Below are 57,671 nucleotides of genomic sequence, written 5' to 3'. Positions count from 1 at the left end.
TTTGAGCTTGGGCACAAATCGATTGCTTTCCTATCGCCTCCGCCCGTGGATACAACCGCCATCGAGGAACGGATCGAAGGGTTTATTCAAGCCCATGCGGAGAAAGGGATCGTGGTCGACCGCGAAGTCTGGATGGAGAACATTACGTCCTCGCTTCCAAAACACAATTCGGAAGAAAACAAGCAGAAGGATATTCAGCGGATTATCGAGCATCTGAACAAGCATCCTCAAGTGACGGCTTTGTTTGCGACGGAGTTCAACATTAGCCAGATTGCGTATCAGGCGGTGAAGCAGATGGGCAAGTCCGTTCCGGAAGACTATTCGATTGTTTGCTTCGATTGTCCGGAGACAAACGGGAAATATCCGTTTACCCACCTGAGCCAGAATCAGCATGAGATGGGACGTTCGGCATTCGAGAACGTGCTCAGACTGCGGAGCGGGCAATCCGTGCCAAGCAAAATTTTGCTGGACGCCTCGCTTGTCATTAGCGATTCCACGGGCCCTGTTAAACCATAATAACTGTCGAATATAGAAAAGCATGTCGTCAAAGCCTCCATTACGGAGGCTTTTTTTGTGCCTGAAGTCCTGTTTAAATAGTATAAAAGATTGGTATAAACATTATACAAAATTACATATTGACATACCATATACATGCCAATATAATAGCTATATCGAAATGAAAGCGTTTTACTGGAAATGAGATGACATTAGTTACAGTATCAAGGAGGCATACTTGCATGACACAATCGACAGAAATTCCAGCATCCTTAACCAGATTGGTGGAAATCATCAAGGAAAAAACACCGGAACATCCGAATTGGGCAGCGATTTTTGAGAAAGCGATCCAGAATACGCTGCAGACGACGATCCAACGCATGCCGGACGGTACAACATTTGTTATAACAGGTGATATACCAGCTATGTGGCTTCGCGATTCCGCGGCGCAGCTTAGACCGTTCCTGGTATTGGCGGCAGAGGATGCCGAGCTGGCCGATTTGATCGAAGGGCTGGTCCAAAGGCAAATGGCTTCGATCTTGCTTGACCCGTATGCCAATGCCTTCAACAACGGGCCAACCGGCAAAGGGCATCAGGATGATTTGACCGAGATGGGACCTTCCGTCTGGGAGCGGAAATACGAGATTGATTCGTTATGTTATCCTTTGCAGCTCAGTTACCTACTGTGGAAAAATACCGGCAGAACTTCGCAATTTAACGATACGTTCCGCCAGGCGGCAGAAGCGATTCTGAATCTCTGGACGACGGAGCAGAACCATGAGACCGCATCGCCTTACCGCTTCCAGCGCTTCAACTGCGCGCCGACCGATACGCTCCTGCGCGAAGGGAAAGGAACGGAGACCGCCCATACGGGGATGACATGGAGCGGCTTCCGCCCAAGCGACGATGCTTGTACATACGGCTATCTCGTTCCGGCAAATATGTTTGCGGTTGTTGTGCTCCGGTATTTGCAGGAAATAGCGCTTGAGGTGCTTGGCGACGGGGAGCTGGCAGCACGCGCGGCTCAGCTTGGCGGGGAGATCAATCAAGGCATTGAGCGCTACGGCATGACCGATCATCCGGAGTTTGGCAAAGTATACGCTTATGAAACCGACGGGCTTGGGAATTACAACTTCATGGATGATGCGAATGTGCCAAGTCTCTTGTCAATTCCTTATCTCGGATACACTTCCGAGGACGATCCGATTTACCGGAATACGCGCCGCCTCATCTTAAGCAGCACGAATCCTTATTACTTCGAAGGCGAAGCGGCAGCCGGAATCGGAAGCCCGCATACGCCGGACCGCTATATCTGGCATATCGCGCTGGCGATGCAGGGACTCACCACTTCGGACATCTCCGAGAAAGAACGGTTGCTTGGTCTTATGGAGGCAACAACGGCAGGGACGAATTTTATGCACGAAGGTTTCCATGTCGATGATCCGTACCAATTCAGCCGTCCATGGTTCTCCTGGGCCAATATGATGTTCAGCGAGCTACTTCTTGATTATTGCGGCATTCGGGTACAGACGAAATAACGATGGTTTCATAGAATGCCAGCCTGTATCAGGCGGTATTCTTCGAAATAGGTGAGCTAATTAAAAAGGGAGGCATGAAAAGTGAAAAAATGGATCACAATGATCGCCTTGGTGACGGTAGTAGCAACAGCGGCCGGATGCGCGAAAACAACAACAAACAATAACGGCAATACGAACGCAAACAGCGGGACAAACGCGCAGACAGACAACGCTTCGGGTAATGCCGGAGGCGGCAAGGCTGTAGAGATTACGTTCTGGGGCGACTGGGCTGGCGACGGACAGAAGCAATTCCAGACGATGGTAGACGCGTTCAACAAATCGCAAGACAAAATTCACGTGAAATATATGCTCCAGCAGGACCTTATTACGAAGTTCCTGACAGCGGCTACATCCGGCGGCGCGCCTGACGTTCTGCTCTGGGACAGATGGCGTACGCCACTCTACGCTCCGAAAAACGTGCTTCATCCGATCGATGATCTCGTATCGAGAGACGGCCTCAACAAAGATGACTTCTATGGCGAAGCCATGAACGAGTTGTCGAACGGCGACAAGCTATACGGACTGCCTTTGACGGTGGATGCGCGCGCTTTGTTTTATAACAAAAAACTTCTGAACGACGCGGGCGTAGCGCAGCCTCCTACAACTTGGGATGAGCTTGAGCAAGCGGCGATCAAAACGACCAAATGGAACGGAAGCAAACTTGAAGTGGCAGGTTTCTCGCTTGCCGATAACGGACTCTTTAATATGTATCTTCAACAAGCCGGCGGCAGCATGCTGACCGACGACGGCAAGAAAACGAACTTTAATAATGAAAAAGGTCTTGCGGTCCTAGATTACTGGAACCGTATGCTCAATGACGACAAAGTGTACAAAGTTGGCTTTGAGCAAGGCCTTGGCGAAGGTACGGACGCATTTGCGACCGGCAAAGTAGCCATGACCTACAATGGCCCATGGATGCTTAGCACGTACAAGAAATACGGCAAAGATCTGGACTTCGGAGTTGTACCGCCTCCTGCAGGACCAAACGGCGACAAAGGCGGCGTGATGGGCGGCTTTGGCCTCGTTATTCCGGAAGCTTCGAAACATCAGGAAGAAGCATGGGAGTTCATCAAGTGGTGGACGGCCAATAAGGACAACGCTTTGCTGTGGGCGAAAACAAGCTTGAACATTCCCGGCTACAAACCAGCGCTTGACGATGCGTTCTTCACGGGAGATCCGCTCTGGAAGCCGTTCCTCGATACGCTGGAATTTGCGAAGACCCGTCCGGCTCACCCTGGATACTCCGTCATGGAGACCGAAGCGCTTATCCCGAACCTGCAGTTGTACCAACAGAAGAAACAAAGCGCCGAGGAAACGCTTAAGAAAGCGCAGGAGCGGGGAGACCAGCAGCTTGCGGACAACGAAGACGTGAAATAACAACTATAGGAAGGGGGAAGGGAGGGAGACCTCCCTTTCCTTATTCCAACAACCTAGGTGGGAACGCCCCCTAACGAAAGGAGAAGTGCCGATGTCTTCAATGGGCAAGCTGAACCAACATCAGGCCCGGATGGCCTATCTGTTTATTACGCCAACGATGCTGCTGTTTTTCGCTTTTACCGTTATACCCGTAGTGATGGCACTCTATTTAAGCTTCACCAATTACGACGTGGTCAGCCGAATGGAATTCGTCAAGCTGGACAATTACAAGAAGTTGCTGGAGGACGATCTGTTCTGGCTTTCCTTCAAAAACGTCTTTTTCTATTCCGTTATATTTGTACCTCTCAACATTATAATTTCCTTGCTGCTTGCGATGCTGCTAAACTTCAAAAGGTTTGGCGTCAGGCTGTTCCGTACCTTTAACTATCTTCCGACGTTGACCTCCGCCGTTGCGGCATCCACGGTATGGATCTGGCTGCTCCATCCGGAATTTGGCCTTGTCAACAATCTGCTCAGTTATGTCGGCATTACCGGACCGGCGTGGCTCGCTCAGACCGAGACGGCTATGTTCTCGATTATTATGGTGACGTTGTGGCAGTCGGTTGGCTCCAACATGATCATTTATATTGCCGGTCTTCAAGGCGTGCCGGATTATTTGTACGAGTCGGCGAAGCTGGACGGGGCTACGGCGTTTGACCGGTTCCGCTACATTACGTGGCCGCAGCTTCGTCCAACAACCTTCCTCGTAAGTACGATGGCAATTATCGGGGCGCTGCAAATGTTCGACCAAGCGTTTGTCTTGACGCAAGGCGGTCCGGGCAACGTAACGAAAACGCCGGTTTACCTGATTTATAACCAAGGCTTCAACCAGCTCAAGATGGGTTACGCTTCCGCGCAAGCTTTTGTGCTGGCCGTGGCGATCCTGATCTTCTCGTTCATCAATATGCGCATTAACAAATCCGAAGAGCCGATTGTGTAAGGAGGTATAGTAATGGCACAGCCAATGGTAACACCCGTTCCTGTACGTGCGCCAAAGCAGCCTTCTTATACCTTCAAGAAGGCGCTCGCGACCGTCCTGTTTTATGTCGTATCAATCGTTATAGCGGCAGCGATGTTTTTGCCGTTTTTCTGGAGCTTGATTACCTCGTTTAAACCTAGCAATGAAATCTTCTCCGTGCCGATCAAGTGGATTCCGTCCACTCTGACGCTGGAACATTATAAGGCGGCCTTTACGACCGTGCCTTTTGCCGGATACTTTGCCAACTCGTTTATTCTCGCGGCATCAGGCGTATTGTGCAACTTGTTTTTTGGTTCGATCAGCGGTTACGCGTTTGCTAAGCTGAACTTCAAGCTGAACAAGCCGTTGTTCCGCATTTTGCTCGCAGCCATGATGATTCCGGGCATTGTAACGATGATTCCAAGCTTTTACGTGCTGAAGCATTTCCCGCTCATTGGCGGCAATGACATTCTGGGCGGCGGAGGCAACGGCTTCCTGAACTCGTTCTGGGGCATTATTTTGCCGGGCGCTTCGGGTTCTTTCGCGGTGTTCTTCATGCGGCAGTTCTTCCTGACGCTGCCTTCCGACATGATGGAGATGGCGCGGATTGAAGGAGCGGGAGAGTTCCGCATCTTCTGGAATATTTATCTGCCGCTGACGAAGCCGGCACTTGCAACGCTCTCTATCTTTACGTTCCAGGCGGGTTGGAACAGCTTCCTGTGGCCGATGATCATCTTGAATGATCCGGCGAAAGCGACGATTCAGATGGGCTTGCAGGCATTCTCATTCAACCATCAGACCGACTTTGGACCAATGATGGCCGGCGCGCTGATCGCAATCCTGCCGATTCTGATTCTGTTCCTTCTGCTTCAGAAGTACTTCGTGCAAGGCATTGCGTTTACGGGAACGAAAGGGTAAGCGGGGGAATCGACTTTGTTGAAGAAAAAGCTATACACCTTTCTAACTGGCATCGTTGTTCTGCTGCTCGTGGCAGGCATCGTTGTCTGGCAGCTTGCGGAGCGGCATGAGCAGTCCGCTTCCTCCGGCATTTGGCAGGAGAGGGCAGAAGAAGCTCAGACGGAGCTTGTTCAATCCTTCTGGGACGAGAAACGCGGCTTGTTCAACAATGCGGCGCCGTGTATCGCGCAGCTGTGCACCGACCCTTTTAATTATTGGTGGCTGGCTCACTCGGTTGATGTATTGGTTGACGGCCATATCCGGACAGGCGACGAGAAATATGCCGAGCTGCTCGGCAAGATATATCAAGGGCTGCTCGACCGTAACGCCGGCGTTATGATTAATGATTATTACGATGATATGGAATGGATGGCGTTAGCTTGGCTTAGAGCTTATGACGCTACGAATGATGACCGTTATAAGCAGGCGGCCATGGAATTATGGACAGAAATCAAAGGCGGCTGGAATGACGCGATGGGCGGGGGAATCGCCTGGCGGAAGGAACAGCAGGATTACAAGAATACGCCTGCGAATGCGCCTGCGGTTATTTTGGCGGCAAGGCTGTTCCAACATTTCCATGATGATGAGGATCTGCTGTGGGCACAGAAAATTTACGAATGGCAGAAAAAGACGCTGGTTGATACCGAGTCCGGGCTAGTCTGGGACGGCATTAACCGGACCGGCGACGGTAATATCGATAAAGAATGGAAGTTTACTTACGGCCAAGGCGTGTATATTGGAGCGGGAGTTGAGCTGTTCCGCGCAACTGGCGATGAGGTCTACCTGGAGGATGCCCGACAGACGGCGGCTAATCTGAAAGACGCTTTCTTGTCTCCGGCAACCGGTATGTTGCCTTCGGAAGGCGATGGGGATGGCGGATTGTTCAAAGGGATATTGGTCCGCTACGTAGGGGAACTAATCGCTGCCGATCCGGAAGCTTCGCGGCAGAAGGAGCTGATTGCGATGCTTGAAACAAACGCAGACAGCTTGTGGCAATATGGCAAAGCGGCGGATAAAGCGATTTTCGGCAATTCATGGGCGGAAACGCCGGATGTTGTTGGACAGTTGAGCACGGAATTAAGCGGAATGATGCTGCTCGAGCAGATGGCCGTACTGGAACGCAACGGACTGCTGCAATAAGAAGACAGAAGGTATTACGGGGAGAGTGGGAACTATGGTGTGGGCAGCACGTGCGGAAGAAGCACAGCGGGCATTGGAGCAATTATATTGGAATCCTTCCATTAACATGTACGATATCGAGATTCCTTGTCAGGATGGCGCATGCAATACAATTTTTCATTACTGGTGGATGGCGCATGCGGTTGATGCGCTTGCGGACGGCCTGAATCGGACGGGAAGCGAGTTCTACCGGGAGCGGCTGGTTGCTTTCTATGAAGGCATCTTGCAGCGCAACGACGGTGTGTGGCCAAATGAGCTTTACGACGATATGGAATGGATGGCGATCGCATGGCTGAGAGCTTATCAGGCAACGGGCGTTGAGAAGTATAAATCGGCTGCCCTCCTGTTGTGGGCGGATATCCAGACGGGCTGGAACGATCACGCAGGCGGCGGAATTGCTTGGCAGAAATCCCAGCTTGATTATAAGAATACTCCGGCTAATGCTCCCGCGGTAATCTTGGCGGCAAGACTATATCAGGCTTTTGGCCGGGAAGAAGACTTGGTTTGGGCTCGTCAAATCTATGATTGGCTGAAGTCTCATCTTGTGGATCCGGAGACGGGCTTCGTCTGGGACGGCATGAACCGGACCGGCGACGGCAGCATCGATAAAGACTGGAAGTTTACGTATTGCCAAGGCGTCTTTATTGGCGCCGGGGTTGAGTTATATCGGATTACCGGTGATGCTGTGTATTTGCAGGATGCAGAACGGACGGCTAAGGCTGCCGCTGCCGAACTGCTGAAGGATGGTCTGTGGCCTAGCGAAGGCGACGGAGACGGCGGTTTGTTCAAAGGCATACTCGTTCGTTATCTTGGCGAATTAGCCTCTGTATCATCGGAGCCTTCCGAGCTGGCGGCGCTGCTGGAGCAGCAAGGGCAGATGCTTTGGACGCGAGGCGCCGATCCGGCGCGTATCGTGTTCAGCACTTCCTGGGGCGTTCAGCCGAAGGATCGAGTTACGCTGAGCACGCAGCTTAGCGGCATTATGCTGCTGGAGCAGCTGGCGGTTTTGGAGAAAAACAGCTTAGGCACTATGGGACAGACAGAGGAGGCGCAAAAGTAATGGCTGTACAGGTGAAAGTAGATTGGGCCGAAAGAGCCGGCGTAGCCCAGCAAGATTTCAGACGGTTGTACTGGAATGAAGAGCGCGGCATCATGGAGCAGGTGGTACCGATTGGCGGCAAATGCGCCGATCCTTGGATTTATTGGTGGCATGCGCATGTGGTAGACGCGTTGGTAGATTCCCTAGAGCGTACGGAGTCTGCGGAGGATGAAGAACTATTGGAGCGGGCATTCCGCGGCGCTAAGAAGTGGAATGGAGACACGCTGCTTCATAACTACTATGACGATATGGAATGGATGGCTTTGGCGCTGCTGAGAGCCTATCATAAGACCGGCGAGATGTTCTACAAGGAAGGCGTTCTCGAGCTGTGGGAAGACATCAAGACGGCTTGGAATGACCATATGGGCGGCGGCATGGCTTGGAAGAAGGATCAGCTGGACTATAAAAACACCCCTGCAAACGCGCCTGCTTCCATCCTCGCGGCACGAATCTATCAGATGGACCGCCGGGAGGAAGATCTGGAGTGGGCTAAGCGGATCTACCAGTTCAACAAAGAGCGGCTTGTTGATCCGGAGACTGGCTTTGTCTGGGATGGCATGAACCGGCTTGGCGACGGCCAGATCGATTATGATTGGAAATACACGTATTGCCAAGGCGTCTTTATCGGCGCGGGTATTGAGCTGTACAACTGCACGGGCGACGAGAGCTATCTGGTCGATGCGCAAAAAACAGCCTCGGCCACGGTTCAGGAACTGGTAGACCCGGAGACGGGCATGCTGCCTCGCGAAGGCAATGACGACTGCGGTCTCTTTAAAGGGATTCTGATCCGTTATTTGGTTAATCTGATTCAGATTCAGCCGGAGCTTTCTAAGCCTTGGGTCGATCTGATTCGTCACAATGCGATTTCCATGTGGGAGCGGGGACGTTCGGAGCAGTCCGGGTTGTTCAGCTTGTCCTGGGCAGACGAGCCGGAGACGGAAGTGCAGCTCAGCGGCCAGCTTAGCGGCGTTATGCTGCTCGAAGCGATGGCGCTGCTCGAGCGCACAGGTTACCTGGCTAACTAACTTGTAATAAAGGCTTAACGATGCACCCGCGTCGTTAAGCCTTTCTGTACATGAGGCGGAACTGCTTGGGCGTCTTGCCGGTACGTTTGTGGAAGCAGCGGACGAAATACGGGAAAGAGCCAAAGCCCGTATCCTCCGCGATTGTGCCGACTGCATCGTTGGTGTGGATGAGCAGCCGCTTAGCTTGTTCGATCCGGAACTGGGTAATATAATCGAGCGGCGTACAGCCAAACGTTCGTTTCATGCACAACGCGATATAGTTGGGGTGGAAATGCAGCTCTTCCGCCATTTGCTTATAGCTCAGCGGTTCGCGGTAATGCTTGCGCAAGTACAAAGCGGCATCTTCCGCAAGCTGCAGATGGGGGCTTTGCGCCGTTTCTTCTTTGCTGTCTTCCTGCAGCCGGAGAAGGATGGCGTGGAAAAGCTGCTGCTCCTGCCAACGGGAATTCCCGGCGGGATTCTGATTGAGCTCAAGGAGCCCTCGGAACTGCTCTTCCGTTACCCCCAAGTTTTGCACCGGTCCAGAACGCGGCAAATAGAAGGAGAAGTATTCAATAGGCGGATACAGCAGCTCTTGCTCCGGCGGCAAGGGTTCTTTCTCATAGGGCTCGGGATGCCATTGTCCGGTCGTTTGAAAATGCAGCCAGAAGAAATGCGTCTCTTCCTCGCAAGGGGAGACGGTATGATGCTCGAGATCCGGGCGCAAAATGCCGAAATGACCGGCAGGCAAGACGAGCTCATGCTGGCCTTCAGCCAAATACAAACAGCCGCGGGTCACAAACAATAGGTCAAAGACGCCGATACTATTGCGATCGGGATGTTTCCGGCCTATTTTGTAAGTATCCTGCCCGATATGGATGAAATGCGGCATAGGCGGACATTCAAAATGAAACATTATCGCGCACCTCTTCTTGAGCTTTGATGAATCCAGTATAAGTAAATACAAGAGATTCGTAAATGTCTTCCTTATTCTATGAAGTTGTGATCGGATAAATAGTAGTTGCGATTGTCTATCCAGCATCAAGCGGCTCAAGTGGTATATTCGAAGGAGTAGCATGACTTGAAGGAGGGACTCGCGATGAATAACGCATGGGAAGCTCTGCCTCTCGGCAGCATTCGAGCCGAAGGATGGTTGTATAACCAGCTTCGAATCCAGGCTGACGGATTAACGGGGCATTTGGAGGAGCATTGGGCAGATGTTGGGCCGGATAACGGATGGATTGGCGGTAACGGCGAAAGCTGGGAGAGAGGTCCTTATTATGTGGACGGATTGCTCCCGCTTGCCTATATATTGAATGACGAGAACTTGATTGCCAAAGCAAACCGCTGGGTCGAGTGGGCGCTGAACAGCCAGCAGGAGAACGGTATGTTTGGTCCGGCGCGAATTACGACGGTTAACACGGATATTGATAAGGAGCAGGATTGGTGGCATTACATGATCATGCTCAAGGTGTTTATGCAATATGAAGAAGCGACCGGAGATCCCCGCGTGATCCCGTTCCTGACGAAATTCATGGATTATGTGTTAGGACAGATTGAAAGCCAGCCGCTGCGGGGATGGGCACAAGCGCGCGGAGCGGAAATACTTCTTTGCCTGGTATGGCTTTATAACCGCACCCAAAACGAAGATCTGCTGAAGCTTGCTTCCATTGTGAAGGAACAAACAACGGACTGGACCGACATCTTTTATGATTTTCCGTTCTGGCGTAAAGTCGAGCAGTGGGACTGGAGAACGCATGTGGTGAATGTGGCCATGGGTCTCAAAACGCCAGGGGTTATTTTCGAGCTTACAGGGGATTCTCTCGATCAAGAGGCGGTATACCGCGGAATCGAAAGTCTCATGACTTATCACGGGCAAGCCCATGGCATGTTCTCGGGCGATGAATGGCTGTCGGGCACTTCGCCAAGCCAAGGCGTTGAATTGTGCGCGGTCGTGGAATACATGTTTACGCTTGAACAGCTGACGCGGATTTTTGGAGACGGGAAGTTCGCCGATGTGCTCGAAAAAGTCGCCTTTAACGTGTTGCCTGCCACAATCTCCGCCGATTGGACTTCGCATCAATACGATCAGCAAGTCAATCAGATCGTTTGCAATGTCGCTCCGCGGGCTTGGAGCAACGGTCCATACGCCAACGTGTTTGGACTTGAGCCAAACTTCGGCTGCTGCACGGCTAATATGCACCAAGGCTGGCCAAAATTTGTTTCTCATCTCTGGATGAAGGACAAGGAAGGCGGGCTGGCGGCGGTCTCTTATGCGCCTTGCCATGTGCGTACGGAAGTTGCCGGCGGCGTGCAAGCCGAGCTTCGCGTATCCGGTGAGTATCCTTTCCGTGAGCGCGTAAGCATGGAGCTTCAGCTGGACCGTCCGGCCGGTTTTGCGATGCGGCTCCGTATTCCGGGGTGGTGCAAATCTCCGGTTATTAAGGTGAACGGTGCCGAGATGCCGATTGAGATCGAGCACGGATACACGGCGATTAACCGCGAATGGCAGGCGGGAGACCAAATAGAGCTATCGCTTCCGATGGAGGTTCAGACCGTATCGCGCAACCTGTTTGCGGTAAGCGTGGAGCGTGGTCCGCTTGTGTATGCTCTTCCCGTAGAAGAGAACTGGCAACTGCTTCGGAAGCGCGAAAGGTTCAATGACTATGAGCTGTACCCGGCTTCGCAATGGAAGTACGGCTTGCTAGCGGATACTTCGTTCAAAGCGGTCGTAAGCGAAGGGGAGCTGCCGTATCAGCCGTTCCTGGCTTCGGAATCGCCGGTTAAGCTGGAAGCGCAAGGCAAGCTCGTGCCGGATTGGAGAATGGAAGGCAATAATGCAGGAACTCCGCCGCTTGCGCCGAATACAGATGATCAGCCGGTTACGGATTTGGTGCTGGTGCCTTACGGCGGAGCGAAGCTTCGGATCGGGGAATTTCCGCTCATTGGCGAGCGAAAGACGGCTAGAAACAGATAACTTTGAACATTACAGACGAGGTGTGTAACGATGACGATTAAACAAGCTAACGAAGGTTTATTCCATGGAGAACGCGCGATTTGGCTGCGCTACGGACAATACGAAGCGGCGATGCTGCCGGAGATTGGCGGCAATCTGATTGCTTTCCGCGACACCCAAGCGGAGATTCAATTCCTGCATGAACCAACGCCGGAAGAGATGGAGAGCTTCAAAGCAAGACCAATGATTCATGGCATTCCGGTCTTGTTCCCGCCAAACCGTTATGAAGACGGCAAGTTCCCTTGGAAGGGACAAACGCATCAATTCGAAGTAAACGAACCGGCAACGGGCAACCATCTGCACGGTTTCCTGTACCAGACGCCATGGCAGGTAGATGATTACGGCACGACGGCAACGGAAAGCTTCGTTGTCGTATCGATCAAAGTGGACGAGCAGCATCCTTCGTATGCAAGCTTCCCGTTCAACTACACGATCCGTCTTCGGTACTCCGTAAGCGAGAACGGACTGCTTCAACAAGTTACCGTCCGCAATGACGGGCAATCGGAGATGCCTTGCCTGCTTGCTTTCCATACATCCGTTAACGCGCCGTTTGTTCCGGGCGGAGAGGCAAAAGATTATCGCATCCATATGACGATCGGCGAACGTTGGGAGCTTAACGAGCGTATGCTTCCTACGAAGGCCTATCAGCCATTGAAGGAAGAAGAAACGCTTATGCGCGATACGGGCGTATACCCGTTCTTCGAAGCGATGGACAATCATTATACATCCCGTCCGCAAAACGGACGCAATCGCATGGAACTGTCGGATACAAAAGCCGGCGTGAAGCTGGTTTACGACGTAGGCACTTCCTACAAGCAATGGATGATCTGGAACAACAATGCGACGGAAGGTTTCTTCTGTCCGGAGCCGCAGATCAACCTGGTGAACGCGCCTAATGTGGATCTGCCTGCCGAAGAGATTGGCCTTCTGAGCCTTGCGCCGGGAGAAATCTTCGAGGAATCCAGCAGACTTTACGTGATCAAAGGTTAATAAATAAGTTTAACTACAAAAGGGGGTGTCCCATAAGTCATGTAAATGACGATGGGACACCCCTTTGTTATTTAGGTTAAGCGGCAACCTGCGCAATTAATGTTCTTCCGATCGTCATTGCTCAGGGATCCCTTGAATCAACGAGGTAAGGTTGGGATCACTTCACAAAAACGACCGCTATCGCTTCTCCAGAATCATTAAATTGCTCCGTCTGCCCTTCACCTGTACAAGAAATGCTCAAACAAAAAGAAGCCGTCTCTTCTTAAAATGGAGGTACGACCCAACCACTTTAAGTAAAGAGAGGCTTCTTTATGTCAATCAACTAGATATGAAGTTCTTCACCAAAGCTTATCCCCCTGCTTCGAGGCTTACCGAAAGTTAACCTCGAAGTCGGGTAGTTTTCGCTTGCCCATAATTTGCTGAGTAAAGCAGCACAATGGCGATCGGAAGAACATTCGAATGCGTAGTTTGCTGTTAACCTAAACGTAAGTCAAGCTATCCAAAATTTCTGTCACGCTAAGTTCAGCGCAAGCCATGGAAGTATCGGCTACGCCATAATACATCTTCACGACATCGCCGTGAACCGTAACGCCGCAGGAGAATACAACATCTCCGAAAAATCCGTTTTTCTCATAGTCGGTTTCCGGCTCCATGATCGGTTGCTCGGAGCGGGCGATCACTTTGGATGGATCGTTCAGATCAAGCAGCAGGGCGCCCATGCAGTAGCGGTGATCAAGCGTTGCGCCGTGATACAGCTCCAACCAGCCTTTTTCCGTGCGGAATGGTACGGCGCCGCCGCCCATGCGGCCGCTGTCCCACATGCCTTCGCGCAAGCCAGCCAAATGCTTGTGATTGCCCCAGTAGAGGAGGTTATCGGATTCCGCGATCCACATTTCCGGGTTGCCCGTGCTTTTGGTCGTTGGACGATGCAGCGCATAATATTTGCCGTTGATCTTCTCTGGGAAGATAAGAACATCTTTGTTGTCCGGTCCAAAAATCATGCCGTGATGCGTAAAGTTCACGAAATCTTGGGTCGAAACCATCGATTCGCCAACGCCTACCGGAGATACGGCGGAGAAATAGATGTAATACGTATCGCCGATTTGCGTCACGCGCGGATCTTCGATGCCGAAGGATTCCAGCGTTTGCGACGGATAGACAAGAGGTTTTTCGTCGATTGTGAAATGATGGCCGTCTTTGCTGCGCGCCACGCGAATATAAGACAAGGAAGTCAGGTATTCGAAGGTAGCGCTATGATTCACGTTGCGAATGACGCGCGGATCGGAGAAATCGTAGCGGGCATCGTCCGTACGGAATTCCAAAATGTCGAGCTGTTGCGTTTCGGCATTAAATACAGGAGCTTTGACGATCATCGGATCCTGGCTGATCGGACGTTCCGCGACCCGAAGCAACATCAAAATTTCTCCGTTGTATTCCGCAACGCCTGCGTTAAAAGCGCCAATGACTTCAAATCCTTCATGATACGGCTTTACGCTAGCCGGTGTAACGAGAGGGTTCTCCTCATATCTGTATATATTCATGGTTATATGCCCCAATCCAATAAGCTTATTTGTCTCATTATTGTTCAAACTTGAGGAACGGATCGCGAATGGTTACGCGATGCGCTTCCGCGTCACTGATTCCCGCATAGAGGTCGGCGGATCCGTCTAGATGGCGACCGAGGCCACCGCTGAATACGACGTCTGCCAAATCCGGACGTTTCGTCTCGCCAGGCAGGAAGTCTGCGCGAACGGCGATCAATTCCATGTCGCTATGCGCTCCAGTCAACGGATTGACCGCAAACACCATCGGATAATAATGGCGGTCACCGGCTTCATCGAAGCAAGCGACATGGCCAAGGACGCCAACAAGCCCATTGTTCAGCACATGCAGTTCATTAGCGCCGCCCCATTCCGCATCGATGAATTGATCTGCGAGAAGGGGAGTATCGTTCACGAGTTGTACGGTCACGTCTTCTAGCGAGCTAACTTTGCTAAATCCGATTTTGCCCCGGCCGCCTTTGTCGCCTTGCGGACGAGTAAATACGCCGATCTCGCCGCTTGCCAGTTCGACCAGACGCAAATCTTTCATCGCGTCGGGACCGGTAAAGAAAGGAGTAAGTTCATTCAGCGATTTGCCTTTGCGGAATACGGTTCTCCACATCAAGGCATTTTCCTTCGTAGGATGAGGGAAGATCTCAACGCCGCCCAGAACCAGTTCGCCATGAATGAAGGTGAAGAACGGATCCTGAAGCGTAAATACGGGTGCTCCTTCTTTCGGTAACCAAGTGCCGTTTTGCTCTACGAAGAAATGGATTTCCGAATGCTCGCTATCCCGCGATTCCACCCGGCCTGCAATGACCGTAACGCCATCAATCTGGAAAGGTGCCGTAATATTGTAAACGTCCTTGCTGCCTACGCCCGAGAAGGTTAATTTGACCGGATTGTCAATCGTTGAAGCTTTTTCTTGGTATTCGTTAAGCAGCGTCGAGCAAGTTTTTACTGCGGATTTCATCAATTCCACCGTGTATGCCTCCTTGTTTCCAACTAATAATCCAATTTATAAAGTCCAGATAACCGCCGTATGAGGAGGGATTTCAACTATAGAACCGCCAAGCGGTACAATCTCGTTGCTCGCCGCGCGAAGCGTCAGCTTATGGCTTGTCCAATCCGACAAGTTCAGTTGAAGCGGCTTATTGCCGAACTGAAGCACAACAAAGGCCTCATCGCTACCGCAGCGTTTCGTATATACAATGGCCGAACCCTCGAGTTGTTCCAGCTTTACGTACTGGCCGGTCGAGAGAGCAGGGTATTCCGATCTAAGCGACAGCAGGCTTTTATAAAAGGAATAAATAGAATCCGTCTGCTTGCGTTCGTCTTCTGCATGAATCTGATCGTAGCCCGGGCCCATGCCGATCCAAGGTTCAACATTAGAGAAACCGCCGTAACGGTCTCCGTTCCACTGCATGGGGGACCTGGAATAGTCGCGGCTTTTGGCTTTGGCCAGATGGAAAGCTTCTTCTTCCGTTTGGCCATTCCTAAGCGCAACTTCGTAATGGCCGAGCCCTTGAATATCTCTCATATCTTCAATTCGACGAGCGACATGGTTTCTCATCCCGATCTCGTCGCCATAATAGATAAAGGGGACGCCTTTGGCCGTTAACATAAGGGTCGCCATCAGCTTGGCTCTTTGCTCCTCGAGCACCGCAATCCCTTCGCCAAATCTGGAGATGTGGCGGGGCATATCATGGCTGCTGAAGAACAAGGTAGGAAGTTGATCATCGGCGTGAACATCTTCCATCGCCTTCAGCTCGCGGAATAAATCTTCCGGATGGAATTGCTGCTGACTTCCCAAATTGAAGTTAAATACGACGTCAAGAAGGCCATTGCCGCTATAGCGGCGCAGAATGTCCATATCCTCGGATCCAACTTCTCCGACCATAAAGATACCTTCGCGTTCATGCACGTAACGGCAGATGTCGCCGATTGCATCCAATACGCCGTCTTGATTCTGATCGTACCGGTGAATTTGTTCACCGTTTGCACCGGGCGGATTATCACGGAAATCGCCGGATACTTTAAGGAAATTAATAACGTCCAGCCGGAAACCGTCGATTCCTTTGTCCAGCCAAAACCCCATAACATCCTTCATCGCTTGCCGGACTTCCGGGTTAGCCCAATTCAGATCCACCTGTTCTTTCGCAAAAGCATGGTAATAATACTGCTGCGTAGCTGCATCCCATTCCCATGCACTACCGCCGAAGAAGGACTCCCAATTGTTCGGGGCCTTCCCATCGGCAGGCGACTTCCAGATGTACCAGTCCCGTTTGTCCGCATGGATAGAGGATCTGGATTCCTGGAACCAGGCATGGGCCGCTGACGTGTGATTAAGCACGAGATCGACAATAACCCGAATGCCCCGATCATGGGCTTTTTGAATGAAAATATCGAAATCATCGATCGTTCCGTAAGACGGATCGATCGCATAATAGTCCGAAATATCGTAGCCGTTATCGACCTTTGGCGATTCGTAAAAAGGAGTCAGCCATATTCCGCCGATGCCAAGCTCTTTCAAGTAATCCAGCTTGGAGGTGATGCCCGGAAAATCTCCGACGCCATCTCCGTTGCCGTCGCAGAAGCTTGGCATGTAAATTTCATAAAAGACGGCATTCTGCCACCACTTGAATTGATTATTGTCCATACGTTGTCACTCCCGGATGAAACGTCATGCTATTTGAGACTGAACTGCATGCCTTCCTTGAACTTCTTGCCGAAGATCGCAAACATGATGATGATTGGCACGGTAAGCAGAACGGACGCCGCATAGAGCGGTCCAGGGTAACTGCCGTAAGGTCCAAACATTTGGGACAGCAAAACGTTAAGCGTAAGCATGTTGTCGCTGCGGACAACGATCATGTCCCAGAGAAGTTCGGTCCAGCGTTCCATCAGCAAGAAGAGGAAGATAACTGCCGTAATGGACTTGGACATTGGCATCATGATTTTGTACAAAATTTTGAAATCGGATGCGCCATCCAGCTTTGCCGCTTCAATAAACGCGTCCGGAACGGCTTTGAAGAAGTTCGTGTACATGAAGATCGCCCATAAGCTGACTGCTTTTGGAATGATCATCGCCCAATACGTATCGTAGAGACCAACCTTCTGAATGATCAGGAAGTTTGGAATCAGCAAAATAATTGCCGGGAAAAACATATGGAACAACACGAAGTTGTTAATGGCATTGCGGCCCCGGAAATTCAATTTGGCAAGCGCGTAAGCAACCATGACCCCAAACAACATCATCAGGACAGTGGAAGCAATGGACACGATAACGCTATTGAAGAAGGCATTCATCCACGGCCGGGCAATACCGACATCGCCGCCGGTAAAGAGCCATTCATAGGATTTGAAAGAAAATTTGCTTGGAATGAGCTGCCTGTCCACTTGCGTCCAATCGGCAAACGAGTTGAGCACCATGTACAAGTAGGGATACACCATAATGAGAAGCAGAATGGTTGCCAGTACATAGCGAACCGCGAGACGACTTTTACGATTTTTGTTAGACCCAACCATTTCGTTTCCCCCAGCTTTCCAGCAGTTTGCGAATCACGAAGATGGAGATAAACGTAACGATAGAAGCCATAATGGCAATCGCCGACGCATATCCGGCTTGCAGATTCGTAAAGGCTTGATTAAAGATTTCCATCTGCCATGTATTAGTGGCAAAGTTTGGTCCGCCGCCTGTCAGCTGGTATACCTCGGTGAAAATCCCGAAGGTAACGCCAAACGCGAGAATAAGCGTTGTATAGAGAGCAGGGTACAGAAGCGGCAGCGTGATTTTCCAGAACCGTTGTCCTTGAGTGACCCCGTCAATAGCAGCAGCCTCGTATACTTCCTTATCGATGCTCTCGAGACCGGAAGTCAGAATGAGGGCATAATAACCCGTGAACTTCCAAGCCAAGATGAGACCTACGATAAACAGCGCCGATAACGGCGTGCCGAGCCAGTCAATATTGAGACCAAAAGTTTTTCTCAGAAATTCGTTGACCGGACTGTTATAGGATAGGAAGCCCTGTACAATTAGGGACGCAACAACGCCGGAAGACAGATACGGCAGGAAAAATCCGATGAGATAGACGCTTTTGAACTTAGGCAATCCCTGTATGACAAGGGCAACGCCAAGCGACATGACGATAACCAGAGGGACAAACAGCATCATGAATTTGTAAGTAACCCAGAAGGATGCTTGTACGCCTGGCGCATGCATTGCTTTTTTGAAATTATCCATCCCTACAAAATCATAGGTCGGAGCGATAAGATCCCAATTCGTGAAGGAAAGGTATAAGGACCATAGAAGCGGCCCCAGGAAAAATACCAGCCCGAAAATAATGTAGGGACTGGCAAATAGCCAGCCCAACTTATTGTTTTGCTTATTAATCATTATTGAAGTTCACCTTCAATCGCTTTCTTCATGTTATTCCAACCGGTTTGCGGATCGATTTGTCCACGGATAACCTTGGTGAAAGCTTCTTGGCCAATCAGGGTTTGAAGCTCGTTGAACTTCGGATTATCCATAGCCGGAACGCCTTTGGATACCGCTGCCGCGTATGGAGCCAGCTCAGGTTTCTCGGCGAGAATTTGTTTGAAGCCTTCCAGTTCGTTCAGGTCATCGCGCGCCGGCGGAAGGTTCGTTTGCTTGAACCATGCCACATCGTGGTTCTCGTCGGAATAAACCCATTTCAAGAACTCGGCAGCAGCTTCTTTCGATGCTTCCGGTGCGCTGTTGAAGATAACGAGGCCTTTAGCATCGGCATATGTTTTTGCGTTCGCCGGATCCATGTCATCCGGTACCGGTGGCAATGTGAGCGTGTAGTTCTCGCCATATTTCAGTTCAGGATATTTTGTTTTCCACAAATCAAATGTCCAAGGACCGATATCGGTGAATACGCCAACGCCGTTCTCGAACGGATCAGTAGCGTTTTGCGACAAAATGCCGTTAGCTTTGCGGAGATCGTCTACAAAAGTAAGTGTTTCTACGCCAGCTTTGTCATCGGCCACAAACTTCTGGCCTTCGATAAATTTGTTGCCGTCCGAAGCCGCATTGTAGAGCAGGAAGAAGTCAAACCAACGTTTCCATGCCGTAGGGTCGGCCAAGTCGGCGCCTTTGCCCCACATATATTTATCCGGATATTTCGCTTTCAGCTTCTTCGTAGCGTCAAGCACTTCGCTGTATGTTTTTGGCGGCTCGTTATAGCCGATTTCTTTCAGAATATCCGTACGCCATCCGATCAGCATCGGGTTCGAGTAGATTGGCAATACATATTGATGTCCGTCGGCGAATTCCCAAGGAGCAATTGTTTCTGTCATGTTGCGGGACTCGACGATTTCCTTGAATTGCGGAAGATCATCTAGAGCGACAAGCGCTTTACTGTTGGATAATTGAGCGGCGAAGCCGCGGTTAATATTCTCGGCAATGGTTGGCGCGTTTCCGCCGGCAATGGCAGCTTGAATACTTGCTTCAGAGCTTGGGGATTCTTTGATCGCGCTAACGTTAACCTTTACATCAGGGTTTACTGTTGCGTACTCTTTGGCCATTTCCTGCCAGAAAGCTTGTTGCGATGGGTTAGGTGCCGCCCAGAATTCGATGGTCGTTACGCCGTTTGCGCTTTGGCCTCCGTTACCACCGCTACCGCATGCCGTAAGCATGGTTCCGCCCAACAATGTGACGGCTACAAGCAAGGAATATCTTGATTTTTTCATATGACTGTTCCTCCTAAAAAGAATTGTGAAGCAAGAGCATACGCTTAGAATTGTGAAGCAATTCTTGCTTCGAAAGCATACGTTAAATACAGTCTTTCACCTAACAATAAAGCTTACAAAACAATATAGTAACATTACAAAGTGTAATTACAAATGTTTCTGAAAGCGTTATATCCACATTATTAATCATGACAGGACGTTTTGTCAACGATATATGCGACAAAATTCGACGAGAAATAATTCCTGTTAGGTAGATTGTCGCATTACTTGTAATTTCGTCTGTAATCTTGTAATGTAATAATAAAGTTTGTAATGTTCGAGTAAAAGCTTTTAAAATTCTATATGTATTCGGTATAGTATGGTGAGAATCCATTTGTCCTATTCCACTATTCTTACTGGGAAGAGAAAGGAACGTTATCCTTGACGAAGTCAAAAATTACGATGCAGGATATCGCAGATCACTTGCAAATCTCCAAAAATTCGGTATCGCAAGCACTTACGGGTAAAGGCGGTGTCAGCGAGGAGACGCGCAAGCTCATCATGCAAACGGCCGATGCGCTCGGCTACGTCTATAACGGCAACCGCAAGCGATCCTCGGATCAGGAAGAGAAGGAAGAGAGCACGGGCAATATTGCTCTTGTTGCAACGGACTTTGCCTTTTCTTTGCGGAGCTTTTTCGGGGAAATCTACCTTACTATAGAAAATGAAGTACAAAAGAGAGGCAAAAAGCTGCTGATCCAGTCTATTTCCAAGCAGATGCTGACGGATCAGATTTTGCCGCCTTTTATTGAGGGAAGAGAAGTGGACGGGATATTGATCCTGTCGCATCTTAGTACCGAATATATGAATACGCTGATTGATACGGGGATTCCAACCGTGCTTATCGACCATCACCATCCGGACGTAGAGGCTGATGCGATTCTGACGAACAACCGGTTCAGTGCTTATCGTGTCGTTAAGTATCTATATGAGCTGGGACATACTCGCATTGGTTATGTGGGCAACTTGTCTTTCTCCCCGAGTTATTATGAACGTCTCGAAGGGTTCCGTCTCGCGCATTATGAACTTGGCATCGAGCTTAACCCGAAATGGATGATCAGCGATGCGCTTGAGGATCAGGAATTTATCGAAAAGCGTCTGCAAGAGCTGGACGAGCAACCGACAGCCTGGTTCTGCGTCAATGACGGTCTCGGGTTTATCGTGAATTCGACGCTATATAAAATGGGGTACCAAATTCCGTCCGATATTTCGATTGTAAGCTTCGATAACGGTCAGCTGTCCAGATTGGCTACTCCAAAGACAACAACCATGGGAGTGGATTTGGGCCTGTTCGGGAAAACGGCGATTCAGCAGCTCTTCTGGAGAATGGAGCATACGGATACTCCGCATATGGAATTGCTGCTGCCAACAACGCTTATTGAGCGTGATTCCGTTGCGGCTCCGCGCGGATAATGACAGATAGGGGGCTGTCCCAATTGGGACAGCCCCTATCTTGGTTTAGCGAGCTGCAAAGCAGCTTAACGATGCGGGACAGGCGCCTGTCTGGCGCCGAATGGCTCTGCAGCAGGCTTTTTGCCTGCTACAGACCTGTCGGGCCCGCCCGTCTGGTGCCGAACGGCCCTGCAGCAGGCATTTTGCCTGCTGCAGACCTGTTGGCCCCGCCCGTCTGGCGCCGAATGGTCCTGTAGCAGGACATCGTTAGGCACTTGAAATCAACGAAGTCGGGGGGGATAGCCGACTTTCGAGGTAGCTTAACGATGCCGGACATCGTTAAGGCTTACAAAACCAAGCGCGGTGCGCTCCTTAACGATGCGTGACATCGTTAAGGGCTGTGAAAGTGGGAGGAGTTCGCCACTTATGGCGAATTGATTGTGCGTGAGTTCAAAGAAATTGGAGTAGTATCGAAAAATATTGAAATATTTTGGAAGAAACAAGATGTTACGCTATTGTTGCCGGCTAATGAAACGACGAAGGAGGTTTTGTTGCGACTATTGAAATGTTGTGCTGTTGCGACTGTTGTATTGTTTGACTGTCGTACTCTCGTACTCTTGTAAAGTTGTCTTGTTGTAAATGCAATTTTGAAATCGCTTACAAAATAAAACAAATTTAAGGTCCGTTCAAAATTCCCGAATCGAAAGGAAGATCAACGAATGAGGAAATCACTAGCTCTGTTTGTTGCAGTGTGGCTAGTAGTGGCGATGGGCCTGGCGGGAATCGCAACAGCCGCGCCAACAACGGACTTCAACAATCCCGTCAACAGCGTGGGGGCAGATCCCTGGATGTATTATCACGACAATGACGGCTACTACTACTATACGCGCACGACCGGAGACAACTTGACCATTTGGCGGTCGCGCACGATGACGGGCATCGACAGCGGCGAACGGAAGGTCGTCTGGACGCCGCCAAGCGGCACGATCGACATCTGGGCACCGGAAATTCATAATATCGGAGGCAAGTGGTACATCTATTACACGGCCAATACAGGCTGCGGGGATTCCTGCCGAGGGGTATACGTGCTCGAGAATACATCGGCCGATCCGTTCACCGGTTCGTGGACGAGCAAAGGGAAGGTTGCCGGCACGGGAGCGGGTCTTGACGGCAGCGTGTTCGAGAACGGCGGAACGCTGTATTTTCTGTATGCGGGTTATGATTCCAACTGGTCCAGCATTTATATTGCGGCAATGAGTAATCCTTGGACGTTATCGACCTCAATGATAAAGATCGCAACGCGCGACCAAAGCTGGGAAAGCGATCTGGTTGAAGGGCCGGAGGTTATTAAACGAAACGGCAAAATCTTCATTTCCTATTCAACCTTTCCTTGCTGGTCGGATGATTACCGGCTTGGCCTTCTTACGGCATCCGATACTGCCAATCTATTAAATGTCTCCTCTTGGACGAAGTCTTCCGGTCCCGTATTCCAGTCATCCGCGGCGAATAATGTATACGGTACCGGTCATAACAGCTTTACGAAATCGAAGGACGGTACGCAGGATTGGATTGTCTATCACGCCAATACCGGTGCCGGTCAAGGCTGCGGTCCGCGACCGACGCGCATGCAGCCGTTCACTTGGAACGCAAACGGCACTCCGAATTTGGGCACGCCTATTAATCCGGCAACACCTATTGCCGTGCCATCCGGTGAATTCCGGATTGAAGCGGAACATGCCGCATTAACTAACGCTAGCATTAATACAAAGGCTGGCGCTTCCCATGGAGCGGTTGTTGGTTATATTGACTACAGCGATAGTGCGGTGCTGTTCAAGGACATCAATGCACCGGCAGCGGGGCATTACAAAATTCATGTGAGATATACAAACGGCTCAGGCGCAGCCTCCACGCATAATGTCTCCGTAAACGGAGGGACTCCGTTTGCGATTAATTACAATAACATTGGTTGGGACACGTATGGCGACAGCGTATTTGAGACGGAGCTGAAGAAAGGTTACCAGAACACGATCAAGTTCACCAAAGGGGTCAATTACGCGGAGATCGACAGTATCGAGCTGGAGTATGCCGGTACCTCCTTCAGTGATAACTTCAGCGACGGAAATGCGGATGGCTGGACGACTTATGACGGTACATGGAGCGCGAGCGGAGTAGCATACAGCGTGAATGCCGGCACCGGTTACAAAGCGGTTGCGGGCAGTACCAGCTTGTCAGACTTCGTCTATGAAGGTGATGTGAAGATCGCAAGCGGCGGGGATGCCGGTCTGTTATTCCGCGTATCGGATCCGGCCGCCGGAAGCGATTCGCTGAAGGGCTACTATGCGGCGCTTAACGCCAACAATACGGTTGTGCTGGGCAAGTTCAATAATAACTGGACTTATCTGACCGGTGCGGCGTTTACCGTTACGCCGGGAACGACTTACCATATGAAGGTTGTGGCTAATGGCTCCAGCATCAAAGTGTATGTTACGAACATGGATACGCCTGTCATTACGTATAGCGATAGCTCCTTTGCGGCAGGAAGCGTCGGCTTGCGCACCTACAATTCGGCCGTAACGTTCGATAACCTTGTTGCAACGCCGGTATTTGCCGACAACTTTGGCGACAATTATCCGGATGGCTGGGCGGTATATGCGGGAGGCTGGGGAGTAAGCGGCGGGGCTTATACGGTAAATGCCGGAAGCGGCTATAAATCCGTCTTTGCTTCTTCCTCGTTCAGCAACGTCCTGTACGAAGGCGACGTACGCATTACTTCGGGATCGGGCGATGCCGGACTTTTATTCCGCGTAACCGATCCGGGTCCGGGAGCCGACAGCTTGAAGGGCTACTATGCGGCGATCAACACGAACGGTACCGTTATTCTTGGGAAGTTCAATAACAATTGGTCCTACTTGACGGGCGCGAATATGACGGTAACGACAGGAACGACCTATCATATGAAGGTCATTGCCGAAGGTGCGCGCATCCGCATCTATGTCGACGATATGGCAACGCCAAAAATCGATGTAACGGACACTTCTTTTGCATCCGGCAGCCTTGGCGCACGCGTATCCGGGCCTGCGGCGGCTTTTGACAACCTGTATGCCGAATCAAGAGCCTAAAGGGCGGAGGGGGCTTCTAGCCTCCTCCTTCTTCTGTTTTCCGCATTAACGCTGGAAATCGATTGGTATATGATCTAGAATCATGATTAAGAAACAGAAAACTTATTATAAATGGAGAGTTCGAAATGTTGGAACTATCGATCAACGAGCCGGATGAATTAGTGAAAGTTGCGCATGCCCTATCTTCGCATACAAGGCTCAACATCATTAAGCTGCTGCTCAATTATAACAATATGAACATTAATGAAATCGGCGATAACTTGAACATCCCCGTATCAACGGCAGGCGTGAACGTAAAGGTGCTGGAGGAGGCGGGACTGATTCTGACGGAGATCATGCCCGCAAGCCGGGGCGCTATGAAGGTGTGCAAAAGAAACTTCGACGACGTGCGTTTTATTTTGAATCCGATCAAAGGGTATCGCAATAAAGGACAAGTCTATGAGGTCGAAGTGCCGATCGGCCATTACGTGGATGCGGACGTGCATCCAACCTGCGGCGTTGCGAATTCGTTGTCGATGGTTATCCAGGAGGACGATCCGGAGAGCTTCTTTTTCCCGGAATGCAGAACGGCGGAAATCATTTGGCTGAGACAAGGCTGGCTCGAATACCGGTTCCCGCGATCGCTTCCGAAGAACATTACGCTGAAGGCGATTGAGTTTTCGCTTGAGCTATGCTCGGAGGCGCCTAATTTCAGGAATGACTGGCCATCGGATATTACGGTCTGGATCAACAATGTCGAGGTGGGAACATGGACTTCGCCAGGCGATTTCGGTGACCGCAGAGGCAAGAACAATCCGGACTGGTGGCATGACAGCAGCACGCAATACGGCCTTTTGAAGACGTTCCGGGTAGACAACGAGAAAAGCTCCGTGGATAATTTCAAGGTATCCGACGTTACGCTGCAAGATCTGCTCATTCACGCAAATCCGAACATACGCTTTAAGGTTGGCGTCAAGCCGGATGCGGTTCATAAAGGCGGACTCAATTTGTTTGGCCGGGGGTTCGGGAATTACGATCAGGATATCGTCATGAAGCTGCATTACGAGACGGATCCCGAAGATTAAAACATATACCTTGTTTATAAAGCGCTTATGCGCTATTTTTTTTGTTGTTATATAACAAGAATATTGTTTGAAAGCGTTGACGTAGGTAGTTTTGTACATATAATTTGTTTTATAACGTCATTTTTATTCGTGTGAAAGGCTGAATAAGCGGAATTATCGCTGTTTTTTGCAACAGAAAAGTTGTTTGAAACTTATTGGCGGAAAAAGGATGCAGATATCGGACAGTAAAATTTTACCTGGATAGCAGCGAGAGGAGAAACACCCATGACAACGAAAATGTATATTCCTGGATACCCGAGGCCTCAATTTGTGCGCAAAGAATGGGTCGATTTGAACGGCGAGTGGCGGTTTGGCTTCGATGACGACAATCGCGGTGAAACGGACGGCTGGCCTAATCATTTCGGCGGCGACAAGGCGATTGTTGTCCCATTCACCTACGAGACTAAAGCGAGCGGCATCGGAGAAGAAGCGCATCATCCAAACGTATGGTATAACCGTTCCGTTGATGTGCCGGCTACCGAAGAGGGCAAACGTCTTTTGCTTCATTTCCAAGCGGTCGACTATACGGCCAAATTGTGGGTGAACGGGAAATACGCCGGACGCCATGACGGAGGGTACACGGCATTTGCGTTTGATATTACGCCGTTCGTGAATTTTGGCGGCGCAAACGAACTGACCGTAAAAGTCGAGGACAGTATGGATGCCACGCAGCCGCGCGGCAAACAAAGATGGGTGAAGGACAGCTTTGAATGTTTCTATGTGCAGACGACCGGCATCTGGCAGTCCGTGTGGATGGAATTTGTCGCGCCGGTGCATGTCGACCAAGTGAAAATGACGCCGGATATTGACAGCTGCTCGGTACGCTTTGACTATCAGGTGAAAGGTTTAGAGCAGGCAACGGGCGCGGATGCGTACCGGCTTGATACGCTTATTACGCTCAATGGGCGCCAAGTCAAGCAGGTCAGTCTTGTGATCGACCGCCCTTGGCTCACGCTCGACGTTGATCTCGTGCACGAAATGAACGGTCCGTGGAAACATAGCCACTGGTCGCCGGAGCATCCGAATTTGTATGACGTGGAATTTGTGCTCTATTGCGGCGATGAAGAGATAGACCGCGTAGATGCCTACTTCGGCATGCGGAAGATTTCGATTGAAAAAGGCCAGGTGCTGCTGAATAACAGGCCGGTCTACCAGCGTCTTGTACTCGACCAAGGTTATTGGCCCGACAGCCATTTGACGCCTCCGTCGGAAGAAGCGCTGATCGAGGATATCGACAAGCTGCTTGCAATGGGCTACAACGGCGTTCGCAAACATATGAAAGTGGAAGATTCGCGATTCCTGTATTGGTGCGATGTCAAAGGCGTGCTAGTCTGGTCGGAGATGGCTTCAACGTTCGAATTCAACGACAATGCGATCCAGAAGTTCACCACGGAGTGGATGGAAGTCGTTCGTCAGCAATACAACCATCCGAGCATTATTACTTGGGTACCGTTTAACGAGTCGTGGGGAGTTGGCAACATTCTCAACGACAAGCGGCAACAGAAGCTGACGGAAGCGGTATACCACCTGACCAAGGCGTTTGATCCGCATCGGCCGGTTATTACGAACGACGGTTGGGAGCATACCGTATCCGATATTTTAACGTTGCATGATTATGTGGAGACCAAAGAGCAGTTCCTGAAGCGTTACGCAAGCAAGGACGCCATCGTGAATAACGAAATATCATTTAACGATTGGAAATACGCTTTCGCGAAAGGTTATTCGTATTCGGGACAACCGATTATCGTCAGCGAATTCGGCGGCATCGCGATGCGCTCGGAGAGCGGATGGGGTTACGGCAATCAGGTGGAATCTACGGATGCTTATCTGGAGCGGCTTCGCGGCATTCATGAAGCGATTAAGGAGACCGACTATATCGTCGGGTACTGCTACACCCAAATTACCGACGTGCAGCAGGAAGTGAACGGACTGTTAACGGAAGACCGCAAGCCGAAGGTGCCTTTGGAGAAAATTCGCGAGATCAATCTGGCATAGGAACAGGGTCCCGAATCGGGATGTGGCAAGGAACGGACGGAGGTGCGCCTCGACTGGACGGCGAATACGATTGTGATCGACCGTTCAGAGTCCAGCTTGTTCCCCGGCGTGCATAAGTCATCGGTTGAAGGCAAGCTGCCGGCTGGGGAGGGCGGCGAGAGGCTGCGGCTTCGTATTTTCGCCGATCAATCCATTGTCGAAGTATTTGCAGATGACGAGACTTGCCTTACGGCAAGGGTATATCCGAGTCTGGAGGATAGCAATGGCATACGTAGTAGCGAAACGATCGTACAGCAAGTGGAGATCTGGGAGATGAACGCGGCGGAAATGGTGCAGTAGGGTAGGCTAGGCTAGGTCAAAATTTGCCCAATACGGGAGGCAGACATGGCGACAAGTTCAATGGTGACAATAGCGAAGAGGTATCTTAACATTCCCATTCATAATGAAGCTCCTTTCAGCCGGATTCGGATTATTCAAGGCGGCGCGGAGATCAAGCGGTTTACTCTTAAGGTGGCAATGGAAGAAGTCCAGTCTTGGTTCACGGTGGACGTTGCAGACTGCGAAGGCTGCGAAGTAATCGTGGAAGCTGAAGCGGACGGTGCTGCGCTATGCGCGTCCCACTTCGTATTCCAGAGCGACCGCGCGGCAGGCGAGCAGGAGCTGTATGCGGAGAAGGATCGTCCACAGGTCCATTACACGACGAAAAAAGGCTGGATCGGCAATCCGGTTGCGTTCTACCGGGAACAAGGCGAGTGGCATTTGCGCTACAAACATAAATTGTACGCCAATAGCCAATCCGAGCTTATGGGGCATGGCGTCAGTAAGGATTTGATTCATTGGCGCGAAGCGGATACGGCTTACGATGAGCTTGATCCGGGACGCGAGGAGCTGGAAGCGTCAACGTCCCGCTTGGTGGAATTGCCGGTTAACGGGAATGAAGCGGAACGGAGATGGCTTGGTTTCCACGAAGACAACACCTATTCGTTCTATCGGGAGGAAGATGGCCGCTATGTTGCGGAACATGAGCGCAATGTCTTGTGGCACGGCAATCTGACGGCATTGTCAGCTCATGCAACTGAAGACGGCCGCTGCATCTTGTTAGGGGTCAACCAGAACTTGCCATTAACTTCTATGCCGTTTCAAGGGCAACTGCTTATTCCCGTGGAGCTGAAGCTGCGCAAATCGGATGAAGGCATCATTAAAGTACATGCCGCTCCGATCGAAGAGCTGCATCGATTGCGCATTTGGCAAAGAACTTGGTCGGATCTTGCGCTTGAGAACGGGAATAGCTTCGAAGAAAGCTTGCATTTCCGCGTAGCTCCGGGCGAGTGGCCTGGTGTGCGGGTCCTGCCGGCCGAGAACAAGCCGGACGATATTACGTCGGATATGCTGGAAGTTGTGCTGGAGCTTGATATCGAGGCGGAGACGCTGCTCGACATTGAACTTTACGGCATTCGGGTTGCGCTGGATACGCAGAAGCAGACGATCAGCTGTAAGGACATTACCGCACGGCTACCGGCAGCAAGCGGAAAGTTAAAGCTGCATTTGCTGCTTGATAAGGCTTCCATGGAAATTTTCGCTTGCGAGGGCGAGGTTGCGATGTCTGTTGCGGTGAGACCGGATTACCGGCAGCGGACGATCCGGTTGCTTAACCGCAAGGGTACAGCGAATGCGGAATCGCTTGTGGTATATGGGCTTCGCGGCATCTGGCCAACTCCGGAAGAGAAGCTGCTGATTCAAGAGGCAATCAAGGATGATACGGTTGTTTATCAATCGGATAGCTATACGGTTTACAGTAACCGCGTAGAGGATTCCGTCTATGGCGAACCGCCTGCTTACGTGCCGGACAGAGAGACCATTGTTACGCCAACCCGCGCGATTGAAGAATTTGTGTGGCGCAAAAACTGGGCGCATGATATGAACCGCGTTATTGACCGCGGCAACGTATGGCATCCGAAGCAAGAGGTCGCAAGGTTGCCGATGATCTATACCGGGCATGCGACGATTGATGCTGCGTATCGCCTGGCGGCCGATATATTCTACCGCTGCGGCTCCGCTGAATTCGCCCGGCCGGGCGAGGAAGGCATGTGGACGGCAGGGTTATTCCAAGGTCCGGGAGAAGGTTTTGGCGTATGGGTGAGGGATACGACGCATATTGCCATCCGCTCGGGTAACATTCTCGATCCGGAAGGCGCCAGAAGATCGCTGCTCTTCACGACAAAGGGCGGTCTGGATAATGGCGTTGACGGCACGGCGATGCCGATTGTCGGCATATGGGATTATTATTTGGCGACTGGTGATTTGACGCTGGTCAAAGAATCCTGGCAAGGCCTCAAGGCGCGGATTGCCAAGCTGGAACAAAGCTTTGATCCGGAGCGCGGCTTAATTCCAGCCGATCAGGCTACTTCCAACGATGCTTTTCCGGAACCGGAAAACGGAGGTTTCAGCTTTGCAACCGAAATCTATTTCATGGAAGCTTTCCGCGCCATGTCCCGCATGGGCGTGTATATGGGAGAATCGGACCTTCTGATCCGGCAATGGGCGGATAGAGGCGAGCTGCTCCTTCGGAATATTCGAAGCGAATATTGGAAGGAAGAAGCGGGCTATTATACCAGCGGTCCAGTCGGAAGCGAGAGTTACGAGAATAGCTATTGGGAATCCGCGGGACAGGAGATCGCGATGTGGCCGAGATACGAGATTGCTTCCGCCGAGCAGAGGCAAAGCATGCTGAACCGGCTTCCCGAGGTAGCGATGAATGAGTTTGGCGTCAATGTTTTCCCTTACCGTCCCGAGACGAACCACTTCTGCAATGCGGCATGGGTCGTCTGGACAAGCGGAATGGCAGCGGCGGCTGGACGCGAAGGAAGACTGGATCTCCTCACGACCTTGATTGGACAGCAAGTCCGAAATAGCGTGATCAATAAAACGTTCTATGAAGTTATCGATTATCAAACCGGCAAAGCTTGGCGCTGGCCGGGTCAACTCTGGCATGCGGCCGGATTTATCTCTTATTTCCTCCTTGGCGTTCTCGGGATGGAATACGACGAGGAAGGCGCCACCTTCGCGCCGGCTGTACCGGAGATGCTGTGCGATCTGAAGATGGAGAATTTGCGCTACCGATCCGCTGTATTCGATATTGCCGTACACGGTTGGGGAACGGCGTTTGCAATGACTTGCGACGGGGAGCCCCTGGATAAAATTCCGGTGACGATGACAGGCCGGCACGTTCTTGAATTCAAGACTGTCCAATAATTAGAGCATAGTGAAGAATGACCACACCATGGCCCGGGCACGGCTATGGTGTGATATTTCTTTTTGAAGGGATGGGCTTGGCATGAAAGCAAAGACAATCCTGCACAATATCGTTTTGCTATTTTCCGTTCGCCGTTCGATTCAAGCTCAAATCTTCGTCTCCTTCCTAGCCCTCTCGGCGATTGTCCTGTCCGCTGTTACATGGATCTGGTACTTCAACACGGCCGAGACGATCAAACACAATGCGATCCAGAATGCGCGCAGCAATATTGTCCAGGCGCATAACAATCTGGAAATCGTCCTCAAAGATTTCGTCAGCATCATTACGCTCGTATCGATAGACCGCACCAATGTGGTCGGCGTGCTGGAGAGGAAACAAGACCAGTCCGCTTATATCGAATTTCAATTGCAAAAGAAATTGGAAGACTACCTCGGAAGCCTATTCGCTTACAAATCTTATATTACGGCAGTCAGCATTATCGGGTTTAACGGAGAAGAGTACAATTCCGGTTTTCCTTATCGGTTTGTCTCCTATAAAGATAAGCCCTGGTTCCAGGACATTCTTGCAGCAAACGGGAAACCCGTCTTCTTCAAGCTAGAAAGCGACGACTACACGGTAGCCGGCACAACGCTTAAGCCCGTATTGGTTATTGGCCGGACAATCAAATCCAACGATAAAGCCATTGGCGTTGCTCTGTTGTATGCCCCGTACGATATTATCCGCAAAGTGTACGATAACGGACCGCAATCCGCGACGAGATTTATCGTGTCCGACAAGCAAGACCAGATTATATTCGAATCCAATCCCGGGGGCGAGATACCTCCTCAATTCCAGGATGTCGTGGAACGGGATGGTCAACTGTACGTGAAGCAACGCTCCGCATTCTCGGGTTGGACGACGATTGGCGCTGTATCCGTCGATTCGCTTATTCACGATACGGTCAAGCTGCGCAACCAAATGTTTGGCGTGATTGGGCTCGCGCTTGTTGCCGTTCTGTTCGTATCGATCATTATTTCCAGGCGCATCACCAAAAATTTGCGGCGTTTGCGCGACCGGATGGTCAAGATTGACGAAGGCAATCTCAAATATGTGAAGCCGCTGCAGTCGAAGGACGAGGTTGGCCATTTGAGCCAGGCGTTTAGTGAGCAAATGGGCCAAATCTATAGCTTGCTCGAGGAAGTCAAGCGGCGCGAACAGCAAAAACGGAAGGCCGAGATTAAAGCGCTGCAGTCGCAGATCGATCCGCATTTTTTGTATAACACCTTAAACACGATTCAGTTCTTGGCGCAGCTGCAACAGGTCCCGAATATTAGGGAAGTGACGACGTCGCTTATTGAGCTGCTAAGGGATATGGCCAAAAGCGATAGCGAATACACGTCTCTGGAAGACGAAATCACCAATCTGGAAAGGTACGTGAATATTCAAAGCTACCGTCTCGTCCAACCGTTTACCGTACATTATGAGATCGAAGAGGAAGCTCGGAAATATTTGATTCCAAGGATGCTTGTGCAGCCGCTGCTGGAGAATGCGCTTATCCACGGAATAGAACCCGTCAAACACAAAGGCATGATCAGCGTGAAGATGCTGGCTGAGGGCAATCGCTTAACGATAGCCGTAACGGATAATGGCGCAGGCATACCCGAAGACAGATTGGTTCGTCTCGCGAATATGCTGACGGAGCCAGTCGAGGTATCTCCGGGCAACGGCTCTTCTCCCCATAACCGCTTCTCGGGACTTGGCGTCATGAACGTTGCCCAAAGAATCCGGCTGTTATTCGGCCGTGAATACGGGCTCCGCATTTACAGCCAGCAGGGTCTCTTCACGACGACCGAACTAACGTTGCCTATCATTCATAGCGTGAAGGAGGATGCTTCATGATTCAGGTATTGCTGGTCGAAGACGAATTAATGGCACGTACGCATATCCGTTCGCTTCGGGTATGGGAAGGCCACGGTTACCGGTTATGCGGAGAGGCAACTAACGGCGAAGCGGCCATTCGGATGATCGGCGAGCTGGAGCCGGATGTCATACTATCGGACGTTGCCATGCCGCATATGGATGGCGTCGCCTTATCGCATTATCTGGTGGAACGGAAGCTTGGCATTCCAATCATCATGCTCAGCAGTTATGACAGCTATGACTATGTGCGCGAGACGTTAAACAATGGCGCCGTTGATTATTTGCTGAAGCATAGACTTGATGATGCGTCTTTGCTTGCCGTACTCGAGAAAGCCAAGCGTGAACGGCTTCAGAAGCGGGCGAGCCATAACGTTAGCGTCAAGCCGCCCGGAACGATCGATCTTCTGGCCAAGCAGAGTATCGTGAAGGAGCTTGCGCTTGGGCATATGGGAGGCACGCATGAGATCGAAGCCTACTTCCGCATGAATGATACGGGCTTTGGGACCCGCAATTTGGTCGTTGGCGCCATGTCTGTCGTTCATTCCATGGTGGACTGGAGACATTCGGATAAGGATCGAAGCCTATTTATCCGGTCTGTGCTTGAATTGTGCCAGAGTCAGCTTGAAGGGATTGTAGCCCATATCGGCGAGGATCAATTTGTTCTTCTGTTCAGCTTCGAGCATGTAAGAAGCGAATCGCAAATCGCCTATCTGCTCCAGGAAGAAAAGGAGAAGCTAAGGGGAATGTTCGCCAGGTTCATGAACGTCCAGATCAGAATCGAGTTCAGCCGGTGCGGACTCCGGTTAACGGAGGTGGCGGACGGTTACCGGCAGGCGAGGGAGAAGTTCATGTCGGCGAGTGATACCGATGTCCGGCAGCAGGAGCGGGGAGATTCGAACTACCATGTGTCAGCGGGCGGACTCAGCATTAAGATGGAGAAGCTGCTGCTAGGCGCGTTTGATCAGAAAGACGAGGCGGAGTCATTATCGTTAATCAAGCGGATCTTTGCGGAACTTGCGGAACAAGGCGCCACTTCGGAATCGGTCCGGTTGACGCTTACGGAGATGGTTCAGCTTGCGGTTAAGGTAGGGCTCAAGCATGGCGCAGAGGCCGATACGCTCGATAGGTTAACCGTGCCGGTACAGTCAGGTCTGAGGAATGCCGCAGGACCTTGGGAGCTGAAGGAGCAAATCATCGAGTTGTATGGCGAGCTGATTGCTATTCTCCGCGCCAAGGACCAGCCCGCGTACAGCGGATATGTGGCAAAGGCGATCCGCTATATGGAATCCCATTTCCGGGACAATATCTCTTTGCAGTTAGCCGCAGAGCACGTCGGAATAAATACGTCGTATCTCAGCTCTTTGTTCAAGAAGGAGACGGGAATGTCGTTCGTTGAATTTCTGAACCGGAGACGGATCTGCCGCGCGCAGCAGCTGCTAGGCGAAGGCGTGTCGGTCAAAGCGTTATATATGCAAGTCGGCTTCAACAACTACAACTATTTCTTCAAAGTATTTAAAGATATCACCGGAACAACCCCCCTCGATTACGAAAAAAACGCCTCTCAATCCGGTTAACCCGTAAGCAATGGCTGCGCCTCCGCAAGGAAGTGCAGCCATTTGCTTAGCATCCAAAGATATTGGAGTTTAATCCAAAAATATTGAAACTTTCCAATAAACTATCGATGTTACTATAAGTGTGTAAGGGCTTACATATTAGGGAGGTTACACGATATGAAGACTAATAAACTTATTGGCGGATTGCTGACTCTGTCTCTCGCGGGTTCATTGCTAGCCGGTTGCGGCAGCAGCAACAACGGGGAGCCGGCTGCAAACGGCGGCGCAAGCAGCGATAGCGGGGCTAAAGGAAAAACAAAAATCACGTTCTGGAAATGGATTCCGACGGAAGGCCAGATGCCGGAGCTCGAAGCGGCGTTTGAGAAAGAGAATCCGGACATCGATCTGGAAGTGACGCATGTCGGCGAATCCGGCGCTTATTTCCAGAAGTTGTCCGCGGGTCTTGCAGGCGGGGAAGGTCCCGACGTCATCGCCATGCAGGTTGGCGCAAACGCCAATCAGTATAAAGAGTTTCTTGAACCGCTTGCGCCATACGCAGAGAAAGAATGGGGCGCGGATTGGAAAAGCAATTTCCTTGATGTTGCGCTAGAGCAAGCTGCTTATTCCGGCGACGATTTCCGCGTGCTTCCGGGCGGCATGACGGCAACTCCGGTCATTTTGTACAATGCAACGATGTTTGAGAAATACGGCCTGCAAGTTCCAAAAACGCTGGATGAATTAAACAACGTTATCCAAGTGTTGAAAGAGAAAGAACCGGGCGTTATTCCCGGCGTTGGCATCGGCGCCAAGGACGGATGGACGGATCGCGACGTATTTATGGGCATCGTGAACGAGATTGCGCCGGGCAAAGTGTACGACGCTCAAGAAGGTAAAATTCCATGGACGGACCCGGATATTGTGAAGGCGTTCCAAGTGTGGGGCGACTTGTTCAAGAACGGCGTGTTCTCCGATGGCGCGATGGGGCAATCCCCGTATCCGAACGTAAGCGACAGCTTTACGAAAGGCAAATCCAGCATGTTCTCCATTGGCACCTGGCATCTCAGCGGCTTCACCAAGGTAGCGCATGATCAAATGGTGAAGGACAAAACGATTACGGAAGATACGCATTGGGGTATGTTCCCGTTCCCAAACTTGTCCGGCGGCAAGCAAAACATGGTTGCGACGGTTGATATCGCGTGGGGGATGAACGCCGACTCCAAGCATAAAGACGCCGTATGGAAGTTCATCAAATTTATGGCTGCCGGCGAAGGCCAGAAGTTGTGGACGAATACGCTGCAGGTTCTGCCATCGCAGAAGGGCGTGCAGGTTACGGCCGAAATGGCGGGCAAGACGGAAGAGCAATCGCTGCAGACCGTGACGGATTTCATGTCCAATAATATTAGCGGGGCGCGCGAGCTCAAATATCCGGAGCTTCAGAACGCCTTGTTTGACGCTCTGCAAGCGGTAGCGCTTGGCGGCAAAACGCCGGAGAAAGTTGCGGAAGATATCGAAGCCGTATCCAAAACGGTACAACGCTAATAGGAACCGGTGAAAAAAGAGGAGCTTTCCTCCTCTTTTTTCATTGGCAAGGAGTGCAGGAGGATAGGAGGAAGGCATGATGTTTCCCAAGAAAAGAACGGCTTACGATTATGACGCGTATTTGTATCTGATCCCGGCTCTGTTGTTCATCGGATTATTTATTTATTACGGTGCCTATTTCAACGTGTATCATAGCTTCTTTAAATGGAACGGCATCTCCAGAAATATGACGTTTATCGGCTTTGACAACTACGTCACGCTGGTGAAAGATCCTAAATTCATAAAGGCAATAACCAATACCCTGACCTACATGGTCATCACGGTTATTCTCCAAGCTGTCATCGGACTATTTGTAGCCGTTGTGAATGACTCCTTGTTTTTCGGCAAGCGGTTATTCAAATCACTGTTCTTCCTGCCGAATATTATGAGCCTTGTCGTTGTGGCGGTGATCTTTACCGAGCTGTACAACTTCAATACAGGGGCGGTTAACGAAGCGCTAAGAGCGATTGGCCTCGAGAATCTCGTCCGGGACTGGACGGGTGATCCTAATTTAGCGCTGTTTGCGGTGATGGCGACCAATATTTTTACCTATATGGGCTTTAGCATGATTATCTATTTCACGGCGATTACCCAATTCAACCAGGAAGTGATCGAATCGGCCAAGATGGACGGCGCCGGCTTCCTGCAATTATTTACGCGAATGATCTTCCCGATGCTAAAAAGTACCCATTCCTTGCTGCTGATACTCGGCATCATTGGCTCGCTTAAGACGTTTGATCTCGTCTGGCTTATTACCGGAGGCGGCCCGGCTCGGTCCAGCGAAGTGGTGTCGACATATCTCTACCGCAGTTACGTTCTCGAATACAAAGGTGGCTACAGCGCGGCTATCTCCAATCTGATCATGATGATTGCCCTTATGATGACTTGGGTTCAGAGCCGGATACAGAAGAAATGGGATGTTTAACGGGTAAGCTTGCGATGTGCGAGGTAAGAATTGCTTTGTTTAGGAGGCAAGAAGATGATATTCGATAGAAAAGATATAATCGGCAGGACGATTGTACAAGTCATCATTGTGGTTATGGGGATCGGTTGGCTGTATCCGCTTGTTCGCATGCTGCTCAAATCGCTGGAAGGCGGCTTCGTGAACAACTATTCAGCCGTATTTACGGATCCGGGGGTATACCGGTATTTCTGGAACAGCATTGTTGTTGCGTCCATGGATATCGTCCTTACCCTAACTTGCGTCACGCTTGCGGCCTACGCGTTCGCAAGATTGCGCTTCCCGTTTAGGACGCCGCTGTTTCTGCTGATTATTATCGGGATGATGATTCCGGGGGCGGGATTTATTATTCCATGGTTTATGACGATCAAGAAGCTGGGCTTAATCGATAACCCGCTTAGCCTTGTAGGTCCGCATGTGGCCGGCGGCATACCGTTTGGCTTAATGCTGATCCGTACCTTCTTCGAAGGAATTCCGAAGGAGATCAATGAAGCTGCGATTATCGACGGCGCGAGCAAACATGTCATATTCCGGCGCATCTATTTGCCTCTGGGCATGCCGGCGATCGCAACCGTGACGATCTATACGTTCCTCGGTTCATGGAACGATTATTTGCTGCCGCTTATCTTCCTGCAGAACGAAGCCGCGATGACGGTTACGCTCTTGCCTCAGAAGTTTGTCGTATTCGCGGGAACGAATTACGGCAAGATCTCCGCGGCGCTTATGGCGATCAGTATTCCGATTTTTCTCGTCTATTTGTTCGGCCAACGGTTCCTTGAGAAAGGTCTCACGGCCGGCAGCGTGAAGTAATTCATTATGATTCAAAGGAAGAAGGGACTAAAGCGTTGTTGGAATTAACGATAGATGAGCCGGATCGTCTCGTAAAGGTCGCGCATGCGCTAAGTACCTCTACCAGAATCGGCATCATCAAGCTGCTGCTTGCCAAACCGAATCTAAACGTTATTGAAATAGCTGCTGCGCTCGACATTCCCATCTCTACCGCCGCCACCAACGTAAAGGTGCTCGAAGAGGCCGAACTTATTCTGACCGAGCTGCAGCCGGCCTCCCGCGGAGCAATGAAGGTATGCAGCCGGAATTTCGATGACGTGCGCATGATCCTAAATCCGATTGCTTTCTATCAGAATCAGAGCAAGATGGTTGAAGTGGAAATGCCGATTGGCCATTTCATTCAATTTGATATCTTTCCAACCTGCGGAATGGCGGGTGGTTCGGGGATGCTGTTTCCGGAAGATGAGCCGGACAACTTCTATCACCCGGACAGCCGGACGGCGGAAATTATTTGGCTGCGCAAAGGTTGGGTCGAGTATCGTTTTCCAAGCAAAATCCCGCCTGGAGCAAAGGTGAAGTCGCTCGAGTTCTCGCTTGAGATTTGCTCGGAGGCACCTAACTATAACAATGACTGGCCTTCGGAGATAACCGCTTGGGTGAATGATGTAGAGATCGGCTCCTGGATCTCGCCGGGGGATTTCGGAGATCACCGGGGCAAGCTGAATCCGCCTTGGTGGAACGACTCCAGCACCCAATACGGGCTGCTCAAAACATGGGCAATCGAGGAGAGCCGCAGCACGGTGGATAATGAACAATGCTCTGAAATTACGCTTCGCGAGCTGCATCTGAACCAGAAGCCGTATATGACGTTCCGAATTGGACTAAAGCCGGATGCCAAACACCAAGGCGGCATGAATCTGTTCGGCAAATCGTTTGGCGATTATGCGCAAGGCATAATGATGCGGATGCAATACGAATGATAGGGGCAACCGATCAAAGCGATCGGTTGTCTTTTTTTTGTTTCAGGAATTTTTTGTAATTTGAAACGGCTATGCTATTATTTGCGTATGTAGCAATTGTAACTAGTTTAGGAGGGAAATCTTGTAATGGTATCGGAAAGCAATCAGAAAGAGCGGTTTATACACTTATTGAAAAAAGGAAACACTTCATCGGCAACTGCCGCACTTGGTAATGCGGGAATTGCAATCATTAAAGGTTTGCGGCGATTACGACGGGGAGCGGGGCAATGTTTGCATCCACCATGCACTCGATAGCAGATGCAGTGAACCAGACTTTCGTATTTGCGGGAAGTGTCCTAGCGGAAAAGAAACCAACCCGGCGTTTTCCGACCGGTTTCGGACGTGTCATTAATTTGTTTTGCATGGTTGCGGTCATTGTCGTAACCGTCATGGCTTATGAGACCATTCTGGAAGGGTTTCATTTATTGGCTCACCCATCGGCAGAATCTCATGGATTCTGGTTAAATTTGATCGTGTTGCTCTTATCCGTTGCGGTAGATGGATTTGTCCTTATAAAAGCAACAAAGGAAATTGTTCACGAAGCGCGAATAGAGGCTAAGGGTTTAGCCATCTTTCCGGTGGCATTCAAAAATGTTGGCCGGGCAGCTCCTCCGACGCGATTAGTTTTTTTTGAGGACTTAGTGGCTACCACCGGCGCGCTGTTAGCACTCCTTGCGGTAATCGTCACATCAATGACAAGCTTTAAACTTCTGGATGGCATCTCAACCCTGCTCATCGGATTATTGATGATTGGGGTTGCCTTTAAAGTCGGATACGATAATATGGTTGGACTTATTGGCGTCTCTGCTCCAAGAGATGTTGAAGAAAAAATCGCGAAAATCATATTTGAAAATACTTACGTAACCGATATTTATCAGATGAGAGTTTTGCAAGAAGGACGTTATTACCATGTAGAGGGCCTTATAGAACTTCGCCCCGGATTAACCCTTGCAGACGCGGATGATATTAAATTCAAGATTAGGGATACGTTGCTTAAAGAATCCGAAATCGCGGACGTAACAATAGGGATTATCGAAGATAACGGAGTTAGAAACTGGAATCCCGATCCGGTTAATGTATAATTGCAGGTCGCCGGCAGCCGATAAGTCATCGGCTGTTTTTTTTGTTAAAATAATCAAACATTGCTGGTATAATTCCTTATTGAGGCTAATCAAAATAGAATTAGATCATGAAATGCCTTAAACGGGGGATCGTATGGTTTCAATATTTAATGACCAGAGTCTTTTTATACGCGTATTTGATATATCTCCAATCGGGATGGCTTTGTTAACTTCAGACGGACGAGTCAATATGGCTAATCCATCTTTATGCAACATGTTAGGTTATAGCGAAGATGAGCTAAAAACGCTCGACTTTTCATTTTACACCCATCCCGAAGACTTGGATGCGGATTTAGAATTGTGGTGCAAATTGGTTCATGGCGAAATGGACGGTTACCAAATCGTTAAGAGATATTTCCATAAATCGGGGACCGTTATGTGGGGGCTTTTGAATGTTACGGTCGAAAGGAACCTTCAGGGGATTGATGGCAACGATGCATTCATTTCTCAGATTGTAGATATAACCGAACAGAAGAAGAAAGAGGAAGAGTACAAGAGGATCGAAGAACTGCATCATCTGATTTCCAATCACTCGCAGGACGTTATTTTGCGCGTAACACCCGAAGGAGTAATCTCCTACGTCTCGCCGGCTTCCCGCATCCAAATCGGATACGAACCGGAAGAACTTATTGGGCAATTAGCCTATAATTATTGGCATCCGGAGGATTTGCACCGTAACTGGTTAAGTAACGATCAATCGGATAGCCGAATATATATTTACCGTCTGCGGCATAAGGCAGGTCATTATATATGGCAGGAAGCACATTCCAAAAAAATAAGAAATGCCGCGGGTGAAGTTCAACATGTCATCAGCATGGGGCGCGATGTAACGGAACGCGTACATTCCGAAGAGTTAATACGCAGATCCGAGAAACTTTCCTTAATCGGTCAACTTGCAGCAGGGATCGCCCACGAAATTAGAAATCCATTGACGAGCTTGCGCGGATTCATGCAGATGTATTTGAAAGAGGATCTGGACGGTTCAAAGAAACTGCGCAACGATGTGATGATAGCCGAGATTGATCGCATCAATGAAATTGTAAGCGAGCTTCTCGTGTTGGCGAAACCTTCGAACGAGGTATTCGAGTTAAGGGATGTCGCGCAACTATTAACGCATGTTACCAGATTGTTTGAAGGGCAAGCCAACCTGTATAACGTTCAGATCAAGAAAGAGTTAGAGGCTAACCTACCCTTGATCGAGTGCCAGAGCAGCATCAATCAAGTATTTATCAATGTAGTGAAAAATGCCATTGAAGCCATGCCAACTGGCGGAGAAGTCATGATGCAAGCCAACCAATTGAACGGTAACATCTACATTCGAATCAGGGACACGGGACAAGGCATCCCATTTGATGAAATCAACAAGATCGGCAATCCTTTTTATACGACCAAAGAGTCGGGAACCGGGTTAGGGTTAATGGTGTCGATGAGGATCATCGAAAACCATAACGGGACGATGCGATTCGAAAGCGAAGTTGGGAAAGGAACTTTGGTGGAAGTTGTTTTGCCGGTTGATAAATAACAATGATGTATAGAACCTAACTAGATAAACAAAAAAACTGCCGACGCGATCGACAGTTTTTTTTTGTTTTTCAAAGGATTGACTTCCGATGATTACAAATGTAGTATTGATTACAGTTGTAATATTGATTACATACGTAGTCTAAAGTGGAGGTAGAGGTTTATGAAAGATGTTTCACGCATTTCCGATGCTGAGTGGGAAGTAATGAAAGTATTATGGGCGAAATCTCCAATGACTGCGGGCGAGGTCATAGAGGCTTTGACAGACATAACCGATTGGAGCCCTAAAACCATCAGAACTTTGCTTACCAGATTGGTTCAAAAAGAAGTGATAACTTTTGATTCAAACAGCAAACCTTATGTCTATTCTCCTTTAGTTACGGAAGAAGAAACCACGCAGGCTGAAACAAAATCGTTTTTGAAAAGGCTGTATGGTGGAGTAGCTCTAAAACCGATGTTGGTTAACTTTTTGAAGCACGAGAAATTGTCTAAAGAAGATATCGAAGAATTAAAAAGCATTCTAGACGAAAGAAAGGAATAAGCCAGATGACGGTTCATCTTTCTGACTTTTTTAAATGGATCTTATCTACCTCGTTTATGGGCAGCGTACTGGTCGTCATTATTATTACTGTTAAATGGATGCTCAGAGATAAATTAAAGCCTAGATGGGGTTATCTGATCTGGATGCTTTTGATTCTAAGATTATTGCTGCCATGGACACCTGAAAGCTCGTTTAGCTTGTTTAATATCTTTCATATGAATGTTGGCAATCATGTTGGCGTGGAGAGTGAAGCTACTTCAACCCCTCCGATGGTTACGCCTAGCTTCGAGACTACGTCCTCTACAGAAGAGCACTCTTCCTCTCAGCAGAATGAAATGGTGACTAGTGAAAGCAATACAACGGTTGAAAAACCGATTTTACTCATACAAATTGCTTCTTGGATATGGTTGATCGGAACGATTCTATTCATTGCTGTTATGCTTCGAACAAATATTCATTTTGCCAGGAAAATAAAACGTAAAAAAATCTCTGATCCAAACATTCAGTATTTGTTGGAGTCTTGTAAAGAAGAAATGAAATTACGCAGAAGTATTACGTTAATTCAGTCGAATCGAGTCTCCAGCCCTACACTGTTTGGATTATTTAAACCGAGGATGTTGTTACCTGACAACGCACTAAGTACATTAAGCGAAGCGCAGCTACGGTACGTTTTTTTGCATGAGTTGTCGCATGTGCGAAGAAATGATATTCTCGCGAATTGGTTAATGAACATTTTGCTAGCTTTTCATTGGTTTAATCCCTTCCTTTGGTACGCCTACAACAAGATGAGAGTAGACCAGGAATTAGCATGTGACGCGTTGGCTTTATCGAGAATTACACCGGAAGAGTCCAAAGACTATGCACTGACGATCATAAAGATGCTAGAGACCTTCACGAAACCCGTTTATTTAGCAGGGGCTGCAAGTATTTTGGGGAATAAGAAAGAATTGAAGAGGAGACTGATTATGATCGCTTCGCCAGTAAAAAAGTCATACAAATGGTCTCTGCTTGGCATTGTAGTTATCTTGTTTATTGGTGGTACAGCATTAACTAATGCGAACACGAGGGAGAAGGTTGATGCAGCAGCAGTTACAGAACAAACAACCGCTACCGAAATCGAGGAACTAACAAACGTTTGGGCGAATGCGCTCAAAACGCGAGAAGGAAAACCGCGCTACGACATGATGTCTGCAAAAGCAAAAGAAAAGTTTGAACAAGAACAGATCATCAGAGCAGGTGAGGACTGGAATTTTAATATAGGAGTTTCAAGTCCATGGGTTATTGATTATGAGAGTAAAATCGACGGTCTGAACGTTGTTATTACTTATGTTACGAAAACAAGCGAGCCGGCTTATTATAAGACAGTGGAATCTGTATCGTTCGTGAAAGAGAATGGTAAGTTTGTTGTTGATGATTATGAAATCTTAACTGATGGCGAATTGATTCATACTGGTACTATGATATCAAGAACAGACTATGATCGTATGATGAAAATTATTATTTCAGTTAATAAAGGAGAACTTCCTGTTACTGCTCTTAAAGATGCTAAGCTAATATTACAAAGAAAAGACGGTTTAAATAATTTGTCCCGTTCTGTTAGAGAAGAGTATTTGAAAGAAAATGGGATGACGGTATCTGCTACAGACCAACAAGGTATTACTGAACAAGAATATTTAGATATGTCTTATATCATTGGTGAAGTTAATGCTGGGGATTTACCGATTGCAGCATTAAAGGATGCCGAACCATTACTTCAAAGAAATCCTGAAATGATTACGAAAGAAACATGGGCAAAATATAACGCATTGAAGTCAGATTATCAGACAAATGAACAGGGTGAAACGTATGGTCATGGACCATTTACTGGAGTAGAACCAGACTTGATTAAAGCTGAAGGAGAAAATGGGGTTGTTGGATATGTAAAAGCTTCTGATCTGTCGCCATCATATTCATCTCCTGAAGAAGCGTTGGCAAATCAAGAGTTGCTCAATAAGTCTGAATACCGTTCTATTCATTTATATAAATCAGATGGAAAAACCATCATTGGCGAATTCAGAATGTATTCTTCAAAGTAAAACCGCCTAGCTAACTACCTTGTTGTTCAAACAAAAAACCTCCCCTATACGATAGTTGGCGATCAGGCCGACCATCGAACAGGGGAGGTTCTTATTTTAAACTTAGAACATCGGAAGAATATACTTCGCGATAAAATACATTACTCCAAAAGTAATAAGCACATACGCCACGTATTTGATAAACGTGGAAGCCACGCGGCTCGAGTCATACCTTTTCTCGACATGGCGTTCTTCGTAATTGCGTTGTTCAACGGACATTCGGGATCACCGTCCTCGATTTTTTGGTCGATCTTCTTACCTTTTCTTTACCCGGAGCGGTAGGGGCCTAAACAATTGCGGATTCGGGATATCATCCAACAATATAAACAAAAAAACTGTAACAAAAAATAATTTTATATTTTGTTACAATTAAACTGGACAAAACAAGCGGATCACGCTAATCTTATTGTAAGAAAATTATACAAATTAGAGGAAGAAGGGACTTTACGTTGTTAGAATTAACGATAGACGAGCCTGATCGTCTCGTAAAGGTCGCGCATGCTCTCAGTACACATACTAGAATCGGCATCATAAAGCTGCTGCTTACCAAACCGAACTTAAACATTATTGAAATAGCCGAAGCGCTTGATATTCCCGTCTCTACGGCGGCAACGAACGTGAAGGTGCTCGAAGAGGCGGAACTTATTCTAACCGAGCTGCAGCCGGCTTCCCGCGGAGCGATGAAGGTTTGCAGCCGGAATTTCGACGACGTGCGGATGATTCTGAATCCGATTGCGTTCTACCAGAACAACAGCAAGGCGGTAGAGGTAGAAATGCCAATCGGCCATTTCATTAACTTTGATATACAACCAACCTGCGGCATGGCCAATACGACGGGGATGTTGTTTACGGAAGACGAACCGGATAACTTCTATCATCCGGACAGCCGGACGGCGGAGATCATCTGGTTCCGCAAAGGCTGGATCGAATACCGGTTCCCTAAGAAAGTACCCGCAGGGGCAAAGGTGAAATCCATCGAGTTTTCGCTGGAATTATGCTCGGAGGCGCCTAACTACAATAATGACTGGCCTTCCGAAATAACCGTCTGGGTCAATGATGTGGAGATTGGTTCCTGGATCTCGCCGGGCGACTTCGGAGATCATCGGGGCAAGCTTAATCCTCCTTGGTGGAACGACTCCAGCACCCAGCACGGTCTGTACAAAACCTGGGCAATAGAGGAAACCCGCAGCACGGTTGATAACGAGAAAAGCTCGTCGTCCACGCTACGCGACCTGCATCTGGACCAGAAGCCTTATATTACGTTTCGGATTGGACTCAAGCCGGATGCGAAACATCAAGGCGGCATCAACTTGTTTGGCAAATCGTTTGGCGATTATGCTCAGGGCATTATCATGAGGATGCAATACGACTAATGCACGTCCAATTGTTCCAGATGTTTTGTGAGAACAACGGCATCTGGAACTTTTTTGGTGAATGATTCAGTTTTATTGAAAGAAAGCGTTGACATTATGAATTACGGATTGTATATTTTGTTTATAAACAAATAAGTTGAAACAAATTAAAAAATGTGTCGGTATCATATAGCCTGATGACGAGGACGCTTGCGGAGGCTGATTGGACTGTACATAAAGGTGGCCAGTACTTATTTGTTTACCGGAAGTCATATTGTTCATTCATTATGAAGGGGGAAGTAACAGATGGCGAAATGGAGAAGCGGTAAGGTTTGGATGGCGGCAATGCTTTGTCTCATCATCGTGCTTGCGGGTTGCAGTTCCAATAATGGAGGCAACAAAGAAAGCTCGAATAACGGCAAGAACAACGGCAATGCGGCGGCACAGGAATCGTCGAATACGGGAGCAGCAGGCGAAGGCGCGGATGCAAGCGCCGATGCGAAATCCAGCATTGAATTTATGGGCTGGGGCGGCGATACCGAGAAAGCGGTATTCCAGAAGCTGATCGACGCTTACACGAAGAAATATCCGAACAAAAAAGTGAAATATACGGTTGTTCCTCCCGGCGAGTATTACCAGAAGCTTGATACGCTGATCGCCGCGAAGAAAACACCGGATGTGTTCTATGCAGGCGGCGCGAACTTCAACAAGCTTGTAAGCAGCGGCGTATTGATGAACCTTCAGCAAATGCTTGATACAAGCAGCCTGGTTGACCAAAACAATGTATGGCCGGCAGCGCTTGACCGTTACCGTTATGACGGAACAACTTCCGGCAAAGGCGACATTTACGGTCTACCAAAAGATGTTGGCCCTTGGGCACTCGCGTACAACAAAGATCTGTTCGACAAAGCGGGTCTTCCTTATCCTAGCGCCAAAGCAGGCGAGTACACTTGGGATGACATGCTTGCCGACGCGAAAAAGCTGACGGTTGTTAACGAACGCGGCAAGATCGACACGTTTGGCGTTGCGGGTTATTCTACCGAATCTGCCGTTTGGGCAAATGGCGGCGACTGGACGGACGGCAAAGGCAACATTACGATCGACACGCCAGAGTTCGCTCAAGCGATGCAATTTGTAGCTGACCTTAGCCTTGTTCACAAAGTAAGTCCTTCCCCGGACGATGAAAAAGCACAAAACGGTTATGCGCGTTTCGTAGCCGGCAAAATCGCTATGTTCCCGATGGGTCCATGGGATCAGCCTGGCTTCTGGGATCTGCCGTTCAACTGGGATATCGCGGCATGGCCGGCAAGCCCTAACACAGGCAAAACAGCAACATGGCTCGGTTCGCTTGGCTTTGTCGTATCGGCCAAAACCGAATTCCCGGATGACGCATTCCGTCTGGCTACTTACCTCAGCCTTGATCAAGACTCGCAAAGACAAAACTATCAGCTTGGCCAAGCGGTTCCAAACCTGATGGATATGGCGAAAGGCGAATTCCTCGAGATGGACAAAAAGCCTGAGACTCGCCAAGTATTCCTTGATATTATTTCCGATTACGGCCGTCCTCCTATTGAGAACAGCTCGAAAAACACGAAATGGCTTGATACGTTCTGGCAAGATGCAAGCGCTGTCTGGACGGGCAAGCAAAGCGCGGCTGATTTCGTGAAAGCGGAACAACCGAAGCTTCAGAAGTTGTTTGACGAAAGCAATAAGTAAAACAGGTTGAACTTGCGGAAGGCATGCGGGGCAAAGACGACAGCCTATGGGCAGCGTCTTTGCCCCGCTCACCTTCGGCCAGGGAGGATTAATAATGAAGAAAACAATTACCGGATACCGGCGCAAAGAAGTGATTTGGTCTCTTATATTTGTTGCCCCGCCCGTGCTCGGGTTTCTGATCTTTGGGCTGGCGCCGCTGCTCACCTCGTTTGGGCTTAGCTTTATGACCTGGGATATGCTGACGCCTTCCGAGGTTGTTGGCCTCGACAATTTCCATTACATGTTTAATGACGAGAAGTTCTATAAGTCGCTCTACAATACGTTTTTCCTGCTTCTCGGCATCCCGCTTGGCATGGTGTTCTCGCTAATCCTTGCCATCATGATGAACCGCAAGCTGGCAGGCATCTCGATCTTCCGGACGATTTATTACATCCCGGTTATCTCGCCGATCATTGCCGTGTCTCTTCTGTGGCAGTGGATGCTGAACTACGATTACGGTTTGATCAACGAGTTTATTTGGAAAATCTTCGGAACGCAAGGCCCGAACTGGCTCGGCGATCCGAATTGGGTGAAACCATCCTTCATTCTGATGGGATTATGGGGCGGCGTAGGCGGTACGATGGTGTTGTATCTGGCCGGTCTCCAAGGCATTTCTTCTACTTACTACGAAGCAGCAGAAGTTGACGGGGCGACCCGTTGGCATCAATTCAAGCATATTACGCTTCCGCTTTTGTCGCCGATTCACTTCTATGTTGTCGTCATGGGCATTATCGGGACATTCCAGTCGTTCAGCCAAATGTACATTCTGGCTGCGGACGGAGGACCGGAATACAGCGGCGCGACAATCGTGTATTACATTTTCCAAGAAGCGTTCAAATATTTCAACATGGGTTACGCAAGTTCGGTTGCCTGGGTACTTGGCATCCTTATATTCATCATTACGCTAGTGCAGTTCCGCTTGTCCAAGCGGTGGGTGTACCAGGATTAGGAGGCCTTAAGCTATGGCTAATCAACGCCGTTTTATCAATACGTTTATATTCGTGCTGCTCCTTGCGGGATCTGTTATCATGCTTGGTCCGCTTGTGTGGACGATCTCGACCTCCCTCAAAACGCAGCAGCATGTCTTCGATGTTCCGCCGCAATGGATTCCGGATCCGCTTACTTGGCTGAACTATAAGGATGTTTGGTCGAAGGCACCGCTATTATACGGTTTTATGAACAGCGCAATTGTTGTCGTTACCGTCCTGACTTTCGGTTTGTTTGTAGCGGCGATGGCCGCTTACGCATTCTCCAAGTTCGAATTTCCGTTTAAAGAATGGATCTTTATGGCGCTGCTTGGCACGATGATGATCCCTTACTCGGTCGTTATGATTCCGCAATATATCGGTTTCTCGGAGCTTGGCTGGGTGGATACCCTGCTGCCGCTTATCGTACCGGGGTTGTTCGGCAATATCGTAACGATCTTCTTCTTCCGGCAGTTCATGCAAGGCGCCATTCCAAATGATCTAATCGATGCGGCAAAAATCGACGGCTGCGGTTATTTCCGTACCTTTACGACCGTTGCGCTTCCGATTGCGAAGCCGGCGATCGCGGCGCAAGCGGCGCTTGGTTTCATGGGCATTTGGAATGATTTCATGGGTCCGCTCATTTATCTGCATACGCCGGAGCGTCAAACGATTCAAGTTCTGATCGCAAGCATGCAATCCAACTACATCTCCACTTCGAATTACCCGTCCCTGATGGCGGCATCGATTGTTGCGCTGATTCCGGTCGTAATCGTGTTCTTTATGGCGCAGCGTTATTTCATTGAATCGATGGCGATCAGCGGCATTAAGGGGTAAGGCATGAGTGGCGCATGGCAAATGAAACGGTCAGTGATCGGCATTGGCATCGCGGCCCTATTGGCGGCAGGCGGAGGGGGAATATGGATGATGACGCAGAAGCAGGATGAGAAGGCGCCGCCGAGAGAGAAGTTAAGCATGGACCGGACCTACCAGAATCCGATGTCGTTAGATCAGGAATGGGCGGATTACGGAATCGGCGACCCTTACGTGCTCCGTTACAACGGCAAATATTATTTGTACTGCAGCACGAAGGATTGGCGGGTTGGCATTAAAGCCTGGAGCTCCGATGATCTCGTTAACTGGACTTATGAAGGCTTGGTTACGGAAGAGCCGCTCACGGAAGGCGCGTACGCGCCGGAAGTCGTGTATTGGAACGGTTCCTTCTATATGTATACCTCCCCGGCAGGGAAAGGGCATTACGTCTTGCAAAGCGCAAGTCCAACCGGACCGTTCACCGTACAAACGGATAATCTCGGCCTTACGATCGACGGCTCCGTGTTTATCGACGATGATGCCAAGTGGTATTTCACCCACGCCGAGTCCGGCGGGATTATGGCTAGCAGCATGACCGATCCGTATACGATGGAGGTAGGCGACAAACTGAATACGTCGCTAGGCCATTGGACGGAAGGTTCAATGATCATCAAGCGTAACGGCAGATATTTTATAACCTATACCGGCAACCATGTTTTCTCGAAAGGTTATCGCGTGAACTATGCGGTAGGACATGATTCGCCGACAGGTCTTTATACTATACCGGACAATAATCCGCTGATCATCTCCACGGACAAAGACTTTAACGGTCTTGGGCATAGCGCCACCGTGCTTGGACCGGATCTGGACTCTTATTATATCGTCTATCATAATTTGATCGGCCACTCGGCGGAAGGCCCGCCTGTACGGATGTTTAATATGGATCGTCTGACCTTTAACGGGGATAAAATGTCGGTGCTTGGCCCAACGCATGGCCAGCCGACCTCTGCGCCAGCCCTTCCCGCATTCCAAGATCCGCTTGGCGACGATATTCAGGACACGGACAACTGGGAAGAAGCCGGCATCGCCGGTGCCGATCGCTCATGGGTAACGAATCTATCTACCGAAGACCGTTTTACGGCGGAGTACAACGTGATACTTGGCGACTCGCCGGCTGGCGAACTTCAGACGATCTTCTCCTACACCGACGAGGACAACTATCGCAGCGTACGCGTAGATCCTGCTCGCCGTACTCTCGCTATACAAGATTCGGCAGCTGGTGAAGCCTTGCAGCAGGCAGCTTTGCCAGAGGGCATGGACTTCGGGAAGCTTCATACCGTTCGGGTAGAAGCAGATCAGAGCGGCACAAAAGTATATTGGGATGGACTGCTCCTAATAAACGACGACAAGCTGGCTGCAAAGGCCGGCCGGATTGGTTATGCCTGGACCGGCGGACTGAAGCCGGAGCTCCGGTACACCGCGTTCGCTAATGAGGCGGGCGGCAGCAGCGACAATAAAGCGGTCAAACAGGTGCCGGGCACCATGGAAGCGGTACATGCCGCATCCATTGACGAAAGGGCCGTGACCATCCACCAAGAAGGGACGCCGGATGGAAGTTACTCGGCTGAGCTAACCGGCAAAGACGCGGAGCTGGCATTCCCGGTTTATGCGAGGGAAGCTGGCGACTATGCCTTGGCGGCTATGGTATCGGACAGCTCGGCAGGTTCCACGCTTGAAGTGGAAGCGGGCGGCAAGAAGAGGAACGTGAAGATGTCGGCAGACGCATTCGTTACGGAAGACGACACTTCGGAATGGATGAAGGTACCGCTCGGAACGTTTGAGCTCAAGCAAGGGCTGCAATGGTTATCGATCTCCAAAGGGAAGGGCAACGCGAACATCCGGTTCATCGAGGCAGCGGCTGCTGTGGCTTCGGAAGGCAAGTTGAACTTTGAGCCTGATCCGGATGCCGTCTTTGGCGACTGGGATGTAGAGGATGGCAAAATCGGTTTAGCCGTGGACGGCAAGGATTCGATGATCTTTGGCGGAGACAACCGCTGGACGGATATGGAGGTAAACGCAAAGGTTACCCCATCCGATGCGGAGGACGGCGAAGCATCCATTCTGCTGCGGACGTCAAACGAATCTTCTTTCCCCGATCAAGTTGCCGATTCTTATATGGGTTATGAACTGACCCTGCGCAACGGCAGGGTGATCTTGAAGAAAATCAGCTACGAAGTAAATCAGGAGCTGACTTCAGGCGTGCTGGAGCTGGAGAATGGCCAGCCGCATCCGATTCGCATTAAGCTGGAAGGCGCTACAATTCAGGTCTTCGATGGAAATAAGAAGGATCCGATTTTGGCCTGGACGGACCGGAACGCTTTTCTTCATGGACGTATTGGTCTTCGAACAAGTTCGGCAGGCTGGCAATTTAGCGATATAACTGTCACTACCTCTAAATAAAGGGATCTCATAAATATAACGCATCAATAGGAGCGTAACAGGGAGCAGGGAAACGATATGACAACCAAAATGTACATCAAGAACTATCCCCGGCCGCAATTCGTCCGGGAACAGTGGGTCGATCTGAACGGGGAATGGAATTTTGCGTTTGATGACGCGAATGCGGGAGAAGCAAGTTTGCCTTCCGCGTTCGTCAGTGAACGTACGATCAAGGTGCCTTTTACGTATGAGACGGAAGCAAGCGGAATCGGTGACGAGAGCCATCATCCGTACGTCTGGTACAACCGCACGCTGGATATTCCGGCGGATGTGGAAGGTTCGAAGGTGCTGCTGCATTTCCAGGCGGTTGATTATGAAGCGAAAGTATGGGTCAACGGCACTTATGTGGGTTCCCACCAAGGCGGATACGCGGCGTTTAAGTTTGATATTACGCCGTATATCGCTTTTGGCGGAGAGAATCAGCTGACTGTCAAAGTCGAAGATAGCCAGGATGCGACGCAGCCGCGCGGCAAACAGCGCTGGGTGAAGGATAATTTCGAATGCTTCTACGTGCAGACGACGGGCATTTGGCAATCGGTATGGATGGAGTTTGTTGCTCCCGTCCGTGTAGATTCGGTGAAAATCACGCCGGATATCGACAATCGCACGGTCCGGTTTGAATACGAAGTAGAAGGCGACTACTCGGCTTCCGATATTCGGCTTGAGACGGTAATTAGCTTGAAGGGCCAACAAGTGAAGCAAATGAGCCTGGTCGTCGACCGTCCTTGGCTGCAGCTTGATGCCGATCTTGTCCATGAAGTAAACGGGCCGTGGAAACATAGCCACTGGTCCCCGCAGCATCCGAATTTGTACGACGTAGAGTTTATCCTGTATAAAGGCGACGTGAAACTGGACCATGTCTATTCCTATTTTGGCATGAGAAAAATTTCGATTGAAAAAGGCCGGATTCTACTCAACAATGCGCCGCTCTACCAACGCCTTATTTTGGACCAAGGGTATTGGCCAGGCAGCCATCTGACTCCGCCTTCGGAAGAAGCGCTTATCGAGGATATCGATCTTATTCTGGCCATGGGCTACAATGGCGTACGCAAGCACATGAAGGTAGAGGATGCGCGGTTCCTATACTGGTGCGACGTGAAAGGGCTGCTCGTCTGGTCCGAGATGGCGGCAACCTTTGAGTTCAACGACAATGCGGTTCACAAGTTCACCAAAGAGTGGATGGAGGTTGTGCGCCAGCAATACAATCACCCTTCGATCATTACTTGGGTTCCTTTCAATGAATCTTGGGGCGTCATGAACATTAAGAAGGACAAGAAACAGCAGAAATTTACCGAAGCGATTTACCATTTGACCAAAAGCTTTGATCCGTACCGTCCGGTTATTACGAATGACGGCTGGGAGCATACGGTATCCGATATTCTGACTCTTCATGATTACGTAGAGACAAAGGAAGAGTTCGAGAAGCGTTACGCGAACAAGGACGAGATCCTGAATAACGAGATTTCGTTTAACCATTGGAAATATGCTTTTGCGGACGGTTATGAATACCAAGGCCAACCGGTTATCGTCAGCGAATTCGGCGGGATCGCTTTCCAGACCGAAGCGGGCTGGGGTTACGGCAATCAGGTGAGCTCGGATGAAGCTTTCTTGAACCGGTTCCGCAATATCCACCAAGCAATCAAGGATAGAGATTATATCGTCGGTTATTGCTATACGCAAATTACCGATGTGCAGCAGGAAGTGAACGGACTGCTGACGGCAGACCGCAAGCCAAAGATTCCGCTGGAGACGATCCGGGAAGTTAATTTGATGTAATAAGTAAAAAGCCTCGCAGCTCTTGGAAAGGAGCTGTGAGGCTTTTTCGTTTAATGGATATTTATTTGCTGGCTACTTGCGTGCCTTCTTTTAGCGTGACGTCTTTACTGTTCCATTCAGGCAGCGAAGTCACGAATTCATCCGACATACTGACCAGGCGACGGGCACGGGTGTAGGTGTCCTTGGATTCCATCGGTTCGGTCACCGGACCGCCGAGCAGCGGGTAAGTCATGCCGTCGGCATAATCGGAACCGGGAACAAACGCGCCTTTATCCGAGATAAACGAACCTGACGGGAGATAATAACGCTCGGGCAGTATATTCGTTGTATTGTTGAGAAGATCCTGGCCGAAATGAACCTGATCCTTCAACGAGACACCCGTCAAGTTAGCGATCGTCGGGAAAATATCCGATTGTCCGCCAACCTGCTGGAACACTTGCGGCTGTTGACCCGGTACGGACATGACAAGCGGAATGTTCATCATATCCGGCAACGCGTAATCGCGGCCGTAAATTTCCTTCATCAGTTTTTTCTCGTCGTTATTGAGCGAATAGATCGGCAGACCTTGATGGTCGCCGTATAATACAATGACGCTGTTATCCCAAACGCCGTTTTGCTTCAGTTCGTCAATGAACTGGCCAAGGGCATAATCCGCGTAATTTTGCGCTTCGATATAATCGCCAACCAGCGTGTTTTGATAACGCGTTGGCAAGGTGATTTTAAATTTGCTTTCCGGAATGCGGAACGGATGATGGCCGGACATCGAAATCAGCTGCGTGTAGAACGGCTGGCCGGTTTGCTGCATTTTTGCAAGCTCGTCAGCGGTTTTGGCATACAATACTTCATCGGACGGACCAAACGCGACAATATCGTCTTTGCCAAAGAAGCGGTCATCATAATATTTGTCCCAGCCAAGCGCTTTATACAGCTGGTCGCGATTCCAGAACATGATGTTGTTCGTGTGGAACGTCGCCGTCTGATAACCGTTAGCAGCAAAAGCCTTCGGCATACTTGGCAGATCTTTATCGGCATACACTTCGGAAGCCGCGCCGTTAGGCGGAACGTATAACGAAGTGTTGACGACAAACTCGGCATCAGCCGTATTGCCTTGACCGACCTGCTGGAAGAAATGCGGGAAGTAGAAATGCCCGCTCGCCAATTTGTTCATGTTTGGCGTAATTTCCTGACCGTCGATCTTGAGGTTGATCAGGAAGTTTTGGAAAGCCTCAAGCTGAATGACAATAACGTTTTTGCCTTTTGCCGCTTCCCAGAATGCCGGGTCCGCCGGTTCGGTTACGCCTTTTTCTTGCGCAACCATCTCCGGCGTAATTTTCTCGGCTGTTATAGGAAGATCCTTGGAAGAAGCAAACGTGGCATAAACTTCGTAATTAAGAATGCCCATGTTCTTGGCTTGTTGGAATTCATTCATGTCCTGGCGGTACGGAATGATAGCCGCCGCGCAAGCCGCAAGCGCAAGCACTTGGCCGGCTGCGAACCAGCTGCGTCCTTCGCGGACGGACAACGTTTTGCTCCATGTCCGGAAGCGCCGGCTGAACGCGATCATTAGGAATGCCGCTACGATATCCGTAAAGATGAACAAGAAATACGGATCCATCAGCGAGATGACGCTGCTGTTAACTTCGGATACCTGATTCACCTGGCGAAGCTCATGATAAGTGACAATAACGCCAAAATATTTGTAGTACATAATAACCGCGAAATAAATGCCGGTCAGCACCAAGTCGCTGATCAGATAAGTCATGAATTTTTTACGGAATGCAAATGATTCAATTAAACAGAAAATAAAGCCAATGGAGGCAATGCCCGTGATCAGCATTTTCGCCAGGTCTTTTGTGCCTCCGTCAAATACGATGAGCCAGACAAGAAGCATTTTCAAAATCATGATGATGGAAAAAATAACAAAAGGTTTACTAAGCAGTGATTTCCATCGATTGTCGTTACGCAAAACCAATCGTCTCCCTTACATTAAGCTTAAAAATTACGATAAACGTATGGATCGGAAGGTTCACCGATCGACTTCCAATCAGTCGCCTTCAGAACCAGAACCGTTTGCTTGAAGGGTTGGTACAGCTCGGAGCTCAAAGTGCCCGTTACATGAACCCAGTCGTCATTGCTCAGCACCGTTCCTTTCGGGAACTCGACAAGCATGCCGAACACGCCAGAATCAGCGGCACAATGAATAAATCCGTATCGGAACACGAAATAATGCGTGTTATCAATCTGCTCGCCTTTATAGACAAAGCCGTCAAAGCCTACCGTTCTTCCCATAAATACGTCAGGGTGATTATACAGCGCTTCGAGACCCTTCAAATAATCATTATCGTTAAAAATCAGCTGTTTGCGGTCAATAAATTGAGCCAGCTCTTTATCGGCTACCTTCTTATAGCCTTCCTCACCATAGAAAATACTTGTATCCGGCTTTAGAAACTGGTGATTGCCCGGGTTGTCCGCGGAGTAGTCGATATTGGGGAAGGAGAAGCCCTTCGCCTTCACAAAACTCGAGTCCAGCGTTTGTACGGGTAGAAATAGACCGGTCAAGATTGGGATCAGCAGCATGATGTAGCTAAATCCTCGTCCGAACTTGGAGTTCGAGTGATGGTGGTCATGGCCGTGATCATGCCCGTGATCATGGTGGTGGTCATGGTGGTGGTCATGGTCCTGACACGCGCAGTCATGATTGTGAGCGTGATCTCCATGCTCATGGACATGATCATCGTTAATGCCTTGCGCAAGCCGCTCGGCCTTCGCCTTGTCCGCACGTTCCTTCCGGTTTACGCGGATGAATTCAAAGACGAACAGAAAGGCGAGCAGGATAATTGCGCTTGTCGATAAATAAGAATACTTCATATTAATGTACTTGTTAAGATTGCCGTTCAGGTGCATTTCCAGCAGCATGAAGGCGAAGCCGCCCAGAATGTACAATCGGATCATCCGAATAACCTCCCCACAAGCAGGGATACCACAAGCGTACTGACCATGACGAGAGCGATCAGGGTTGCGACAAACTTGCCTTTAAATACCCCAAGCAGCATCAACGTGTTCTTAATGTCGATCATCGGGCCAAATACGAGAAACGCCGAAATGGCTCCAATCGAAAAGCTGCCGCGGAAGGAAGAAGCAATAAACGCGTCGGCTTCCGAGCAAAGCGACATGACAAACGCAAGCACGATCATGACGAGTGAAGAAGTGACCTCGTTGCTCCCCAAATGGATGAGCGATGCCGTTGGCACGTAGGTTTGAATGGAAGCGGCGATCAATGCGCCAAGAACCAAATATTTGCCTACCGAGAAAAATTCTTCAATCGCATGGGTAATGACCCCCATCAAACGTTGTTGAATAGGAGGTTTTGCGGTTACGGCTACAGGTACCTCGGCTGCGGCTGCCGTTTCCGCTATTCCTTTGCCCTGAGTCTCACGGAAAGGCAGCTCGGGAAATAGATAAGATAGGATGACGGAAACAAAGAAGGCCACAACAATCGCGGCTCCCGCCCTGATCAGCGCCATCTTCCAGCTGTTGCCGAAAGCGATAAACGTCGCGAACAAGACAATCGGGTTAATAATCGGCCCTGTCAGCATAAAGGCAATTCCGGCATGAAGCGGGACGCCTTTGCCTAGCAAACGTCTCGTAATAGGGACGATGCCGCATTCGCAGGCAGGAAAAAAAACGCCGACTCCGCAGCCAACGAGCGTGGACAAAAACCGATTTCTAGGCATGACTTTGGCAATCCAGCGTTCGGTTACGAATGTTTGAATGAGGCCGGACACAATGACGCCAAGCAGGATGAAAGGAATTGCCTCCATAATCATGCTTAGGAAAATCGTATTCAGTTGTAATAAAGTTTTCACGTAAACCTCCGATAAATATCCTATAAACATTTTATAAACATTCTAGCTAGTAATCATTACTATCATTCACTATAAGTCATTGCTATAAAGAAATGCAAGACAACCGAAAGACGGCCCAACAATTACATGGGCAGCCTCTGGCAGAGCCTGAATGTCCTTCATAAGAAGGAAATATTTAAAGTTATTTAAAGTTATGAATCTTGCTTCCCTAGTTGCATTTACTCCGTTATGATGAAAGTAGCTACAATAATTATAGTTTCCAGCTCTTCGTGTTTATTACCAAAGGGAATCGCATAAAATAGGAAAGAACACTAATATTCCCAAGCCGGGAGGTAACTATGCGAACAACAGGTTGGAAAATAACGGCTGTAGCGGCCTTGCTTGCCGCTGCCATTGGTCTAAACATGAAATCCGATCTGTTCTCTGTATTTGCGTCTGCCTCTAGCGGAGGCAGCACGGTCGATCAGCTGGAAGAGGAGCTGGCATCGCAATTCCAAAACAGATCCGAGCATTTTACGCTTCAATATAAAGGAGACAAGCACAAGCTCACGGACGGCTTGCAGAACACGATAAATCTGGCGCTGGCACAAGACGACTACACGGCTTATATTCTTGACTCCTATTTGTATACCATCCGCAGTTGGGGGAATCTGTCCACGATCAAGCTGGAGGCCAGATACCGCGAAACGACGGAGCAAACC

43 protein-coding genes and 2 pseudogenes (2 of these 45 cut by a window edge) are annotated in these 57,671 nt (G+C 49.6%); 34 read left to right on the top strand and 11 right to left on the bottom strand.

What is annotated here, in order from left to right:
* From QQK89_RS02130 to QQK89_RS02095, 8 genes are all read left to right on the top strand, one after another.
* A protein-coding gene (locus QQK89_RS02130) for a GntR family transcriptional regulator (protein ID WP_284236763.1) crosses the window boundary here: on the top strand, positions 1 to 516 show its end. The gene continues 639 nt to the left of window position 1, outside the view; the window shows 516 of its 1,155 coding nt (coding positions 640-1,155); its start codon lies off the left edge, out of view; the stop codon is at positions 514 to 516.
* A 221-nt stretch (positions 517 to 737) separates the two neighbouring features.
* Positions 738 to 2,033 (top strand): glycoside hydrolase family 125 protein, encoded by a 1,296-nt coding sequence (locus QQK89_RS02125; RefSeq protein WP_284236762.1) that lies wholly within the window; start codon positions 738 to 740, stop codon positions 2,031 to 2,033.
* A gap of 81 nt (positions 2,034 to 2,114) precedes the next feature.
* Positions 2,115 to 3,449: an ABC transporter substrate-binding protein gene (locus tag QQK89_RS02120; RefSeq protein ID WP_284236761.1), complete on the top strand. Its 1,335-nt coding sequence runs from the start codon at positions 2,115 to 2,117 to the stop codon at positions 3,447 to 3,449.
* A gap of 91 nt (positions 3,450 to 3,540) precedes the next feature.
* Positions 3,541 to 4,428 carry a carbohydrate ABC transporter permease gene (locus QQK89_RS02115; protein ID WP_284236760.1) on the top strand — a complete coding sequence of 296 codons (888 nt, stop codon included), beginning with the start codon at positions 3,541 to 3,543 and terminating at the stop codon, positions 4,426 to 4,428.
* Between the two features lie 12 nt (positions 4,429 to 4,440).
* On the top strand, positions 4,441 to 5,364 hold the full coding sequence (locus QQK89_RS02110; RefSeq protein WP_284236759.1) for a carbohydrate ABC transporter permease: 924 nt from the start codon (positions 4,441 to 4,443) through the stop codon (positions 5,362 to 5,364).
* A gap of 18 nt (positions 5,365 to 5,382) precedes the next feature.
* The gene (locus tag QQK89_RS02105) at positions 5,383 to 6,543 is read left to right on the top strand and encodes a glycoside hydrolase family 76 protein (RefSeq protein WP_284236758.1); all 1,161 of its coding nucleotides are present in this window, start codon (positions 5,383 to 5,385) and stop codon (positions 6,541 to 6,543) included.
* A gap of 34 nt (positions 6,544 to 6,577) precedes the next feature.
* Entirely contained in the window at positions 6,578 to 7,642 is a 1,065-nt protein-coding gene (locus QQK89_RS02100; protein WP_284236757.1) for a glycoside hydrolase family 76 protein, read from the top strand.
* The gene (locus tag QQK89_RS02095) at positions 7,642 to 8,706 is read left to right on the top strand and encodes a glycoside hydrolase family 76 protein (protein ID WP_284236756.1); all 1,065 of its coding nucleotides are present in this window, start codon (positions 7,642 to 7,644) and stop codon (positions 8,704 to 8,706) included. The genes QQK89_RS02100 and QQK89_RS02095 overlap by 1 nt, the downstream gene beginning before the upstream one ends.
* A gap of 34 nt (positions 8,707 to 8,740) precedes the next feature.
* Here QQK89_RS02095 and QQK89_RS02090 read toward each other — a convergent pair whose 3' ends face one another.
* Complete coding sequence (locus QQK89_RS02090; protein WP_284236755.1) at positions 8,741 to 9,601, bottom strand: helix-turn-helix transcriptional regulator; 861 nt, start codon at positions 9,599 to 9,601, stop codon at positions 8,741 to 8,743.
* Positions 9,602 to 9,784: 183 nt separating this feature from the next.
* Between QQK89_RS02090 and QQK89_RS02085 the strand changes: the two genes are divergently transcribed.
* Positions 9,785 to 11,662, top strand: a complete 1,878-nt coding sequence (locus QQK89_RS02085; RefSeq protein ID WP_284236754.1) for a beta-L-arabinofuranosidase domain-containing protein — start codon at positions 9,785 to 9,787, stop codon at positions 11,660 to 11,662.
* 30 nt (positions 11,663 to 11,692) lie between these two features.
* Positions 11,693 to 12,691, top strand: coding sequence for an aldose 1-epimerase (locus QQK89_RS02080; RefSeq protein ID WP_284236753.1), 999 nt, complete (start codon positions 11,693 to 11,695; stop codon positions 12,689 to 12,691).
* A gap of 479 nt (positions 12,692 to 13,170) precedes the next feature.
* Here the strand turns inward: QQK89_RS02080 and QQK89_RS02075 are convergent, their stop codons facing one another.
* The 6 genes from QQK89_RS02075 to QQK89_RS02050 are packed head-to-tail and all read right to left on the bottom strand — an operon-like array spanning position 13,171 to position 19,947.
* A complete protein-coding gene (locus QQK89_RS02075) occupies positions 13,171 to 14,232 on the bottom strand; it encodes a BtaManbiosPhlase (protein ID WP_284236752.1) in 1,062 nt (353 codons plus the stop codon).
* 37 nt (positions 14,233 to 14,269) lie between these two features.
* Complete coding sequence (locus QQK89_RS02070) at positions 14,270 to 15,214, bottom strand: MTP-1 family protein (protein ID WP_434481618.1); 945 nt, start codon at positions 15,212 to 15,214, stop codon at positions 14,270 to 14,272.
* A 36-nt stretch (positions 15,215 to 15,250) separates the two neighbouring features.
* Positions 15,251 to 16,891, bottom strand: coding sequence for an alpha-glucosidase (locus tag QQK89_RS02065; protein WP_284236751.1), 1,641 nt, complete (start codon positions 16,889 to 16,891; stop codon positions 15,251 to 15,253).
* Positions 16,892 to 16,920: 29 nt separating this feature from the next.
* The gene (locus tag QQK89_RS02060; protein ID WP_284236750.1) at positions 16,921 to 17,760 is read right to left on the bottom strand and encodes a carbohydrate ABC transporter permease; all 840 of its coding nucleotides are present in this window, start codon (positions 17,758 to 17,760) and stop codon (positions 16,921 to 16,923) included.
* Positions 17,747 to 18,625, bottom strand: coding sequence for a carbohydrate ABC transporter permease (locus QQK89_RS02055; protein WP_284236943.1), 879 nt, complete (start codon positions 18,623 to 18,625; stop codon positions 17,747 to 17,749). Before QQK89_RS02055 ends, QQK89_RS02060 begins: the two co-directional genes overlap by 14 nt.
* 2 nt (positions 18,626 to 18,627) lie before the next feature.
* Positions 18,628 to 19,947 carry an ABC transporter substrate-binding protein gene (locus QQK89_RS02050; RefSeq protein ID WP_284236749.1) on the bottom strand — a complete coding sequence of 440 codons (1,320 nt, stop codon included), beginning with the start codon at positions 19,945 to 19,947 and terminating at the stop codon, positions 18,628 to 18,630.
* A 420-nt stretch (positions 19,948 to 20,367) separates the two neighbouring features.
* Here QQK89_RS02050 and QQK89_RS02045 point away from each other — a divergent pair, with 420 nt between their 5' ends.
* From QQK89_RS02045 to QQK89_RS01965, 17 genes and pseudogenes are all read left to right on the top strand, one after another.
* Positions 20,368 to 21,399, top strand: coding sequence for a LacI family DNA-binding transcriptional regulator (locus QQK89_RS02045; RefSeq protein WP_284236748.1), 1,032 nt, complete (start codon positions 20,368 to 20,370; stop codon positions 21,397 to 21,399).
* 23 nt (positions 21,400 to 21,422) lie between these two features.
* The gene (locus QQK89_RS02040; protein ID WP_284236746.1) at positions 21,423 to 21,635 is read left to right on the top strand and encodes a hypothetical protein; all 213 of its coding nucleotides are present in this window, start codon (positions 21,423 to 21,425) and stop codon (positions 21,633 to 21,635) included.
* A gap of 462 nt (positions 21,636 to 22,097) precedes the next feature.
* Positions 22,098 to 24,497: a family 43 glycosylhydrolase gene (locus QQK89_RS02035; protein ID WP_284236745.1), complete on the top strand. Its 2,400-nt coding sequence runs from the start codon at positions 22,098 to 22,100 to the stop codon at positions 24,495 to 24,497.
* A gap of 125 nt (positions 24,498 to 24,622) precedes the next feature.
* Positions 24,623 to 25,561 carry an ArsR/SmtB family transcription factor gene (locus QQK89_RS02030; protein ID WP_284236744.1) on the top strand — a complete coding sequence of 313 codons (939 nt, stop codon included), beginning with the start codon at positions 24,623 to 24,625 and terminating at the stop codon, positions 25,559 to 25,561.
* Positions 25,562 to 25,825: 264 nt separating this feature from the next.
* Positions 25,826 to 27,595, top strand: a complete 1,770-nt coding sequence (locus tag QQK89_RS02025; RefSeq protein ID WP_284236743.1) for a glycoside hydrolase family 2 protein — start codon at positions 25,826 to 25,828, stop codon at positions 27,593 to 27,595.
* 39 nt (positions 27,596 to 27,634) lie between these two features.
* Positions 27,635 to 27,934, top strand: a pseudogene (locus tag QQK89_RS02020) (GH32 C-terminal domain-containing protein); the annotation flags it as partial.
* Positions 27,935 to 27,979: 45 nt separating this feature from the next.
* On the top strand, positions 27,980 to 30,847 hold the full coding sequence (locus QQK89_RS02015; RefSeq protein ID WP_284236742.1) for a GH32 C-terminal domain-containing protein: 2,868 nt from the start codon (positions 27,980 to 27,982) through the stop codon (positions 30,845 to 30,847).
* 82 nt (positions 30,848 to 30,929) lie between these two features.
* A complete protein-coding gene (locus tag QQK89_RS02010; protein WP_284236741.1) occupies positions 30,930 to 32,726 on the top strand; it encodes a cache domain-containing sensor histidine kinase in 1,797 nt (598 codons plus the stop codon).
* Positions 32,723 to 34,321 carry a response regulator transcription factor gene (locus QQK89_RS02005; RefSeq protein ID WP_284236740.1) on the top strand — a complete coding sequence of 533 codons (1,599 nt, stop codon included), beginning with the start codon at positions 32,723 to 32,725 and terminating at the stop codon, positions 34,319 to 34,321. Before QQK89_RS02010 ends, QQK89_RS02005 begins: the two co-directional genes overlap by 4 nt.
* Before the next feature lie 156 nt (positions 34,322 to 34,477).
* On the top strand, positions 34,478 to 35,839 hold the full coding sequence (locus QQK89_RS02000; protein WP_284236739.1) for an ABC transporter substrate-binding protein: 1,362 nt from the start codon (positions 34,478 to 34,480) through the stop codon (positions 35,837 to 35,839).
* Positions 35,840 to 35,915: 76 nt separating this feature from the next.
* Complete coding sequence (locus tag QQK89_RS01995) at positions 35,916 to 36,803, top strand: carbohydrate ABC transporter permease (RefSeq protein WP_284236738.1); 888 nt, start codon at positions 35,916 to 35,918, stop codon at positions 36,801 to 36,803.
* A 54-nt stretch (positions 36,804 to 36,857) separates the two neighbouring features.
* Entirely contained in the window at positions 36,858 to 37,649 is a 792-nt protein-coding gene (locus QQK89_RS01990) for a carbohydrate ABC transporter permease (protein WP_284236737.1), read from the top strand.
* Between the two features lie 35 nt (positions 37,650 to 37,684).
* A complete protein-coding gene (locus QQK89_RS01985; RefSeq protein WP_284236735.1) occupies positions 37,685 to 38,608 on the top strand; it encodes an ArsR/SmtB family transcription factor in 924 nt (307 codons plus the stop codon).
* Between the two features lie 126 nt (positions 38,609 to 38,734).
* Positions 38,735 to 39,729, top strand: a pseudogene (locus tag QQK89_RS01980) (cation diffusion facilitator family transporter).
* A gap of 133 nt (positions 39,730 to 39,862) precedes the next feature.
* Positions 39,863 to 41,290 carry a PAS domain S-box protein gene (locus QQK89_RS01975; RefSeq protein ID WP_284236734.1) on the top strand — a complete coding sequence of 476 codons (1,428 nt, stop codon included), beginning with the start codon at positions 39,863 to 39,865 and terminating at the stop codon, positions 41,288 to 41,290.
* A 162-nt stretch (positions 41,291 to 41,452) separates the two neighbouring features.
* Positions 41,453 to 41,830: a BlaI/MecI/CopY family transcriptional regulator gene (locus tag QQK89_RS01970; protein WP_284236732.1), complete on the top strand. Its 378-nt coding sequence runs from the start codon at positions 41,453 to 41,455 to the stop codon at positions 41,828 to 41,830.
* A gap of 5 nt (positions 41,831 to 41,835) precedes the next feature.
* Positions 41,836 to 43,905 (top strand): M56 family metallopeptidase, encoded by a 2,070-nt coding sequence (locus QQK89_RS01965; RefSeq protein WP_284236731.1) that lies wholly within the window; start codon positions 41,836 to 41,838, stop codon positions 43,903 to 43,905.
* Positions 43,906 to 44,007: 102 nt separating this feature from the next.
* On the opposite strand, the gene QQK89_RS01960 is transcribed toward QQK89_RS01965, so the two are convergent.
* Positions 44,008 to 44,163 (bottom strand): hypothetical protein, encoded by a 156-nt coding sequence (locus tag QQK89_RS01960; protein ID WP_284236730.1) that lies wholly within the window; start codon positions 44,161 to 44,163, stop codon positions 44,008 to 44,010.
* 230 nt (positions 44,164 to 44,393) lie between these two features.
* Here QQK89_RS01960 and QQK89_RS01955 point away from each other — a divergent pair, with 230 nt between their 5' ends.
* The 6 genes from QQK89_RS01955 (at position 44,394) to QQK89_RS01930 (ending at position 53,104) form a co-directional block, all read left to right on the top strand.
* Positions 44,394 to 45,317, top strand: coding sequence for an ArsR/SmtB family transcription factor (locus tag QQK89_RS01955; protein WP_284236729.1), 924 nt, complete (start codon positions 44,394 to 44,396; stop codon positions 45,315 to 45,317).
* Between the two features lie 285 nt (positions 45,318 to 45,602).
* The gene (locus tag QQK89_RS01950; protein ID WP_284236728.1) at positions 45,603 to 47,012 is read left to right on the top strand and encodes an ABC transporter substrate-binding protein; all 1,410 of its coding nucleotides are present in this window, start codon (positions 45,603 to 45,605) and stop codon (positions 47,010 to 47,012) included.
* Between the two features lie 94 nt (positions 47,013 to 47,106).
* Positions 47,107 to 48,000 (top strand): carbohydrate ABC transporter permease, encoded by an 894-nt coding sequence (locus QQK89_RS01945; RefSeq protein ID WP_284236727.1) that lies wholly within the window; start codon positions 47,107 to 47,109, stop codon positions 47,998 to 48,000.
* A 13-nt stretch (positions 48,001 to 48,013) separates the two neighbouring features.
* Positions 48,014 to 48,853, top strand: a complete 840-nt coding sequence (locus QQK89_RS01940; RefSeq protein ID WP_284236726.1) for a carbohydrate ABC transporter permease — start codon at positions 48,014 to 48,016, stop codon at positions 48,851 to 48,853.
* A 3-nt stretch (positions 48,854 to 48,856) separates the two neighbouring features.
* Entirely contained in the window at positions 48,857 to 51,289 is a 2,433-nt protein-coding gene (locus QQK89_RS01935) for a glycoside hydrolase family 43 protein (protein ID WP_284236725.1), read from the top strand.
* A 57-nt stretch (positions 51,290 to 51,346) separates the two neighbouring features.
* The gene (locus tag QQK89_RS01930) at positions 51,347 to 53,104 is read left to right on the top strand and encodes a glycoside hydrolase family 2 protein (protein WP_284236724.1); all 1,758 of its coding nucleotides are present in this window, start codon (positions 51,347 to 51,349) and stop codon (positions 53,102 to 53,104) included.
* A 61-nt stretch (positions 53,105 to 53,165) separates the two neighbouring features.
* Here the strand turns inward: QQK89_RS01930 and QQK89_RS01925 are convergent, their stop codons facing one another.
* Genes QQK89_RS01925 through QQK89_RS01915 form a run of 3 tightly spaced genes read right to left on the bottom strand, consistent with a single transcriptional unit; the run spans position 53,166 to position 56,970 of the window.
* Positions 53,166 to 55,070, bottom strand: coding sequence for an LTA synthase family protein (locus tag QQK89_RS01925; protein ID WP_284236723.1), 1,905 nt, complete (start codon positions 55,068 to 55,070; stop codon positions 53,166 to 53,168).
* A gap of 26 nt (positions 55,071 to 55,096) precedes the next feature.
* On the bottom strand, positions 55,097 to 56,056 hold the full coding sequence (locus QQK89_RS01920) for a TIGR03943 family putative permease subunit (RefSeq protein WP_284236722.1): 960 nt from the start codon (positions 56,054 to 56,056) through the stop codon (positions 55,097 to 55,099).
* Entirely contained in the window at positions 56,053 to 56,970 is a 918-nt protein-coding gene (locus QQK89_RS01915; protein WP_434481617.1) for a permease, read from the bottom strand. The genes QQK89_RS01920 and QQK89_RS01915 overlap by 4 nt, the downstream gene beginning before the upstream one ends.
* A 338-nt stretch (positions 56,971 to 57,308) precedes the next feature.
* Here QQK89_RS01915 and QQK89_RS01910 point away from each other — a divergent pair, with 338 nt between their 5' ends.
* A protein-coding gene (locus tag QQK89_RS01910) for a transglutaminase domain-containing protein (protein ID WP_284236720.1) crosses the window boundary here: on the top strand, positions 57,309 to 57,671 show its 5' end (the start). Its footprint extends 777 nt past the window's final position; only the first 363 of its 1,140 coding nucleotides appear in the window; its start codon is at positions 57,309 to 57,311; its stop codon lies beyond the right edge, outside the window.

This window comes from Paenibacillus glycanilyticus (assembly GCF_030161375.1).
Classification (GTDB): Bacteria; Bacillota; Bacilli; order Paenibacillales; family Paenibacillaceae; genus Pristimantibacillus; species Pristimantibacillus glycanilyticus_B.
This window is presented reverse-complemented; position numbering and strand designations above follow the sequence as displayed.

What these genes read in the sequence shown, in the direction of transcription:
- QQK89_RS02125 (WP_284236762.1), top strand. Translation starts at nt 738, where the DNA reads ATGACACAATCGACAGAAATTCCAGCATCCTTAACCAGATTGGTGGAA.
- QQK89_RS01950 (WP_284236728.1), top strand. Translation starts at nt 45,603, where the DNA reads ATGGCGAAATGGAGAAGCGGTAAGGTTTGGATGGCGGCAATGCTTTGT.
- QQK89_RS02005 (WP_284236740.1), top strand. Translation starts at nt 32,723, where the DNA reads ATGATTCAGGTATTGCTGGTCGAAGACGAATTAATGGCACGTACGCAT.
- QQK89_RS02060 (WP_284236750.1), bottom strand. Translation starts at nt 17,760, where the DNA reads ATGGTTGGGTCTAACAAAAATCGTAAAAGTCGTCTCGCGGTTCGCTAT.
- QQK89_RS02090 (WP_284236755.1), bottom strand. Translation starts at nt 9,601, where the DNA reads ATGTTTCATTTTGAATGTCCGCCTATGCCGCATTTCATCCATATCGGG.
- QQK89_RS02000 (WP_284236739.1), top strand. Translation starts at nt 34,478, where the DNA reads ATGAAGACTAATAAACTTATTGGCGGATTGCTGACTCTGTCTCTCGCG.
- QQK89_RS02085 (WP_284236754.1), top strand. Translation starts at nt 9,785, where the DNA reads ATGAATAACGCATGGGAAGCTCTGCCTCTCGGCAGCATTCGAGCCGAA.
- QQK89_RS01940 (WP_284236726.1), top strand. Translation starts at nt 48,014, where the DNA reads ATGGCTAATCAACGCCGTTTTATCAATACGTTTATATTCGTGCTGCTC.
- QQK89_RS02095 (WP_284236756.1), top strand. Translation starts at nt 7,642, where the DNA reads ATGGCTGTACAGGTGAAAGTAGATTGGGCCGAAAGAGCCGGCGTAGCC.
- QQK89_RS02115 (WP_284236760.1), top strand. Translation starts at nt 3,541, where the DNA reads ATGTCTTCAATGGGCAAGCTGAACCAACATCAGGCCCGGATGGCCTAT.
- QQK89_RS01975 (WP_284236734.1), top strand. Translation starts at nt 39,863, where the DNA reads ATGGTTTCAATATTTAATGACCAGAGTCTTTTTATACGCGTATTTGAT.
- QQK89_RS02025 (WP_284236743.1), top strand. Translation starts at nt 25,826, where the DNA reads ATGACAACGAAAATGTATATTCCTGGATACCCGAGGCCTCAATTTGTG.
- QQK89_RS01930 (WP_284236724.1), top strand. Translation starts at nt 51,347, where the DNA reads ATGACAACCAAAATGTACATCAAGAACTATCCCCGGCCGCAATTCGTC.
- QQK89_RS01920 (WP_284236722.1), bottom strand. Translation starts at nt 56,056, where the DNA reads ATGATCCGATTGTACATTCTGGGCGGCTTCGCCTTCATGCTGCTGGAA.
- QQK89_RS02075 (WP_284236752.1), bottom strand. Translation starts at nt 14,232, where the DNA reads ATGAATATATACAGATATGAGGAGAACCCTCTCGTTACACCGGCTAGC.
- QQK89_RS02100 (WP_284236757.1), top strand. Translation starts at nt 6,578, where the DNA reads ATGGTGTGGGCAGCACGTGCGGAAGAAGCACAGCGGGCATTGGAGCAA.
- QQK89_RS01945 (WP_284236727.1), top strand. Translation starts at nt 47,107, where the DNA reads ATGAAGAAAACAATTACCGGATACCGGCGCAAAGAAGTGATTTGGTCT.
- QQK89_RS02030 (WP_284236744.1), top strand. Translation starts at nt 24,623, where the DNA reads ATGTTGGAACTATCGATCAACGAGCCGGATGAATTAGTGAAAGTTGCG.
- QQK89_RS02065 (WP_284236751.1), bottom strand. Translation starts at nt 16,891, where the DNA reads ATGGACAATAATCAATTCAAGTGGTGGCAGAATGCCGTCTTTTATGAA.
- QQK89_RS02110 (WP_284236759.1), top strand. Translation starts at nt 4,441, where the DNA reads ATGGCACAGCCAATGGTAACACCCGTTCCTGTACGTGCGCCAAAGCAG.
- QQK89_RS01970 (WP_284236732.1), top strand. Translation starts at nt 41,453, where the DNA reads ATGAAAGATGTTTCACGCATTTCCGATGCTGAGTGGGAAGTAATGAAA.
- QQK89_RS01960 (WP_284236730.1), bottom strand. Translation starts at nt 44,163, where the DNA reads ATGTCCGTTGAACAACGCAATTACGAAGAACGCCATGTCGAGAAAAGG.
- QQK89_RS02050 (WP_284236749.1), bottom strand. Translation starts at nt 19,947, where the DNA reads ATGAAAAAATCAAGATATTCCTTGCTTGTAGCCGTCACATTGTTGGGC.
- QQK89_RS01990 (WP_284236737.1), top strand. Translation starts at nt 36,858, where the DNA reads ATGATATTCGATAGAAAAGATATAATCGGCAGGACGATTGTACAAGTC.
- QQK89_RS02010 (WP_284236741.1), top strand. Translation starts at nt 30,930, where the DNA reads ATGAAAGCAAAGACAATCCTGCACAATATCGTTTTGCTATTTTCCGTT.
- QQK89_RS02035 (WP_284236745.1), top strand. Translation starts at nt 22,098, where the DNA reads ATGAGGAAATCACTAGCTCTGTTTGTTGCAGTGTGGCTAGTAGTGGCG.
- QQK89_RS01935 (WP_284236725.1), top strand. Translation starts at nt 48,857, where the DNA reads ATGAGTGGCGCATGGCAAATGAAACGGTCAGTGATCGGCATTGGCATC.
- QQK89_RS02015 (WP_284236742.1), top strand. Translation starts at nt 27,980, where the DNA reads ATGGCGACAAGTTCAATGGTGACAATAGCGAAGAGGTATCTTAACATT.
- QQK89_RS01965 (WP_284236731.1), top strand. Translation starts at nt 41,836, where the DNA reads ATGACGGTTCATCTTTCTGACTTTTTTAAATGGATCTTATCTACCTCG.
- QQK89_RS01995 (WP_284236738.1), top strand. Translation starts at nt 35,916, where the DNA reads ATGATGTTTCCCAAGAAAAGAACGGCTTACGATTATGACGCGTATTTG.
- QQK89_RS02080 (WP_284236753.1), top strand. Translation starts at nt 11,693, where the DNA reads ATGACGATTAAACAAGCTAACGAAGGTTTATTCCATGGAGAACGCGCG.